Consider the following 43,277-nt stretch of genomic DNA (forward strand, 5'->3'; position numbering starts at 1 on the left):
AGCACGTCGCAGATGCTTGGCCCTTTGCCGCCTTTGTTCCAGCCGCCTTCAACCTGGTGCGCCGCCACCGCGCCGCCCCATAAAAAATCTTTCGGTAAGGTGAGTTTTTTCATCTTTGCTATTCTCAATTCAGGACTTATTGATTTCGAGTCTAGCAAAGCGGAATTAAATGTCACGATATAACAATTTGCGGAAATTGTAATTTGTCACATCAAAAAAACAGGATGTTTTATTCTGTTAATTTCTTCGCCAGTTTCCGGCCTAATGATTCCAGAATATAGATGACGGGAATTTGCGTGGTGATATCGTAAACGCCGCCAATGCGCGTTTGCGGGACATGCCAGGAGAGGTTAAAGTCCGCCAGTTTCGCGAGACGAGAATGTTCGTGGCTGGTGACGGAGAGCACCTTGCAGTGGTGCAGGCTGAACTGGCTGGCGAAGCGCAGGATCTCCTCGGTTTCGCCGGAGACGGAGAGTACAATAGCCAGCGCATTTTTAGCCATGTCGTTAGTGACCGGGAAATAAGGATCGTCGATATGGTTGCTGAATTTCCCGATATTTGAAAAGAAACGTGCGCCATATTTTGCCAGCGATCCGGAGGTGCCCGCACCGACAAAAATAATTCGTTCAGATGATAAAATAATATCGACCGCGTTATCTAATAGCGCATCAAACTCTTCGTTATTTACGCTTTTAAAGAAGCTGATAATTTCACTGGCACCAAAATTCGCCTGCTGCGGCTCGTTCTGCTCCAGATAGAGTTTAAAGCGCACCCGAAATTCCGAGTAGCCTTCGCAGTTGAGCTTTCGGCAGAAGCGCAGGATAGTGGTAGTGGAAACGCCCGCCGCATCCGCCAGCTCGCGGATGGTCATGTACATCACTTTATCGCGGTTCTTAATGACATAGTTGTAGACCATCATTTCCAGATTGTTGAGGCTGGCAATGGCGGAATGGCTGAACATACTCACAATGGCTAAACTCGCTGTCGGACACTATTCCTGAAGCATACCATGATGACGAAGGGCGGGAGACGGATTTATCTCCTTGATTACTCAGATGTTAATGAAATCATTTACACCTGTGCGGTGGATTGCTATTACATTATTCTGATTTATAAGGATAAATTTTGAATGTGGATTTATTTTAGCTAACAGGTGTTCACTGGAATCATTCTCAGTTAGCATAGAGTGGCGATGAATAATCATCTTTTGTTTTCCCGGAGTTAAGTATGGTGAGCAGACCATTAATCGCACAGGGATATTCGCTGGCTGAGGAAGTAGCCAACAGTATAAGCCACGGCATTGGCCTGGTTTTTGGGATTGTCGGCTTAGTGTTATTGCTGGTACAGGCAGTGGATACCAACGCCAGCGCGATGGCCATTACCAGTTACAGCCTGTATGGCGGGAGTATGATCCTGCTTTTCCTGGCCTCAACGCTGTATCACGCGATCCCGCATCAACGGGCGAAGATATGGCTCAAGAAATTTGACCACTGCGCTATCTATCTTCTTATTGCGGGTACCTACACGCCGTTTTTGCTGGTGGGGCTCAACTCGCCGCTGTCGCGTGGCCTGATGATTGTGATCTGGAGCCTGGCGCTGCTGGGGATCCTGTTTAAGCTGACCATTGCGCACCGGTTTAAAGTGTTGTCGCTGGTTACCTATCTGACAATGGGCTGGCTGTCGCTGATTGTGGTGTATCAGTTAGCCATTAAGCTGGCGGTGGGGGGCGTGACGCTTCTGGCGGTGGGCGGGGTGGTCTACTCGCTGGGCGTGATTTTCTACGTCTGCAAGCGTATCCCGTACAACCATGCTATCTGGCACGGGTTTGTGCTGGGCGGCAGCGTGTGTCACTTCCTGGCAATTTATCTGTATGTAGGGCAGGTGTAGTTTTTTTGTAAGGTGCGGTCTGATGCCCTCACCCCGACCCTCTCCCACAGGGAGAGGGAGAATATCAACACCGTAGGCCCGGTAAGCGCAGCGCCACCGGGCGATATAGCATCAATCTTCCAGTGAATACGGCAGCGGCTCAATGCTGAGCGTGTTTGCATCATCCCGCACGCGGAACACGCTGTCGGGCTCCATATCATTATTCATGACAACCTGCACCAGCAGGCGGCCATCATCGAGCTGGACGGCGGCTAACACGGTGCCGGTACGGCGCCAGTTTTCGCCCATCTTCATCTCAAGATCTTCACCCGCTTCCGGCACACGGCTGGCGTGACCAGCCAGCGTCCACAGGGCGCGTTTGTTCGCGCCGCGGAATTTCGCACGCGCCACCATTTCCTGACCGGTGTAGCAGCCCTTCTTAAAGCTGATACCGCCCAGCGCCTGGATGTTTGTCGCCTGCGGGATAAACTGCGCGCTGTTTGCCGCGTCAATCACCGGCAGGCCCGCTTCGATGTTCAGCGCCAGCCACTGCTGGCTGTTGTTGAGCTGTGCTTCACCGCGCAGGGCGTCAGTGACGCGTTCCGCCGTTGCTTCGTCGGTTACCAGCAGGAAGCGCTCCGCCGGGTGTTCGAACCACAGAATGGAGGTTGCTCCCTCGCTGACCAGCTGTTTTTCCGCATCCGGCAGCTCGGCAAACAGGTTTTTCAGCGCTGCACGCGCCTGGAAACCCGCGACCCCCAGCAGAACGTGTTCATCGTCCGGGGCGATGGTGACTTTAGAAAAGACCGCGTATTTTTTCAGCTCTTTAAGCTGGGCGTCACGCAGGCTGCGGCGCTCAATAAAGGCGAATCCGTCCTGACGGCGGAACAGACGCAGGTTGCTCCACATTTTGCCTTTTGGATCGCAATGCGCGGCCAGCAGATGCTGGTGCTCAGTCAACTGCGCCACGTCCGCAGTGACCTGGCCTTGCAGGTATTTTTCGCTGTCCGCACCGGTCAGTGTCGCCAGTGCCCAGTCATCAAGAGTAATCAGCGTCAGCGGCAGACGCGCAGAGGCGGCGGGCTGGCGAGGAGAAAATGGTGTAAATGCCATAGTGATGTCCTGAATTGCTTAACGCTTTGATAATACCTAATGGTAAAAGAGACTGTATTCAATGCAAGCGCTTTCAGCAGGCCATTCGTGCCATTACGCGGTTATGCGTGGCGCTACGCAAAATAGTGTAATCCGCTGTCTTTATAAGGATTATTCAGGGAGCCTGCTCGAGGTTCGCAATATTCCAGTAAAGAAACGGTCAAAAACACGTTACACTAGCAGGTGTTCCCGGAGAGCAATAATGAATACCAAACGGGATACCGACTGTGCCAAACGTAATGCAGGAAACAGAACATGGATATTAACAACAAGGCCCGTATTCACTGGGCGTGCCGTCGCGGCATGCGTGAACTTGATATCTCCATCATGCCTTTCTTCGAGTATGAGTACGACAGCTTAAGCGATGACGATAAGCGCCTGTTTGTCCGTCTGCTTGAGTCTGACGATCCGGATTTATTCAACTGGCTGATGAATCACGGCAAGCCCGCCGACACCGAGTTGCAACGGATGGTGCAATTAATTCAAACACGGAATCAGGAACGTGGTCCTGTGGCAATCTGATCTTCGCGTCTCGTGGCGCTCACAGTGGATGTCCTTACTGCTCCACGGTCTGGTGGCGGCACTGGTGTTATTGGTGCCGTGGCCGCTTAGCTATACCCCTCTGTGGTTGCTATTGCTGTCGTTTGTGGTGTTTGACAGCGTGCGCAGCCAGCGTCGAATCAACGCCCGTCAGGGTGAAATTAAGCTGCTGATGGATTCTCGCCTGCGCTGGCAGGGAAAAGAGTGGGAGATGATGGGGACGCCGTGGATGCTTAACACCGGGATGATGCTACGGCTGCGTCGGGTCGAGGATAACCGTCGCCAGCACCTGTGGCTGGCCGCAGACAGTATGGATCCCGCGGAGTGGCGAGATCTGCGCCGGTTGATCGTGCAACAGCCGACGCAGGAGTAAATCAGCTGAACTGCTCGGCCATCTCACCCAGAATCTGCTCGCACCAGCTCTGGAGGCGCTCGTCGCTAAGATCGTACTGGTTGGTTTCATCCAGCGCGAGCCCGACAAACAGCTGACCGTCGGCAATAATCGGTTTTTGACTGGTGAACTCATAGCCTTCCGTAGGCCAGTAGCCGATAAAGGTCGCGCCCTTTGGCGCCAGTTTGTCGTGCAGCATGCCGAGTGCGTCAAGGAACCACTCCCCGTAGCCCAACTGGTCGCCCATGCCGTACATCGCAATGATTTTGCCTTCAAAATTGACTGAATCGAGCTGATCCCAGATGGCTTCCCAGTCTTCCTGAATCTCACCAAAGTCCCAGGTAGGGATACCCAGAATCAGCACATCGTACTGCTCCATCAAGGCGACCGCGTCATCTTTCAGGTTATGCAACGTCACCAGTTCCGGGCCAATGATGTCACGAATTTTCTCCGCTGCCATTTCGGTGTAGCAGGTGCTGGAACCATAGAACAGACCAATATTCATCGCGTAACTATCTCAATTCTTGCTATGACTTTGCGCGTAGTGTACCAGAAACCGATGGCAATCAGGCATAATGGCCAGATTGCAGAACCAAAGGGGCTGATGTGGAAAAGGATCTCGCACTCATCGAACAGTTTCTCGACGCGCTGTGGCTGGAGAAAAACCTCGCTGAAAATACGCTCAGCGCCTATCGTCGGGATCTCACGCTGCTGGTCGAGTGGCTGGCGCATCGGGGGCTGACGCTTGAAAGCGCGCAAAGCGATGACCTGCAAGGGTTACTGGCTGAGCGGATGGAAGGGGGGTACAAAGCCACCAGCTCCGCACGTCTGCTGAGCGCCATGCGCCGCCTGTTCCAGCACCTGTACCGCGAGAAGATCCGCGCGGATGACCCCAGCGCACTGCTGGCATCGCCTAAACTGCCTCAGCGGCTGCCAAAAGATCTCAGCGAAGCACAAGTTGAGAGATTATTACAGTCGCCCGCAGTTGACCTTCCGCTGGAGTTACGCGATAAAGCCATGCTTGAACTATTGTATGCCACGGGCTTGCGCGTTTCCGAGCTGGTGGGCCTGACGATGAGCGATATCAGCCTGCGTCAGGGCGTGGTGCGCGTTATCGGTAAAGGGAACAAAGAACGGCTGGTGCCGCTGGGTGAAGAGGCGGTCTACTGGCTGGAGACGTATCTGGAACACGGGCGTCCGTGGCTGCTGAACGGCGTCTCCATAGATGTATTGTTCCCGAGCCAGCGCGCGCAGCAGATGACGCGACAAACGTTCTGGCATCGCATTAAACATTACGCCACACTGGCGGGTATTGACAGTGAGAAGCTGTCCCCGCACGTTTTGCGTCACGCCTTCGCGACGCATCTGTTAAACCACGGCGCTGATTTACGCGTGGTGCAGATGTTGCTTGGACACAGCGATCTTTCAACGACGCAAATATACACCCATGTCGCGACGGAACGCCTGCGGCAGCTACACCAACAGCACCACCCTCGCGCGTGAGTGCCGACGAATTGTTACAGGATCATATATGAAAAAGTCTTTAGCGCTGTTCACCCTGCTGGCAGCTTCGGTTTCCGGTTTTGCCCATGCGGACGATGCCGCCATTAAACAGTCTCTGACGAAACTCGGCGTCGCCAGCAGCGAGATCCAGCCAGCGCCGGTGGCTGGTATGAAAACGGTGCTGACCAACAGCGGCGTGCTGTACGTGACCGATGACGGCAAGCACATCATTCAGGGGCCTATGTACGACGTGAGCGGCGCGCAGCCGGTGAACGTCACCAACCAGCTGCTGATGAAAAACCTGAACGCGCTCGAAAAAGAGATGATTGTCTACAAGGCGGCGCAGGAAAAGCACGTTATTACCGTCTTCACCGACATCACCTGCGGCTACTGCCACAAGCTGCATGAAGAGATGAAAGACTACAACGCGCTGGGCATTACCGTGCGTTACCTGGCTTTCCCACGCGCTGGCGTGCAGAGCCAGCCTGAGCAGGATATGAAAGCGATCTGGTGTGCGAAAGACCGCAACAAGGCCTTTGATGACGCGATGAACGGCAAAGGCGTGAAGCCCGCATCCTGCGATATCGACATCGCTAACCACTACGCGCTGGGCGTGCAGTTTGGCGTGAGCGGTACGCCAGCCATTGTGCTGAGTAACGGCTACGTGGTGCCGGGCTACCAGGGTCCAAAAGAGATGAAAGCGTTCCTCGACGAGCACCAGAAACAGATGGGTGGTAAATAATTCGCGTGAAAGCCCCGATAAAACTGCGCCGCCGCGATGCGGGTGAAACCGCGGATTTACCAGACTCGCTTCCGCTGCTGCTAAAGCGGCTGTATGCCAGCCGTGGCGTGCGTATGGCAAGCGATCTTGAGCGCAGCGTCAAAGGCATGCTGCCCTGGCAAGCGCTGAGTGGCATCGAAAAAGCGACTGAAATGCTCTACGACGCGTTCCGGGAAGGCACGCGGATTGTCGTTGTGGGCGATTTCGATGCCGACGGCGCAACCAGTACCGCGCTGAGCGTGCTCAGCCTGCGTGCGCTGGGCTGTGATAACGTGACTTACCTGGTGCCGAACCGGTTTGAAGACGGCTACGGCCTCAGCCCGGAAGTGGTCGATCAGGCCCATGCCCGTGGCGCACAGATGATCATGACCGTGGATAACGGGATCTCTTCTCATGCGGGGGTCGATCATGCCCATGCGCTGGGGATCCCGGTACTGGTCACCGATCACCACCTGCCAGGCGAAACTCTGCCTGCCGCCGAAGCCATCATTAACCCGAACCTGCGCGACTGCGATTTCCCGTCGAAATCGCTGGCCGGAGTAGGGGTGGCGTTTTATCTGATGCTGGCGTTACGCACGTTGCTGCGAGATAAGGGCTGGTTCGAATCGCGCGGGATTGCCGTGCCTAACCTCGCGGAGTATCTCGATCTGGTAGCGCTGGGAACCGTGGCGGACGTGGTGCCGCTCGATACCAATAACCGTATTCTCACCTGGCAGGGCTTAAGCCGCATTCGGGCAGGTAAATGCCGTCCGGGGATTAAGGCGCTGCTGGAAATTGCCAACCGCGATCCGCTGAAGCTTGCGGCAAGCGATTTAGGCTTTGCCCTCGGCCCGCGCCTGAACGCGGCCGGGCGGCTGGACGATATGTCGGTTGGCGTCGCGCTGCTGCTGTGCGACAACATCGGCGAAGCGCGCGTGCTGGCCAGTGAGCTGGACGCACTCAACCAGACCCGTAAAGAGATTGAGCAGGGGATGCAGGCTGAAGCGTTGACCCTGTGCGAAAAGCTGGAGCGCAGCGGCGATACCCTGCCGGGCGGGCTGGCAATGTATCACCCCGAATGGCACCAGGGCGTGGTGGGCATTCTGGCGTCGCGCATTAAAGAGCGTTTCCACCGCCCGGTGATTGCGTTCGCCCCCGCCGGGGACGGCACGCTGAAAGGCTCCGGTCGTTCCATTCAGGGGCTGCATATGCGCGACGTGCTGGAGCGTCTGGATACGCTGCATCCGAACCTGATGATTAAGTTCGGCGGTCACGCGATGGCGGCAGGCCTGTCGCTGGAAGAGGCGAAGTTCGACGAGTTTCAGCGTCTGTTTGGCGAACTGGTCACCGAGTGGATCGATCCGGCTCTGTTGCAGGGTGAAGTGGTTTCTGACGGTGAGCTTTCTCCGGCTGAAATGACCATGGAGGTGGCGCAGATGCTGCGCGATGCCGGCCCATGGGGGCAGATGTTCCCGGAGCCGCTTTTCGACGGACGTTTTCGTTTGCTGCAACAGCGCATCGTGGGCGAACGCCATCTCAAAGTGATGGTGGAACCGGTCGGCGGCGGACCGCTGCTCGACGGCATCGCCTTTAACGTTGATACCTCCATCTGGCCGGACAACGGCGTGCGCGAGGTTGAGCTGGCCTATAAGCTGGATATTAACGAGTTCCGTGGTAACCGCTCCCTTCAGATCATCATCGACAATATCTGGCCAATTTAGCGTCAGTAATCTCTATAAAAAAGGGCGTGGATTCGGTACAATCCCGCTCTTATCACCGCATTTTGACAAGCTCATAAAAGAAAACAGACCATGTTTGAAATTAATCCGGTAAAAAACCGCATTCAGGACCTCACGGAGCGCTCTGACGTTCTTAGGGGGTATCTTTGACTACGATGCCAAGAAAGAGCGTCTCGAAGAAGTAAACGCCGAGCTGGAACAGCCGGACGTCTGGAACGAACCTGAGCGCGCTCAGGCGCTGGGTAAAGAGCGTTCCTCCCTCGAAGCCATCGTAGATACGCTGGATCAAATGGCGCAGGGTCTGGAAGATGTTTCTGGGCTGCTGGAGCTGGCTGTCGAAGCCGACGACGAAGAAACCTTTAACGAAGCCGTGGCAGAGCTCGACGTGCTGGAAGAGAAACTGGCGCAGCTGGAATTCCGTCGCATGTTCTCCGGCGAATACGATAGCGCTGACTGCTATCTCGATATTCAGGCAGGTTCTGGCGGTACCGAAGCGCAGGACTGGGCGAGCATGCTGATGCGCATGTACCTGCGCTGGGCGGAAGCGCGCGGTTTCAAAACCGAGATTATCGAAGAGTCCGAAGGTGAAGTGGCGGGTATCAAATCCGTCACCATCAAGATTATTGGCGATTACGCCTACGGCTGGCTGCGTACCGAGACCGGCGTTCACCGCCTGGTGCGCAAGAGCCCGTTCGATTCCGGCGGCCGTCGTCACACCTCCTTCAGCTCCGCGTTTGTCTACCCGGAAGTGGATGAAGATATTGATATCGACATCAACCCGGCGGACCTGCGTATCGACGTTTACCGCGCATCCGGCGCGGGTGGTCAGCACGTTAACCGTACGGAATCTGCGGTGCGTATTACCCACATTCCAACCGGGCTGGTAACACAGTGCCAGAACGACCGTTCCCAGCATAAGAACAAAGACCAGGCCATGAAGCAGATGAAAGCGAAGCTTTATGAGCTGGAGATGCAGAAGAAAAATGCTGAGAAGCAGGCGATGGAAGACAACAAGTCCGATATCGGCTGGGGCAGCCAGATCCGTTCTTACGTCCTTGATGACTCCCGCATCAAAGACCTGCGTACCGGGGTTGAAACCCGCAACACGCAGGCGGTGCTGGACGGCAGCCTGGACCAATTTATCGAAGCAAGTTTGAAAGCAGGGTTATGAGGAACCAACATGTCTGAACAACAAGCACAGGGCGCTGACGCGGTAGTCGATCTTAACAACGAACTGAAAACCCGCCGCGAGAAGCTGGCAGCGCTGCGCGAGCAGGGCGTGCCGTTCCCGAACGATTTTCGTCGTGACCACACCTCAGACCAACTGCACGCAGACTTCGACGGTAAAGAGAACGAAGAGCTGGAAGCGCTGAACGTTGAAGTGTCCGTGGCGGGCCGCATGATGACCCGTCGTATTATGGGTAAAGCGTCCTTCGTGACCTTACAGGACGTTGGCGGCCGCATTCAGCTGTACGTCTCTCGTGACGACCTGCCGGAAGGCATCTACAACGAGCAGTTCAAGAAGTGGGACCTGGGCGACATCCTGGGCGCTAAAGGTAAACTGTTCAAAACCAAGACCGGTGAACTGTCTATCCACTGCACAGAACTGCGTCTGCTGACCAAAGCCCTGCGCCCGCTGCCGGACAAGTTCCACGGTTTGCAGGATCAGGAAGCGCGCTATCGTCAGCGTTACCTGGATCTCATCTCTAACGATGAATCCCGTAAGACCTTCAAAATTCGCTCCCAGATCATGGCCGGTATTCGCCAGTTCATGGTTAACCGCGACTTTATGGAAGTAGAAACCCCGATGATGCAGGTGATCCCCGGCGGTGCCTCTGCCCGTCCGTTCATCACCCATCACAACGCCCTGGACCTGGACATGTACCTGCGTATCGCGCCGGAACTGTACCTGAAGCGTCTGGTGGTCGGCGGTTTCGATCGCGTGTTTGAGATCAACCGTAACTTCCGTAACGAAGGTATCTCCGTACGTCATAACCCAGAGTTCACCATGATGGAACTCTATATGGCCTATGCGGATTACAAAGATCTGATCGAGCTGACCGAATCCCTGTTCCGCACCCTGGCGCAGGACATTCTGGGCACCACCCAGGTGCCTTACGGTGAAGAGGTGTTCGACTTCGGCAAGCCGTTCGAAAAACTGACCATGCGCGAAGCGATCAAGAAATACCGTCCGGAAACCAACATGGCGGATCTGGATAACTTCGACTCTGCGAAAGCGATCGCTGAAAGCATCGGCATCAAGGTTGAGAAGAGCTGGGGTCTGGGCCGTATTGTGACCGAGATCTTCGAAGAAGTGGCCGAAGCGCACCTGATTCAGCCGACCTTCATCACCGAATACCCGGCGGAAGTGTCTCCGCTGGCGCGTCGTAATGACGAGAACCCGGAAATCACTGACCGCTTCGAATTCTTCATCGGTGGCCGCGAAATCGGTAACGGCTTTAGCGAGCTGAACGATGCAGAAGATCAGGCGCAGCGCTTCCAGGATCAGGTTAACGCGAAAGCGGCAGGCGACGACGAAGCGATGTTCTTCGACGAAGACTACGTGACCGCGCTGGAGCACGGCCTGCCGCCGACGGCTGGCCTGGGTATTGGTATCGACCGTATGGTGATGCTGTTCACCAACAGCCACACCATCCGCGACGTGATCCTGTTCCCGGCGATGCGTCCGGTGAAATAAGCCGTTAAGACGTAAAAAAAGCCCCGTGCGTTTATCGCCGGGGCTTTTTTATTGCGCCGCGAAGGCGCTGAGTTTTTCACGCGCGGTGTTCGCTTCCTGCACCATCCACGGGCTAAATGCCCACGGTGTGGCGTCCAGCGCGCGGAATAGCGCGTCCAGTTCCACCCACTGATACTCCATCACTTCATCGTCATTGATTGCGAGGGTATTCGTGACGCGGGCGGCATAGACCGGGCAGATTTCGTTTTCAACGATCCCTGACGGGTCGGCTTCACGGTAGCGGAACTCCGGGGCAATGGGGGTGATGTCTGTGATTTCGGCGCCGACTTCAAAGCGGCAGCGGCGGATAATCGCCTGCTCTGTCGCTTCGTCGGCCTGTGGATGACCGCAAACAGAGTTGGTCCATACGCCGGGCCAGGCTTTTTTACTTAAGGCGCGCCGGGTGATCAGACATTCTCCTTTAGCGTTAAACAGCCATGAAGAGAAGGCCAGGTGTAGCGGGGTGTGTGACGTGTGCGCGGCGTACTTCTCCTGAGTGCCAATCACCTTTCCCTGGTCATTTACCAAAATAACGTGTTCTTGAATACTCATTGATGCTCCAGTGCCAAAATGCTTAATGGTTCAGCACCATCAGCGGAATTATTATACTGCATTCTTATGCGAACGGTTTGGCCCACAGAGCGGAAAAGGGCATGACCCGCATCAGTTTGGGCTGCTATCATAGTGCGCCATTCACGCTGACCGAGGAGCTGTTTTGTTTGCAGGAAGCCTGACGAGAAACCCGATCATTGCCGTTTTCTGCCTGACGCTGACGCTACTTGTAGCAGGATGCTCGGGGAGTAAATCTTCGGATATGGGCAGTTATTCCGGTGCAGTCTATACCGTTAAGCGCGGGGACACGCTCTACCGCATCTCACGCGCCACGGGAACCAGCGTGAAGGAGCTGGCGCGCCTGAATAATATCTCTCCACCGTATACTATTGAGGTAGGGCAGAAGCTCAAGGTTAACGGCGGTTCCTCCTCAGGGAAAAAGTCCTCAACGCGTAAAACAGCCAAAGTCACGCCATCCTATCAGGTGCCTAAATCATCCTGGCCGCCGGTCGGTCAGCGCTGCTGGATCTGGCCTGCAAGCGGAAAAGTGGTTGCGCCGTACTCGCTCTCGGAAGGTGGCAATAAAGGTATTGATATCGCTGCCGCACGCGGCACACCGGTTTACGCTTCAGGGGCCGGGAAGGTGGTCTATGTCGGTAACCAGCTTCGTGGATACGGTAACCTGATCATGATTAAGCATGGTGAGGACTACATTACGGCGTATGCGCATAACGACACGATGCTGGTCAATAACGGGCAGAACGTGAAGGCGGGGCAGAAGATTGCGACCATGGGCAGTACCGGGACGGATACGGTTAAGCTGCACTTCCAGATCCGCTATAAGGCTACAGCCATCGATCCGCAGCGTTATCTTCCGGCGCAGGGCAGTAAGCCGAAGTGTTAAGTGATTATTTAATCGCCACTTAGTGGGGTAAAGGCTTGTATGAAGAGGCGTAAGGTCTATAATGCCTTACGCACCTCAAAGCGGGCGTAGTTCAATGGTAGAACGAGAGCTTCCCAAGCTCTATACGAGGGTTCGATTCCCTTCGCCCGCTCCAGAATTTCCCCAAGAAGAACCGTTCAAAAACTCTCTTTATTTCAGTAGGTTGCTCAGTAGCGCTGACTAACTTGTTTAGGCGTTATGTCCTGTAGAGCATTGACGTCCTCCCTGCACACGAAATGCAGGTAACCCTCTGACAGTCTTATGAAATCGCTGTGCTTCGCTTGTCTTCTAACCTCTAAGGGGCTTAATGGTTTCTGTTGTCTAAAACCAGAAGAGAAAGAGCCAGCGTGGCAGCTGGCTATGTTTTTAGTATGGTGATGCGGTTAAATAGACAGGGACGGAGTAGATCGAGCCACCTGCCAGATAATCCGCAGGGCTGTGAAAGGTGTAAATGGTTCCCTTCACGGAAAGGTAGATCGCATTATTCTCGACCTTCTTCAATGCATCTTTGTCCGTGGTGATCATGAAAGGCTGGTGATCGTTCTCCAGACTCGCCATAAACGCTTTATCATCTTTGGTTACATCATAGAGATAGAAACGGTAGGAAAAGCCTGTGGTGGCTCCTGCACTCGCTTCTGTGATGTAAAGATTAGCCAGATTGTTAACTTTCGCCTTCTTAATAATCACTTGCTCAAGTGGTGAGAAGTGCAGCAAGTTGTATATCCCATAGGCGACAACAGCCAACAGGATCAGAAGTAGATACCGCTTCTTAAAAACCTGTGCGTTTTGCATAGTCGATACCCGCTCTTATCCAGTACTGGTCGTTAGGATCATCACCGTAAGGCGTTGAGCCAAACCAATCACCAAAAGCCGGATCCGTTGTTCCTGCGCGGCTTTGCGTTAAGCCATAGGTAAGCTGGAATAGCCATTTTCACTTTTCCTCATGCTGTTATAAAAAAAACCAAAGAGAAAGTGTACCTATATGTGAGAGGGCAATAAACGATTAAATCTAACAAAATCATTAATTTAAATGTGATTAAATTTGAGTTAAGTTAAACTAAAGGGAAGGTAGGCATTGCACCCTCTCGATTATTGCAAAGCCCGTATGTAATCTGGCAAGGCTTTCAATTGGCTATCTTTCATCGCCGGAACAGGAATACCCCTATCAGTCTTTTCTGTACTGGCGTACCTGCTTCCCCCTTTCGTTCATTGTTATGATCGGTTGTCGGCATAACACGCTAAGTTGCACATTTCCTGTACCCTGGATACCCTGAGATTAATCCTAATAACTCAAGGGTGAGTATGGCTACCGGGAAGAGAAAGAACCAAAAGGAATCACCTGAAGAAGAGTTAGATCGCTTGCTGGATGCGCTTGAACTCACAGAGGAGCAACGGGAGTTTATCGAATCCATGCGGGAGGACAAAGGGGACCCCTGTGAGGAGTAACGCTTGCCTTCAGCCGAACGAATACCAATGGCCGCATAACGGCGTTGTAAAGAGCTTTACTTCTCACGAGGGCTTTACGTCAGCGTCGATGGTTCAGCGTACCGTGCCAGAAATTGTCCTGAAATGATGCGGTATTCAGACCGGATCGGACTACTATTCATTATGATTTATCAATGCATTATAGCCTGACCAGGTGCATGTAAAATCGCGGAGCCGGGAGAGTTGACGGCAATGTAAAAGAAATCATGAGGAAAGAAATATGGCTGCAACAAACGGTATGATTGATACTGATGACGCTGTAATTTTACTCATCGACCATCAGAGTGGCTTATTCAACACGGTACGTGATGTGCCTGTGCCAGACCTTCGTAACTATGTGACAGCGATTGCCAAAGTTGCCACGCTTTTAAATATCCCGGTGATCACCACGGCCTCTGTTCCTGACGGTCCCAATGGCCCGCTCATCCCGGAAATTCACAAATATGCACCCCATGCCGTGTATGTTCCACGTACCGGGCAGATTAATACCTGGGATAATCCGGCGTTTGTGAAGGAAGTGGAAAAGACGGGCAGAAAGACGCTGATTATTGCCGGCACGCTCACCAGCGTCTGCATGGCGTTCCCTGCGGTTAGCGCTGTCCAGGAGGGGTATAAGGTTTACTGTGTTGTGGATGCCTCGGGGAACTGGTCCAAAATCGCGACCGATACCACCATCGCGCGTGTGGCTCAGGCGGGGGCGATCCCTACCGATACGTTTGCCATTGTCGCTGAATTAATGAGAACCTGGAACCGCGCGGAAGGTTCTCGCTTTGCTGAGATCCTGGCAGAGCATGTCTGTCCGGAATATAAGTGCCTGATTGAAAGTTTCGGCAAAGCTCAGGAAATTGCCAGAACGGGCCCGGAAACCAATCTGGAGCATTATAAGTAAGTCCGGATAAATCTGTATAAAAGTTCCTGGATTTTATCGTCCTGTACCTGAACGTATTACAGGTGCAGGACGCAGCGGCGCCTTATTCCGGACGTCGCTGAACTGTCAGAGATATTAAGAGGGGCTGAACCGCGCATAATTTAAAATTAAACCCTCTTTCTTTTTACGTCATCAGGCGCCCCTGTTATATCTGTCGGCAAATTTTTTATTTACCGGATCGCAGATGAAAACACGACTCCTCCTGTGCGCGGGCTTATTTGCCGCCTCCAGTGCCCATGCCAGCGCCCTCTATTTTTATGAAGCTGGCACCGAAGATACCGCGCTTGCCGGAGCAGGGCAGGCGGCTCGTGCGCAGGACGCCTCGACAATCATGACCAACCCTGCTGGCATGACGCGCCTGCCGGATCATATGGTCACCGGTGGGTTACAGGTTATGGATGGCTCCATCGATAACCAGCTGGATAACCATGCCCATCAAAGCCCCGGCGACGTGATGAAAACCATCCCGAATAGCCCGGGTTGATTATGTCCGGGGAAATTACCGCTGGGTGGCGCAGGTGATGAATAAAGTCGTTTTTGCCGATCCCAATAATAAGGCGGCGCGCGAACTGGAAGCGGACGCGTTTGAACAGCTGGGATACCAGGCTGAGTCAGGGCCGTGGCGTAACGCCTACCTCACCGGTGCGCAGGCGTTGCGTAACGGCGTGAAGAGGATGCCGACGCCCAATACCGCCAGCCCGGATGCGGTCCGCGCCATGTCGAATGAGATGATTTTTGACTACTTCGGCGTTCACCTTAACGGCGTCAGAGCCGCGACTGCCCGAGGGATTTTTAACGTTGATCTGGGCCGCGAGGGCGGCAGGTACAAGCTGGAGCTGGAGAATGGCGTGCTGAACCATAGCGCCAACGCTCAGGCAGAAGATCCGGATGCAACCATCATGCTCAGCCGCGAAACGCTGAATAAAATCATCCTCAAAGAGACCACGTTGAAAAAGGCGCAACAGGCAGTAGAGGTGACGATCGTCGGCAATGCCGCGAAGGTAAACGAAATGCTGCGCTGCATGGAGAGCTTCAGCTTCTGGTTTCCTGTCGTCACCCCTTAAACGTAATAAAGGCTGCTTTCGCAGCCCTTTAGCATTCGCCTGCAACAGTTTGCCGGGTGTGGCGGCTTCGCCTTACCCGGCCTACACTCTGTGCGCCTTGAGCGCTAGATGACGCCATCCCCGCCGTCTGAACACCACACCTGCCCGGAGGTGTATGAACACTCATCCGAGGCCAGGGTGACATACAGCGGTGCGATCTCCACGGGCTGTCCCGGGCGTCCCAGAGGGGTACTCTCGCCAAAGTGTTTCACTTTTTCCTGTGGCTGCCCACCGCTGGGCTGAAGCACGGTCCAGTAAGGTCCCGGCGCTACCGCATTCACGCGTATCCCTTTCGGTCCCAGCTGTTTCGCCAGCGCTTTGGTAAACACCGCGAGACAGGCTTTGGTCTGCGCATAGTCAAGCAGTACGGCGCTCGGTTTCACCGCCTGTACAGATGAGGTGTTAATGATGGAAGCGGGGGCTTTCATGTGGCGCAACGCCGCCTTTGTGATCCAGAAAGGCGCATAGACGTTGGTCTTAAAGGTCGCGTCAAAATCTTCCGTGGTCAGTTCTTCCAGCGACTCACGATACTGCTGGCGGCCTGCGTTATTCACCAGGATATCCAGCCCGCCCAGTTTTGAGACGGCCTGCTCCACCAGGTTCTGACAAAAAGTTTCGTCCCGCACATCGCCCGGAAGCGCGACGGCATTCCGTCCTTCCGCTTTAATCAGGGCGATGACTTCCGCTGCGTCTTCTTCCTCTTCCGGCAAATAGTTAATCGCGACATCTGCCCCTTCGCGGGCATAGGCAATGGCTACCGCGCGTCCGATGCCGGAATCGCCCCCGGTAATTAGCGCCTTCTTACCGGCAAGACGACCATGCCCTTTGTAGCTCTTCTCGCCGTGGTCGGGAACGGGTTCCATTTCAGAGGCCAGGCCCGGTGGCGTCTGAGGCTGCTCCGGGAAAGGTGGCGTTGGGTAAGCGTTCGTACGTTGTTCATTATCACTCATAGCTAACTCCTTGTTAGGGGTGAGATTTGATGGATAGTTACAGCGTTAACGCTTCGCTGAATTATTTTTGCAAGTGGCTGACCCGCACTACGGGTGGGGATGATTTTTTATCGAGCGAGCCGCTAATACTGATCATGTTGTCAGGTTCCACGGTTCTGTCGTCAAATACGGCTTTCGGGATAATAACGTCGATTTTCCCGGTTTTATCCTGGAATACGTATTTATCGCCATTGCCGTCAATAAGATTGCCGCGCAGTGAAATTGAGGCGCCATCATGCATCTCTTTCGCCTGAGTAATGGTCATAATGCGCGCATCATCGGTACCACGATAACCGCTGTCCAGCGCATGCGGCGGTGGCGGCGCGTCACCCTTTTGTAACCCGCCGTTATTATCTGCCCATGCAGTAGGGATAATTAATATTAACAAGGCTGAAATCACTGATAATTTCATCTGATATCCTTCATTTTGGATGTCTTGACTTATTAAGTATTGTTGCTATTCCTTTATGTGGCAAATGTGATAAGTCTTAAAAGCATTTGCACAGAAAAATCAAAAATTTCGGCAATTAAGCGAAACGGTGACAACAGCCATGGAACCAAAAAATGAAAAAGTGCCTGGGATAAAAGAGAGTAACCGTTTACTGACGTTTGAGTACGCATTTCGTCAGGTGGGTTTTATTGTGCTGTTAGCTATTATCGTGGCGGCAATTGCCGGGCTGTTTTCAAGCGGTGCGGTCAGCGACGTGGAGAAAACAAACGAAGCAAAATCCCTGACCCTGAGCTATGAGCGCTTCGGTCGCCGCCAGACCGAATCGCGGATGGCGGTGACGTTTCCGGTGACGTCTGAGGGGAAATATACCCTCAGCCTGACCAGCGAAAGCAGCGACGCTTATGAGCCAGGCAGCGTCTGGCCACAGCCGGACAGCATGTACAGTCGGGGAAATACCCTGTTTCTCGTCTACGATCGTTTACAACAGACCGATAAATTTACCGTTGTATTATTCATCACGCCGTCAAAAGCAGGGAAGTGGACAAACAGCATCCGCTTAAACAACGAGCCAGATATCCGTTTCTGGCAGTTTATTTACCCCTAGGAGTCAAATATGGACATGGTTTTTCGTGCCCTGGCAATTTATCTGTTTCTGGTCATTGTGTTTAAAGTTGCCGGGCGGCGCGCCCTGCTACAAATGACCAGTTTTGACCTTATTTTGCTCTTAATTATCAGTGAAGCGACACAACAGGCGCTGCTTGGCGAAGATTTTTCCGTCACCGGCGCGATGATTACAATAACAATGCTGGTGGTGGTTGATATTATTTTTGGCCTGCTGAAGAAATATTTTTCCACCGTTGAGAATATTCTTGATGGCACACCGGTGATATTGGTGGAGAACGGTGTTCCCCTCGCCGATAAACTGAAAAAGGTCGATGTATCCTGTGATGATATATTGGTATCAGCCCGCCAGAATCACGGTATTACAGAATTGAAGGAGATTAAATACGCTATTCTTGAGCGTAATGGTCATATTTCTATTATTCCTGACGAAAATTAAGGGGCAATGCGATGAGCAATCTTATTCACGACAGCAACAGCACCATTAGCGAGCTGACGAAAAAGCTCGCCACTCAGCTTACGGACAGAGGTTTGCGGTTAACCACCGCAGAGTCCTGTACTGGCGGCAATCTCGCGGTTGCGCTTTGTGCCGAAGAGAACACGGCGGAATTTTATGACGTTGGCATGGTGGTGTTCAGCGATGCGGCGAAGGAGCGGATCCTCGGCGTGCGGCACGAAACCATTGAGCGCTTCACCGCCGTCAGTGAACAAACGGTGACCGAGATGGCCGCTAAAATTCGCGAAATTGCCGAGGCGGATATCGGCCTTGCCATCAGCGGCTATGCGGGACCGGAAGGCGGAGACGATGGCACCGCAGCCGGTACGGTCTGCTTCGGCTGGAATATTCGCGGGCAGACGGAAACCCGCACCGTGCTGTTTTCCGGTGAATGTCAGGATGTGGTGGATAAAGCGGTGCGTTATTCCCTGTCTGAACTGATCGAAATACTCTCCGGCTGGGATAACGTCTGAAACAAGGGGAAAGGCTATGGCTGTGATCGTTATTACCGGCGGTACGGCGGGCGTGGGGAAAGCCACGGCGCTGCACTTTGCCAAGGCGGGCTACGATGTGGGCATCATTGCCCGCGACGAGCAGAGCCTGCGCTCCACAGAAGAGGAGTTGCGCCGTTTCGGGATCAACGCCTGCGCCGTTCAGGCCGACGTGGCGGACAGCAAGGCGGTGACCGATGCTGCTAACGAGATTGAATACCGGCTTGGGGCCATCGATGTGTGGGTGAATAACGCCATGGGCGGGATGCTGGCGCCGTTTCGCACCATGTCGCCTGAGGAGTTTCGCCGCGTCACCGAGGTGACCTATCTGGGCTATGTTAACGGTACCCGCGCCGCGCTGGAGTTAATGACCCCACGCGATCGCGGAACGATTATTCAGGTTGGCTCCGCGCTGGCCTACCGCTCCATTCCCTTGCAGTCAGCCTACTGCGGGGCGAAAGCCGCGATCCGCGGATTTACCGATGCCGTGCGCACCGAACTGATGCATGAAAACAGCCGGGTGCAGATCGCAATGGTACAGATGCCGGGCCTCAATACGCCGCAGTTCGAGTGGGCGAGGAATAAATTTGCCTGGGCGATGCGCCCGGTTCCTCCCGTTTTTCAGCCGGAAGTGGCGGCCAGCGCTATTTTTAAGGTGGCGCAGAAACCGGTGCGGGAACTGTGGGTGGGCAGCAGCACCGTCCAGTCGATTGTCGGGCAATTTCTTTTCCCCGGCTTTCTGGATCGGCTGATGGTTAAAAAGGCCTGGGAAGGGCAGATGACCGATACGTTAAATGCGGATGACCGTCAGGACTATCTGGATCAGCCGGTTAACGACCTGCATAAAATCCACGGACACTTCACCGACGAAGCAAAAGAGCGCGCTACCAGCGTCACCTCCGGCATGCCGGGGAAAGTGTTGCTCGGCTCCCTTGCCGTCACGGGCGCGATTGTGGCCCGTCTGCTGCTCTCGCGGAGACGATAATCAGCGTAGTGCGGTACGATCGGTCCAGAACCAGCGGTAGCCATAGCCGCTGAGGTTAAGCGCGACGGTTTTGCCGCACACCAGCGCGTCGTTGTAGCGTTTGTCCGCCAGGCAGGCGGTCCAGGTCGCATGCCGGATCCCTCTGGCGGTAAAATTAACGGGCTTATCGCTGAAGTTAACGAAGGTCAGAATGCTGCGCGTGTCGGTTTCGTAATAGATCCCCAGCACCGCATCGCTGTCGATATTAATAAGACGAAACGGCGCTACGCCGATCTCAGGGAACTCCGAGCGCGTATTGGCGATATCGATAATGCAGTGCAGGAGTGAGTTGCGGTGCAACAGCGAATCCGCCACGTTGATTTTTTGATAGCGGTACGGGCCATGGTCAATCATCGGGGCGATAAAGGTTTCCGGGTCGGCGTCTGAGAAACCGCCGCCTTGCGATCCGGCCCACTGCATCGGGGTGCGTACGGCGTAACGCTCCTCCAGATCCAAATCATCCCCCATGCCAATCTCATCCCCGTAGCGCATGACCGGTACGCCCGGCAGCGAAAACAAGACCGCGTGGCATAAGGCCAGCCGCTTTCGATCGCCATTAAGCATCGGCGCCAGACGGCGGCGGATACCTCGCTGATACACACTCATCTCTTCGTCAGGGGCAAAGGTATCGATGACGGTCTGCTTCGCTTTTTTACCTATCCCTTCCAGATCCAGCTCATCGTGATTGCGCAGCCAGTTGGCGAAGCAGCAGGAGTCCGGCGGCACAATCATCTTCTTCACCGCGTTGCGCAGCGGTCGTGCGCTCTTCTCTGCCAGGCTGACGTAAAAGTACTTATTGAGCCAGAAATTCAGCACCAGGTTGAGCCGGTCGTTCTGACCAAAATAATCTTTGTAGGCCTCGACCTCCACGTCGACTTCGCCGAGCAGGATCGCGTCCGGGTTACGCTGCTCGATAAGACGGCGCAGATGTTCAAGGATCCACAGGCCGCGTTTTTCATCCCCACGTCCGGCCTGTTTTGTCAGGTGCGATGCCGCATCCAGGCGAAAGCCCGACACCCCGAGCTTTAGCCAGAAGATGATGATGTTCTCAACCTCCTTCAGCACCGCAGGGGAGGCGAGATTGAGATCCGGCTCGTGGTGATAAAACATATGCCGGTAGTATTGCCCCGCCTCGTCGTCCCATGTCCAGATGCTCTTCTCCACGCCGGGGAACATCGGCGGCGTATCGTCGTCGTCCGTGTCGGACCACAGGTAATAGTCACGGTAGGGTGACTGGGGGTTGCGGCGGGCCTGTTGAAACCAGGGATGCGCATCCGAGGTATGCTGGATAAGCAGCTCAATAATGACCTGCATCCCCAGCTCCCGCGCCTGTTCAATAAAGGCGATGATATCGTTGAGCTTGCCGAAGCGGGGATCGACCTGCAAATGGTCGCTCACATCATAGCCTTCATCGAGAAAAGGCGTGAGGTAAAACGGGGTGATCCAGATGACCGTCGCGCCCATCCGGCGGATGTAGCGCAGCTTCGCGGCGATTCCGGCGATGTCGCCACAGCCATCGCCGTTAAGATCGTAAAACAGGGCGGTATCAATCTGGTAAATAATGGCGCGTGTATGCCAGCCTGCCATAGTAATCCTTAATGATAACCTTCGGTATCAGACACTTTGCCCCGGAAGACGTAGTAGCTCCAGGCGGTATAAACCAGGATCACCGGGATGATTAACAGCGTGCCGATCAGCATAAACAGCTGGCTGGCAGGCGGCGCGGCGGCTTCCCACAGGGTGATGTGCGGCGGAATAATGTGTGGCCACAGGCTGATGCCCAGGCCGCTAAAGCCGAGGAAGATCAGGCCCAGCGTTAACAGGAACGGACGGGCATGGCTGTCGGGATTGCGCGTCAGCCGCCAGATCCACAGGCTGAATACCGCCACCAGAACCGGAACCGGCAGGAACCAGAAGAAGTTGGGCAGAGTAAACCAGCGCTCGGCGACAAACTGCCAGCCGAGCGGGGTCCAGATACTTACCACCGCAATAACGGCAATCAGCGCCAGCAGAACGTGGCGAGTCAGCTCGCGCATCCGGTTTTGCAGCGCGCCTTCACTTTTCATGATCAGCCACGTGGTGGCCAGCAGGGTATAGGCGACAATTAAGCCCAGCCCGCAGAACAGATTAAACGGGGTGAACCAGTCCAGCGAGGAGCCCACAAAGCGACGCCCTTCCACGTCAAAGCCGTTAATCATCGCGCCAACCACGATCCCCTGGCTGAAGGTTGCCAGCAGGGAACCACCGGCAAAGGAGTAGTCCCAGAATTTGCGGTGGGAAGGAGTTGCCTTGAAGCGAAACTCAAACGCCACGCCGCGGAAAATAAGCCCGATCAGCATGGCCGTCAGCGGGATGGTCAGGGCATCGATGATTACCGCGTAGGCCAGCGGAAACGCGCCGAACAACCCTGCGCCGCCGAGGACCAGCCAGGTTTCATTTCCGTCCCAGACCGGGGCGACGCTGTTCACCATCACGTCGCGCTCTTTGGCACCGCCCACAAAGCTGAACAGCATGCCGATACCGAGATCGAAACCGTCCATGATGATGTACATCAGCGTGGCGAAGATAATAATGGCAAACCAGATGACCGGGATATCGACGCCCATCAGATCTTCTCCTCTTCCGGAATAGACTCGGCGGCGGACAGCGGACGGGCAGGGGTGCCCGATGTATTAGACGTTAGCGTGCCCACAGGCTGCGGACCTTTCTTAATCAACCGGGCGAGATACACATAACCCACGCCAAATACCGAACAGTAGACCACGATAAAGGCCAGCAGGCTGATGCTCATCTGCAACGTACTGTGCAGAGACACCGCATCTATCGTGCGCAGATAGCCGTAAACGACCCACGGCTGGCGGCCCACTTCGGTGGTGACCCATCCGGCGAGTAGTGCGAGCAGTCCGGCAGGCCCCATACAGAGGGCAAACCAGTGGAATGGCCGCGAGTGATAAAGCCGACGGCGATAGCGCAGCCAGACGCTCAGTACGCCAAGGGTAATCATCAGCAGCCCCATGCCGACCATAATGCGGAAAGACCAGAAGACGATGAGCGAGTTAGGGCGGTCCTCTTTCGGGAAATCCTTCAGCGCCGGGACCTGTTTATCTAGGCTGTGCGTCAGGATCAGGCTGCCGAGCGCGGGAATTTCAAGCCCGTATTTGGTGCGTTCCTCTTCCATATCCGGTACGCCAAACAGCAGCAGCGGGGTGGCCTCGCCGGGCGGGTTTTCCCAGTGGCCTTCAATCGCGGCGATTTTGGCAGGCTGGTGCTCAAGCGTATTCAGGCCGTGCATATCCCCGACCACGGCCTGAATGGGCGCGACCAGCAGCGCCATCCACATAGCCATGGAGAACATTGTGCGAACAGCGGGCGAATCGTTACCGCGCAGCAGATGCCATGCCCCGGACGCGCCCACAAACAAGGCGCTGCACAGGAAGGCGGCGATGGACATATGGATCAGACGGTAAGGGAAAGAGGGGTTAAAGATAATGGCCAGCCAGTCTTCGGGAATGACCTGACCGTTCTGAATACTGAAGCCCTGCGGGGTGTGCATCCAGCTGTTGGAGGCGAGGATCCAGAAGGTGGACATCAGCGTGCCCAGCGCCACCATGCAGGTGGCAAAGAAGTGCAGGCCGGGGCCGACCTTGTTCCAGCCGAACAGCATCACGCCTAAGAAACCGGCTTCCAGGAAGAAGGCGGTTAACACTTCATAGGTGAGCAGAGGGCCGGTTATGCTGCCTGCGAACTGGGAAAAGCCGCTCCAGTTAGTCCCAAACTGGTAAGCCATCACCAGCCCGGAAACCACGCCCATACCAAAGTTGACGGCGAAAATTTTCAGCCAGAAATGGTATAGCGAGCGCCAGACATCATTTTTGGTGCGAAGCCACATGCCTTCGAGAACCACCAGATAGCTCGCAAGCCCAATGGTGATTGCCGGGAAGAGAATATGAAAAGAGACGGTAAAGGCGAACTGTATCCTGGCCAGATGAAACGCATCAAGCTCGAACATGCTCCGTACCTCTGGAACTGATAGCGCACAAGGCATTGCCAGACAGCCTCAGGCTGCCTGGCAAAACCGGTTACGGTTTTTTCTTACCTGCGCCGAGCTCGGCACCGGTAAGCGGATCGGCATTGGGGTCGGATTTCGTGCGTGCGCACATCGCTTTGATCAGCGTTTCCTGCTCTGTAGTGAGCGTTACGCTTGCGCCGCCGTCACCGCCATCGACCGCTGGCTGAGGAGATTCCACGTAGTCGAAGTGCTTATCGCTGTTCCAGCTGCCGCGAACTTCTCCCCCCTCAGACATATTGTAGTACTTGTTGGTGTACTCTTCGATTGGCGGCAATTTACCCGGTGGGAAATTGTTACGGATCGACTGGAGCGCCTTCTCAAACGAGAGCTGGTGTGCTGCCTCACGCGTCATTAAAAACGCCAGCGCATCTTTAACACCCGGATCGTCCGTTACGTTAATAAGCCGTTCGTAGATAATTTTGGCGCGCGCCTCGGCCGCTATGTTAGAGCGCAGATCCGCGGTAGGTTCGCCAATGGTATCCACGTATGCCGCCGTCCACGGTACGCCCCCGGAGTTGGTCAGTGGCGTACCGCCGCCGTAGAGCAGGGAGGTGATATGACTGTCGTTGCCGTTCTCGGTCATGGAGCGGTACAGTTCCGCTTCATTTTCAACGCCTTCCGCCAGTTCACCTTTCGCACCCTTATTCAGCATACCCACCAGGGTGCCGATAATTTCCAGGTGACTTAACTCCTCGGTCGCGATATCCATCAGCATATCTTTACGACCGGGATCGTCGTCGCTCAATCCTTGCGTAAAGTAACGACATGCCGCGGCAAGTTCGCCCTGTGGCCCGCCAAACTGCTCAAGCAGAAGATTGGCCAGGCCCGGATTCGGTTCGGCTACGCGTACCGTGTATTGCAGCTGTTTTACGTGTCGAAACATACATTCTCCCTCTTTCGTTATTTTTTAGCTTCAACGCCGTCCGCGTCGGAGCGCAGCAGGAACTGTTCCGTCGTCTGTGGAATATGCTGGAGCAGCCAGTCAGCCATCTGGCGCTCTTCTTCCAGAATGGACTCAATGGCAGGAATGGACGCGGTATCGCCCGCTTGTTTGGCCGCAGCCAGCAGAGAGGTGTAGCAGGCAATTTCAAACTGCTCAAAAACGTAGCCGCTAATGGAGCCTTTAACAATTTCGTCGGAAGGGAACATGCCGCCAATGGACTGGCCGAGCGCCGCCATTTTGCTCATGGAATCTTTTATGACCGAACGGGAAATATCATTGCGGTCGAGAATTTCTTCCAGCACGGTAATTTGGTGTTTAGTTTCATTAACGTGTTGTTCAATTCGTGCACGTAAGTCGGGATAATTATCAATACGGCTGGCCATTGATTCCAGCATGGATTCGGCTTGCTTTTCCATCGCATGGGCATCGCGTAGCCAATCATGGTAGTGTTCTACATGATTCATAATTAACTCCTGTGATTTATTTTCTGGTTAATTTTTGGTGCTGATGCTCATCAAATTATTATTTATCCTTTCTGGGCTTTTTGATTAATATTGCCGACAGCCAGATCGGTTAATTTGAGATCGGTTTCTTTTTCTTCTTCCAGCGTTTCGGCAAGAAGTTTAACGGCTTTTTTATAGCCTAATTGTTCAGCCAGGGTGGCCAGGGTGCCGTAGCTGGCAATTTCGTAATGTTCAACTTTCTGAGCTGCGGCAATTAATGCAGCGTCACGCACTTCATTTTTCTCAGTGCTCTCAATAACTTCGTTGGCTTCTTCAATTAAGCCTTCCATCGCAACGCATTTCATACGCTTCAGTTTGAGACCGGATTCCTGCTCAATAATCTGATCGATACGTTCGATCTGTCCCTGCGTCTCTTCGAGGTGAGCCGTGAACGCGGCACTCAGCTTCTCGCTGGATGCGGCGCGGGCGAGTTTGCCTAGCGCACGGGTCAGCTGCTTCTCAGCGCTGTAGGTGTCGGATAACAGGTGAATAAATACATCTTCAACAGTTTTCATATTCATATTTTCGCTCCAGTGAAATAAAGGGAAGGTACTGCGAGCCGACGGGCCCGCAGCATGCTCTCGGTATATTTATAAGAGCTTTAAATAAGATCAGGAGTTATCAGATTTACGGCCCCCGCCGTGACTGTTCTGTCCCCCTTTCTTACCCGCTTCAGATGCGCGTTGCGGATCGTTTTTGAAATTACCGCCGCTGTGCTGGCCGCCTTTACGTCCAGCTTCTGATGCTTTTTCACGGTCTTCAGCGAAATTACCGGAACCACCACGATGTTGCTCTGCCATATATCAACCCTCATGTTGCGTTTATGTCAGGAGATACGATAAGTAATTCGTATCATTTGTCGTTCAGGAATTAACATTAGTCGTTATGTGAGAAGAGTCAAATTTCTTGTCTGGGTTGTTTTGCGGTAATTTTGCAGGGAGTGAAGAAATACCGCTTCGTTACGAAGTTTAAAAACGGACGGGAAATCCATTAGTTAGATGGAAATAAAACCGGAGGTTAGGATTGCGCTTAGCTAATAATCCTAATGTGAACGTGGCGGGAATTATTACAAGAATTGACACAGCGCAAAAATATATCTTCGCAACGGGTGTTCTGGTATTCGGAATAATCCTATGAACGTGACGAAGTCATGCGCTGAAAAGAGTGTGGCTAAACCTCGTTTTTGACGTGGTCAGGCGGATCGGGTGAGGGTATGCTTCTTTTGTCACCACAATAATTACAGAGGCAATGTCATGGATCAGGAGCTACTGGATGCGGGGTACCGGGCCTATACCGGTGAAAAAATCGATGTTTACTTCAACACCGGGATCTGCAAACACTCGGGCAACTGCGTGCGCGGCAGCGCGAAGCTGTTCGACCTGAAGCGTAAACCGTGGATCGCGCCGGATGAAGTAGATGGAGAAACGGTTATGCGCGTAATTGATACCTGCCCGAGCGGTGCGCTGAAGTACCGCCAAAAATAAGTGAGGAACCATGGATATTCTTGAAGGCCATAACAAGTTTTACGTCAACGACGCCGAAGGCAATCAGGTAGCGGAGATCGTCTTTGTCCCGACCGGCGAGCATCTGAGCATCATCGAGCACACCGATGTGGATCCAAGCCTGAAAGGGCAGGGTGTAGGTAAACAGCTGGTGGCGAAGGTGGTAGAGAAGATGCGCGGTGAGAACCGTAAAATTATCCCGCTGTGTCCGTTTGCGAAGCATGAGTTTGATAATACGCGGGAGTATGACGATATTCGGGCGTAAAACAGATGCCCGGCATTGCGCCGGGCAGCACACTCAACCGACAAACATCACCGACACACACAGCACACCCACAATCAGCGTCAGCAGGTTACCGATGGAGCGGTACGGTTTTAACGACGGGATCAGGTACGTCGACAGCGTCGGCATGATGAACAGGATCATGGCGATAAGCGGACCGCTGATGGCATAAATCATTGAGATCGCATTCGGGTTGATGCAGCAGACCGCAAAGGTAATCAGCGACACGCCGAGAATCGAAACCGCGCGGTTAAAGGCGCGACTTTTCTTCACACCCACCTGATTCAGCGACGATTTCACAATTTCCGTTGCCCCTTCAATCACGCCAAAATAGGTGCCGAGGAAAGATTTCGACATCGCAATAATCGCCACGATAATGCCGGAAATGCCCAGCCATGCCGGGGACGAAGGCATCATCGACAGCGCGGACAGGATCGTAACCCCTTCCTCTTTTGCCGCCACGATATACGACGGTGGAATCGAAAGCAGGCAGCTGAACACAAAGAACAGCACGCTGAGGCAGATGATCAGGTACGCCACTTTCATGATTTTTTTGCATTTACCCATCGCCTCTTCACCGTATTTCTCGCGACGGTCCACGGCGAAGGTCGAGATGATCGGAGTATGGCTAAAAGCGAAAACCATCACCGGGATCGAAATCCACACCTGGTGCAGCGTATGCTGGTCGAAGGCCATCTGGCTGGTCAGCAGCGACGGCTGCCAGCTGCCCGTCAGATACAGCGAGACAAACAGGAAATAGGCGATCAGCGGAAAGACAAGGAAACCCATCACCTTAATGGTGATGTGCCGCCCCATCAGGAAGATCAGATTCAAAATCAGCACCACGCCAAAGCTCACCAGCATCCGCATGCCGGTATCTACCGTCATCCGTTTCGCCAGCTGTTCAGTGAGTGAGTTGGTTATCGCCACCGCGTAAATCAGAACTACCACAAAGAAGGCCACAAAATAGAGCGTGGTGATCAGGTTGCCGATCTTTTTGCCGTAGTAATGGGAAACGGCACCGGTGATCCCTTCGTTGCCTTTCGTCTTCGACGACAGAATAAATTGCGCCAGCGCTTTATGCGGCCAGTAGGTTAAGGGATACGCCACAAGGGCGGTGATCAGCAGGACAATCGCGCCAGCAGAGCCGAGCTGAATGGGCAAGAACAGGGTTCCTGCGCCCACGGCAGTGCCGTAGAGGGCGAAACTCCAGAGAGTCTCTTCTTTTGACCAAATTTTCGACATTAGAGCAACGTATCAACTATAAAACGAACAAAAAGGAGTGCAATTTACCATAATTATGCGTTGAGGTCGCCGTTGCTTCGCAGGGGGTGGGCCGGAGCAGGTCTCCGGCCGGAAGGTTATTCGCTTGCCAGGGCGAGTCGTTGCTGGCGGCGCTTGATGATTTTCTCCCGCAGGGTGTCGTACGCCCAGTTGTAGAGCATGGTGTACGGCAGGAAGAACAGGAAGAAACCAATTTCCAGCGTAAAGGCCTGGAGCAGCGTCACGCCCAGCACGGCGGCAACGATGGTTACGCCAATCACAATAAAGCCGCATTCAAAACCCAGCGCATGCAGGGCGCGCACTTTCGCCGTGCGCTTCACCCGCTGGACGGGCCAGAAACGGTCGAAGCCAAAGTTATAGATTATGTTCCAGAGCATTGCCGTGGTCGCCAGAATTATGGTGAGCCCCCCCATTTCAACCACCGAGCGCTGCATTAGCCACGCGGCCGTCGGGGCGAGGATCGCCGTGGCAATGCCTTCAAAACAGACGGCATGGAAGATCCGCTCCGGCAATTTACGTTGGAGTGCATCCTGATGTTGCATATTTACCTCATATTGACGCCAGTATGGGCGTTGATGCGGCCTATTCTTATCGCTTAAGGTGATATATAAAAGATGGTATCCATCGATAAAGTAGATACATCATGCGTTATTCTCCCGAAGCACTGACCGCGTTTGTTGAAACTGTCGCCGCGGGTTCGTTTTCTGCCGCGGCAAGACGGCTGCGTAAAAGCCAGTCCACCATCAGCACCTCCATCGCCAACCTTGAAGCTGACCTTGGCTTTGATCTGTTCGATCGCTCGGCGCGTCACCCGGTGTTAACCGCCCAGGGTGAACAGGTGCTGGGCTATGTTCAGTCGATACTCGCCGCCAGCGCGCGCCTGGATGAGCTGGCCGTATCGTTAACCGCGCAAACGGAGGCGCGTTTTACCTTTGTTCTCTCCGATACGCTTAACCCGGCCGTGCTGGAACAGATGATGAGCCAGTTCGACCAGCGTTTTCCGCACACGGAATTCGAGTGCCTGATTGGGGAAGAGGAAGACGTGATCGATCTGCTGCAAAAGGAGCGGGCGCAAATTGGTCTGACGGAAGCGCGCGACAGCTACCCGACCGATATTGGCGCGACCCGTCTGCCTATGCAGACGCGGATGGCCATCTACGTTTCTGCCGGACATCCTCTGGCAGGGCAACATGAGACGCAGGCGGACGAGCTGCATGGCTGGCGCGAGCTGCGGCTGAGTACCTATCTTGAACGGGAAGCGCCCCTTGCGCGCGGGCCGGTCTGGTCTGCGCCGAATTACCTGTTACTGCTGAGTATGGCGGTACAGGGCTTTGGCTGGTGCGCGTTACCCTGCGCGCTGGTCGACGAATTTGCCGCGTCGAAATCGCTGGTGCAGCTGAACGTGCCGGGCTGGCCGAGGTCGATTGCCATCGATCTGGTATGGAACAAACGAACCCCGCCCGGCGTCGCCGGAAGCTGGCTGCGCCAGTACTTGCAGGACGCACGATAATCCTGTGACTAAACTCACTAATTTTAAACATTTGCGTCAATTGTTGATAACAATCCTCTACTATCGTCATGTCATTTTGCACAGAGGTCGTGATGAAAGATGTCGTTATAGTGGGTGCGTTACGTACGGCTATCGGCTGTTTTCAGGGAGCGCTTGCGCGTCACTCTGCGGTTGATCTCGGCAGCGTGGTGGTAAGAGCGCTGGTGGAACGCAGCGGTGTTGCCGCACATGAAATTGATGAGGTGATCCTGGGCCAGGTACTGACCGCTGGCGCGGGACAAAACCCTGCGCGCCAGGCAGCGCTGAAGGGTGGACTGCCTAATACCGTTTCGGCAATTACCATCAACGACGTCTGTGGTTCAGGTTTGAAAGCGCTCCATCTTGCGACGCAGGCCATTCAGTGCGGTGAAGCGGACGTGGTCATTGCCGGCGGGCAGGAGAATATGAGCCGCGCCCCGCATGTCCTGACCGACAGCCGGACCGGCGCGCAGCTCGGGAACAGCCAGCTGCTTGACAGCCTGGTTCACGACGGGCTGTGGGACGCCTTCAACGACTACCATATGGGCGTAACGGCGGAAAACCTGGCGCGGGAATACGGTATCAGCCGCGAGCTTCAGGATGCGTATGCCCTCAGCTCACAGCAAAAAGCGCGCGCAGCGATCGACGCCGGGCGTTTTCGCGATGAAATTGTCCCGGTCAGTACCCAGCGCCAGAACGGTGAAGCGCTCATCGTCGATACCGACGAGCAGCCGCGCACCGATGCCAGCGCAGAAGGGCTGGCAAAACTCGATCCGGCCTTTGAAACGCTCGGTTCCGTAACGGCAGGCAACGCCTCATCCATTAACGACGGTGCGGCGGCGGTGATGATGATGAGTGAAAGCAAAGCCCAGGAGCTGGCGCTGCCGGTGCTGGCGCGGATCAAAGCGTTTGCCAGCGTGGGCGTTGATCCCGCGTTAATGGGGATCGCCCCGGTCTATGCCACGCGCCGCTGCCTGGAGCGGGCGGGATGGGAGCTGAACGATGTGGATCTGATTGAGGTCAACGAAGCCTTTGCTGCACAGGCGATCTCGGTCGGGAAAATGCTGGAATGGGATCCGCTGCGGGTCAACGTCAACGGCGGTGCGATCGCGTTGGGCCATCCCATTGGCGCCTCCGGCTGCCGCATTCTGGTGTCGCTGGTACACGAAATGAAAAAGCGTAACGCCCGAAAAGGGATCGCAACGCTCTGCATTGGCGGAGGGCAGGGGGTGGCCCTGGCGATCGAACGGTAGTTTCCTCTCTCTGTGCACAGAAACCTCCCACGGGAGGTTTTTTTGTGTCCGCAGAATCCTTTTTTAACACTTCTGCGTTCTTTCTGAAGCCCGCAATAATTATTGCGCGGTTAATTATTGGCTTTGTGAAGTGCTTAATGTGATCTCACGCCTGAAATTTACGGTTAATACCCTTTTTTTGTTGATGGGGTTCACGTCGATCTTTGCCAAAAAAAATGAAACAAATAATTTCGATCCTTGTCACTAAAATAACGGTGCATAAAAAATAAACTCAAGTTCCATAAAAACGAAACGTTATTTTAATTGAGGGTTTTTTCATGTTTAAGAAATCTCTGCTCCTTGCTTCCCTTATTAGTGCCTCTTTTGCGGCTAGCGCCGTTACCGTCGATCTGCGTCACGAATATATTGACAGCGGCTCGAATGCCGACCGTGTTGCCGTCTCGCACCGCTTTGATAATGGCTTTGGTTTTTCAGTCGAGGCGAAGTGGAAATCAGGCGGGGACAAGGCAGATCAGCCATTCGCGGATGTAGTGGGGAACGGTCACGAAGATCAGATTAGCTGGCGCTGGAAAGCGACAGACAATATCGCCCTGACACCTGCGTTTACGATTGAAAGCACAGACAGCCGCACTATTTATAAACCGAATCTGCATGTGCAATATAGCTTCGATAATGGCTTCTACGTAGCCGCGCGTTACCGTTACGAATATACCCGCTACCCGTCAAGCGAAAATAAGGACGATGATAAAGTTAACCGTGGCGATGCGTGGGTCGGTTGGGTATTAGGTGACTGGCGTACCGAGCTGAACTATGTTTACGCGAAAAGCTCTGAAGGCGTGGCCCGAAATAACAATAAAGATTATTCCAACGAATATAACGCCAAGCTGGCCTACAAATGGGATAAAAACTGGGCGCCGTATGTGGAGGTGGGCAACGTCGGGGTTAAAGACACGGACGAACGGCAGACCCGTTTCCGTTTAGGCGTGGCGTACTCCTTCTGATGATTCAGTTCCTTCGCTAAAAACCGCCGGGTGGCGCTGACGCTTACCCGGCCTACACCTTTCCTCCACTCTGTTGTTTCTTACGCCGGGTAAGCGAAGCGCCACCCGGCAAAAAGCGCCGCGCAATCACCCAAAAAAAAGCCCCCCGAATCGGAGGGCAAGGCCAGTTACAGAAACACTAACTCAAGTCAGGCATGCAACATTTCAGGTTGCTCGGGGAGTTTCGCGATATAGAGCGCCGGTTTGCCGTCTTTATCGGAACTGTACAGCACCGCTTTTTCGTCCGGCGTGAAGGACGGATGCGGGTGGGTTACCTGGCGGCTGTTCGCCACCGTAGCCCATGAAGTGTCATGACGGGCGATGCGGTAATAGACTTTCTTCGCCACGTCAAAGGCATACAGATAAGGATCGTTATCAATGGTGTAGCCGCCAGTGTCTTTCACATCGACAGGCGTACCGGAGCCGTCGCCAACCAGCATGGTGCCGTCAACGTTGCTCATCAGATGCGAACAGGCGGGCATGTTCATTACCGCTTCATTCACGCCGGTGTCCGGGTTGAAGCGGGAGATGGTGCGACCTTGCTGACCTTTCAGGTAAGAAACGTAGATCAGCGCGGACCCGTCCGGCACCCAAAATTCATGTGTACAGCTTTCACCTTCCGCGTGCGTTTTCACTTTCCGCACGTTGCTGCCATCTTCGTTCACCAGCCACATGCGGGCGTCGACCAGGTCGTGCGGCCCTTCATGACAGAAGGCCACGGTATTGTCATCGAACGGGCGATAAATCGGATGTCCCAGCCAGATCTTCTCGTCATGAATGGTGGTGCTTTCACCCGTTTTCAGATCAACGCGCAGCAGGCGGCAGTGCGGCCCTTTGTGGAAGAAGTCGTGGAAAATTTTCCAGTCGTTGAGTGGCGTCCAGTCGCGTCTGGCAATCTCAATACCCACCAGTTTGGTGCAGTCGCTGTTCGCGACCCAGGTGCCGTAGCCGACCCACTCTTCCGGAACGCGGTACACTTCGCGCTCTGCCAGCGTCTGTAAATCCACCTCCAGCAGGGTGCGATCGTTCTTCACATAATAGAGGGATTTATCGTCCGGAGAGAGGAACCCGCCAAAGGTGTTATCGCCCGCGCCTTCGGTCAACTGTACCGCTTCGGCGTTTTTCAGATCCAACAGGTAATAGTTCCAGTGACCGTCGAACTCCCCGGCGAACAGCAGGTGGCTGCCATCGTTAAAGAAGCACTTCTGGTAAAAGTAGTTGCGATGACAGGTTACTTCCGGTGGGGTCAGGCGGGTGACTTCCACGCCTGTATCCGGATCGCGGCTGACCTCGTAGTTCAGCTTGACCCGCATACCTTTAGCCATAATGCACTCCTTTGAACGCGTAATGTAGGTTGAAAACTGGGTGTTAAATTATCAAAACGTTGTTTCATTATGTGTGACTAACAGCGCAATTTCTCAGTTTCATTAACCAGATTGAGGGTCTTAAAGATTTATCGTGATCGAAACACCATTTCTGGCATAAACAAGCAGAAAAAATGAAACGTTGTTTTAAATGCAATTGAAAACCCCGTGGTCAGGGGATAATATGTGTTCATCACGAAAACGGAACGTTGTTTCGTTATTTATCTTTGCCTTCGGGCACGATCAATTCTGGAGGTTTACGTGGACGTCAGACAAAGCATCCACAGTGCGCACGCTAAAACGCTGGATACTCAGGGGCTGCGCAGTGAGTTTTTAGTTGAGCAAGTGTTCGAAGCCGACAAGTACACCATGGTCTACAGCCATATTGACCGCATTATTGTGGGCGGGATTATGCCGGTAGCGAAAACCGTCTCCGTGGGCGGTGAAGTGGGCAAACAGCTGGGCGTGAGCTACTTCCTCGAACGCCGTGAACTGGGCGTGATTAACATCGGCGGGCCGGGCACCATTACCGTCGATGGCCAGTGCTACGAAATTGGTCACCGCGACGCGCTATACGTCGGCAAAGGCGCGAAAGAAGTGGTGTTCGCCAGCATCGATGGCAGCAAACCGGCGAAGTTTTACTACAACTGCGCCCCGGCTCATACGACTTACCCCACCAAAAAAGTCACGCCAGCGGACGTTGCCCCGGTGACCCTTGGCGATAACCTCACCAGCAACCGTCGCACCATCAACAAATACTTTGTTCCGGATGTGCTGGAAACCTGCCAGCTCAGCATGGGGCTGACCGAGCTTGCGCCGGGCAACCTGTGGAACACCATGCCGTGCCATACCCACGAGCGCCGCATGGAGGTCTATTTCTATTTCAACATGGATGAAGACGCCTGCGTGTTCCACATGATGGGGCAGCCGCAGGAGACGCGCCATATCGTTATGCACAACGAGCAGGCGGTCATTTCGCCGAGCTGGTCCATCCACTCTGGCGTGGGAACGAAAGCCTATACCTTTATCTGGGGTATGGTCGGTGAAAACCAGGTCTTCGATGACATGGACCACGTCGCTGTTAAGGATCTGCGCTAGTCGCAGGCAGTTAAGTATATATCTGCCTGTTGCTGACAGGCGCTGAACGATTAAGGAACAAACATGATTCTGGATGCATTTTCTCTGCAAGGTAAAGTGGCTGTGGTTTCCGGTTGTGACACCGGGCTGGGGCAGGGTATGGCGTTAGGTCTGGCGGAAGCGGGCTGCGATATCGTCGGGATTAACATCGTTGAGCCAACGGAAACCATCGAGCGCGTCACCGCGCTGGGTCGTCGTTTCCTGAGCCTGACCGCGGACCTGCGCAAAATCGATGCGATCCCTGAGCTGCTGGATCGCGCGGTGGCGGAGTTTGGGCATATCGATATTCTGGTCAACAACGCTGGCCTGATCCGTCGTGAAGACGCGATTAACTTCAGCGAAACGGACTGGGACGACGTGATGAACCTGAACATCAAGAGCGTGTTCTTTATGTCCCAGGCGGCTGCGAAGCACTTCATCGCTCAGGGGAAAGGCGGCAAGATCATCAATATTGCCTCCATGCTCTCTTTCCAGGGCGGCATCCGCGTGCCGTCTTACACCGCATCGAAGAGCGCCGTGATGGGCGTGACCCGTCTGCTGGCGAACGAGTGGGCGCAGCACAACATCAACGTCAACGCGATTGCGCCGGGCTACATGGCCACCAACAATACCCAGCAGCTGCGTGCGGATGAAGAGCGCAGCGCGGCAATCCTGGAGCGTATTCCAGCGGGTCGCTGGGGTCTGCCGAGCGATCTGATGGGCCCGGTTGTATTCCTGGCGTCCCCGGCTTCGGATTATATTAACGGCTACACCGTTGCCGTTGACGGCGGCTGGCTGGCTCGTTAATCAGCCCGAATCAAGAACCTCTGCCCTCGGGTGGAGGTTTTTTTTGCGCCAAAATTGGCTTTATCCATATCCTTAAAGATGAAAAATCCATACTGAAAAGGAATGAATGACAGGTATCACACATTTATTGCTTAAATATTAACTAATTAATAAAAAATAAGGTTAAACCACCCTGATTTGAAATTGTAATGTCCATCACAGATTGGTATGTCGTAGCGAAAAAATCCATATCTTCACCAGTTCCGGCCTGACACTTTCTTCCGGTATCTCGTAATTTCACTTAACGAATTTCGCTGTTGAGGCAGGAAACTATGACATCTGTAAATGACTCTACCCTTATGCCCGCTGCGCTGCGCGATACCCGACGCATGAACCAGTTTGTTTCTGTTGCGGCCGCCGTTGCCGGTTTACTGTTTGGTCTGGATATCGGCGTTATCGCTGGCGCACTGCCCTTTATTACCGACCACTTTACGTTAAGCAACCGCCTGCAAGAGTGGGTGGTGAGCAGCATGATGCTCGGCGCGGCCATCGGCGCGCTCTTTAATGGCTGGCTGTCGTTCCGTCTCGGGCGCAAATACAGCCTGATGGTCGGGGCGATCCTGTTTGTTGCCGGCTCTCTTGGTTCAGCGTTTGCCACCAACGTTGAAGTGCTGCTGCTCTCCCGCGTGCTGCTGGGCGTGGCGGTGGGTATCGCGTCCTACACCGCGCCGCTTTACCTCTCCGAAATGGCGAGTGAAAACGTGCGCGGCAAGATGATCAGCATGTACCAGCTGATGGTGACGCTCGGTATCGTGCTGGCGTTCCTGTCGGATACGTACTTCAGCTACAGCGGTAACTGGCGGGCAATGCTTGGCGTGCTGGCGCTGCCTGCGGTGCTGCTGATTGTGTTAGTCATTTTCCTGCCGAACAGCCCGCGCTGGCTGGCGCAAAAAGGGCGTCACGTGGAGGCGGAAGAGGTGCTGCGCATGCTGCGCGACACGTCTGAAAAAGCGCGTGAAGAGCTGAACGAAATCCGCGAAAGCCTGAAGCTGAAGCAGGGCGGCTGGTCCCTGTTTAAGGCGAACCGCAACGTGCGCCGCGCGGTGTTCCTCGGCATGCTGTTACAGGCGATGCAGCAGTTCACGGGGATGAACATCATCATGTATTACGCCCCACGCATCTTTAAAATGGCCGGATTTACCACCACCGAACAGCAGATGATCGCCACGCTGGTGGTGGGGCTGACCTTTATGTTCGCCACCTTTATCGCGGTGTTCACCGTCGATAAGGCCGGTCGTAAACCGGCCCTGAAAATTGGCTTTAGCGTGATGGCGCTCGGCACCTTGATCCTTGGCTACTGCCTGATGCAGTTCGATAACGGCACGGCGTCCAGCGGCCTCTCCTGGCTCTCCGTTGGCATGACCATGATGTGTATCGCCGGTTACGCGATGAGCGCCGCGCCGGTGGTGTGGATCCTGTGCTCTGAAATTCAGCCGCTGAAATGCCGCGACTTTGGTATCACCTGTTCCACCACCACCAACTGGGTGTCGAACATGATCATTGGCGCGACCTTCCTGACGCTGCTGGATGCGATTGGCGCGGCAGGCACCTTCTGGCTCTATACGGTGCTGAACGTGGCGTTTATCGGCGTGACCTTCTGGCTGATCCCGGAAACCAAAGGCGTGACCCTGGAGCATATTGAACGCAAGCTGATGAGAGGGGAGAAACTACGTAATATCGGCGTGTAATGTCATTGCCCGGTGGCGCTTCGCTTACCGGGCCTACGATAGCCTGTAGGCCGGGTAAGGCGTAGCCGCCACCCGGCTTTGTGTTTACCGCATCGCACGTCTCAAAATACGCTCCGCCTGACGCTGGAAGTCAGCGGCCGTCTCTTCCACGGTTTTCTGCCCGTAGTCGATATACTGCAAAGAGGTACCGAACTGCGCCACAATCTGTGGGTCGTCAAAGTATGGCGAGACGGTAAGTTTCGCTGGCAGCGACTGCGCCAGGCGCAGGCCCGCCACGGAAGGATCGTCCTCTTTAATGGTGCCGTCTTCGGTCAGATACTGCACCGCCACTTTGCTCAGCGGCACGCCGCGCTCAAGACCCAGCGTATCAACCCCTTCTTTGCTGTTGAGCAGGAAGTTAATCAGCTTCGCTGCCGCCTCCGGATTTTTGGTCGTCTTACCAATCGACAGCATCTGCGCCGGTTTGAAGAACAGACCCGCGTCGGTGGCGCCCGGCAGCATTGGGTAGCTGCCCAGCTCCAGTTTCGCCGGTGGCTTCAGGTTGTCGGAATATTTGTTGATGGTGGAGTTCCACATGTAGGTGCCGCCCCATTCACCCTGGATCCACGGCTTCATCTCATACATGTTGCTCTTACCGAACGAGGCATAGTATTTGGTGTCCGGCATGACGTGGCTGTCGATCAGCTTTTTGTAGGTCTGGAAAAACTCCACCCACTGTTCCTTTGTGTAGCTGAACTTTTTGGTTTTCTCATCCACCGCAGGAATGTTGTACTTCTGGATCATGTACGAATTCAGCAGCGCCAGCGTATCCTGGTGCTCCAGGATCACCGGGTAGTATTGCTTGCCGAGCTTGCTCTCGAAGGTTTTACCGGCCGCCATCAGCTCGTCCCAGGTTTTCGGGTACGCAATACCCGCTTTTTTCCAGGTTTCGTCATTGAAGTAGAACACGCGCGCCGTCACCGAGATCGGAATGCCGTTCAGCTTGCCGTCCACGGTGGTGGTTTGCAGCTCTTTGGGATCGAACTGCGACAGGTCGATCACGTCCTTCATCTTGTTCAGATCGTAGAAGCCGTCACCGGTTTTGGAGAAGATCGGCAGCCAGTTCCAGTTGGTCTGCATCACGTCCGGCTCGGTGCCGCCCGCAATCTGGGTGGTCAGACGGGAGAGGTGACCGTCCCAGCCGGTGTATTCCGCTTTCACGTTGATGTCCGGGTTCTGCTTATGGAACTCTTCCAGCGCTTTCAGAGTGACCTGGTGACGGCCGTTGCCGCCCCACCAGGACATCCGTAAATCCACATTCTGCGCCATCGATGGCAAAGCGGTAAGGCCGAGGGTCGCGGAGATTGCTGCGCTTAAAAGCACTTTTTTCATTTTTATCACTCCATCAGAGAGAGAGGTTCTGTTCAGTTTTTGCGTCAAAAATATGACACTTGTTCATCTCAAACGTGAAATACACCTTACGATGAAGGCCCTTATCAATCATTGGTTTAGCTTCATCGGACGGGATTCGGGCGGTCAGTTCATAGTCCGCGACCTTCAGGTACACAAAGAATTCGTGGCCCATGTTCTCAACGCGCACCATCTCCCCGCTACAGCCGCCATTCGGGAAGGGCTCATCAGAGAGCGATACAAATTCCGGGCGCACGCCGTAGAAGATCTCCTGACCCGCGTAAGCCGCGACTTTCTCCTGCTTCTCCGCGTTCAGCGGCATGGTTTCATCGCCAATGGCGATGTGCAGCTGGCCCGCTTTTTCGACCAGCACGCTTTTGCGTATATTCATCTCCGGCGCGCCGATAAAGCCCGCCACGAACATGTTCTTCGGCTTGTGGTAGAGGTTGTCCGGCGTGTCCACCTGCATGATATGGCCGAGCTTCATCACGCAGATGCGGTCGCCCATGGTCATCGCTTCGGTCTGGTCGTGGGTCACGTAAACGGTGGTCGCCGGTTTCCCTGATTTCTTCAGCTGCTTGTGCAGGTCAGAAATACGGATACGCATTGAAGCGCGCAGTTTGGCGTCGAGGTTTGAAAGCGGCTCATCGAACAGGAACACATCCGGTTTTTTCACAATCGCACGGCCTACCGCCACGCGCTGCGCCTGGCCGCCGGAAAGCTGGCGCGGCAGGCGGTCGAGCAGCTCTTCCAGCTCAAGAATTTTGGCGGCTTCATTCACCTGAGACTCAATCTGATCTTTCGGCAGTTTGCTCAGCTTGAGACCAAAGGCCAGATTCTCGCGCACCGTCATGTGCGGATAGAGGGCGTAATTCTGGAACACCATTGCAATACCGCGCTCTTTCGGCGCGAGGTTGTTCACGATCTTGTCGCCAATGCGCACCTCGCCGCCGCTGATGGTTTCCAGCCCCGCCAGCATGCGCAGGGTCGTGGATTTGGCGCAGCCGGATGGGCCGACGATCACCATGAATTCCCCTTCAGCAATTTTAAGATCGATAGCGTGTACCGCTTTAAAGCCGTTGGAGTAGACCTTTTCCAGCTTGTTGAAAATAACTTCAGCCATGGTATTTCCCTCTTAACCTTTAATTCCGCTGCTGGTGACGCCCTGTACGAAGTAGCGCTGTGCCAGGAAGAAGACAATGATGGATGGCAGAATGGAGATGCTCGCCATTGCCAAAATTTCGTTCCACGGCGCGCCTTCGGTGACGTCGATGGACATTTTCAGCGCCAGTGCGATGGGGTATTTATCCACGCTGTAGACGTAAATCAGCGGCCCGATAAAGTCGTTCATGGACCACATGAACTGGAACAGGGCGACGGAGATAATGGCCGGTTTCAGGATCGGCACCACCACGTACCACAGCACTTGAATGGAGTTACAGCCGTCAATTTGCGCCGCCTCTTCCATGTCACGCGGGACGCCGCGCAGGAACTGGATCAGCATGAAGACGAAGAACCCCTGAGTGGCGAAGGCCAGCGGCAGGTACAGCGGCATATAGCTGTTGAGCATGCCCATTTCACGGAACATCAGGTACTGCGGGATCAGCAGCACGGTGCTGGGCAGCAGCATGGTGGTGATGAGCGTGGCGAACCAGAACTTCTTCCACGGTATCTCGAAGCGGGCAAAGCCGTACGCCACGATGGTGGAGGAGATAATGGTCAGGATCACTTTCGGGATCACATACTTAAAGGTGTTCAGCATGTAATGGCCGAAGTTGTACTCGGTGCCGGTTTTCCAGCCGTTTACGAAACCATCCCAGGTGGCGTGGGCAGGCCACAGGCTCAGGGTGGTGAAGATCTCGTGGTTCGGTTTGAACGACGCGGAGAACATCCACACCAGCGGGTAAAGCATCAGCAGGCCGACAACCAGCAGGATCACATAGCGAACGGAGGCGTTGATTTTCTCTCTGCGCAGCGTGCGGGCCACTTCGCGTTCGGCGACGCTTCTTGCCGTGGAGAGTTGTTGAATATCAGCCATTTTTGCCTCCTTTATCGGCGGAGTAGAACACCCAGTATTTCGACGACTTAAAGGCGATACCGGCGAAGACGGCCACCACCAGGAACAGGATCCACGCCAGCGCCGCGCCATAGCCCATATCGAAATACTTAAACGCGGTGTCGTAGATGTAGAGCGAGAACAGATAGGTCGAATAGGTTGGCCCGCCGCCGGTAATCACGTACGGCCCGGTAAATTCCTGGAACGCCTGCGTGGTCTGCATGATGAAGTTGAAGAAGATCACCGGCGTAATCAGCGGCACGGTCACCTTCATGAACATTTGCCATTTCGATGCGCCATCGATCATCGCCGCTTCATACTGGGACTGCGGGACGTTTTGCAGCGCGGCCAGGAAGATGACCATCGCGGAACCGAACTGCCAGACGCGCAGCAGGGTAACGGACATCAGCGCCAGCGACGGCTCGCCCAGCCAGTTCACCGGATCAAAGCCAAATACGCCGATAAAGCTGTTCAGGAGGCCATCGATGGCAAATAAGGCGCGCCACAATACGGCAATGGCGACGGAGCTGCCGAGGATCGACGGAATATAGTAGGCCGTTCGGAAAAAGCCGATGCCGCGTAATTTAAAGTTCAGAACAAAGGCAATTCCTAATGCAAAGGCGAGCTTTAACGGGATGGTTAAAAATACATAGGCAAAGGTCACGCCCATGGATTTCCAGAAGAGCGTGTCTTCGGTAAACATGTAGCGATAGTTTTCGATGCCGTTAAACACCGGCGGACTCATCAAATCGTAATCCGTAAAGCTGAGGAAAAACGAAGAGACGAAGGGGAATGCCGTAAAGAGTATCAGCCCGATGATATAGGGTGATATCCATGCGAGCCCCAGCAGCTTGTTTTCATTCATACATACCTACCTGGCAATCAATGGTTTAATACGAAATCTGCTTTGTTACATTTTCCCAGGCCTGCGATGCGCGGCATGGGAACTGAAATTCAGGGTGCAACGTCTGGCAACGGCAAAACCTAACTTTGTTTTTTAACGCTTTTTTGTCTTTCTTCGTGCTGTAAGCGCTTCTGGTTTCAAAAGAGCTGAACCGGTGTTCTTGGATACTAAAACATCGTTTTATTTTATATTATTGCGATTTATTTCTGCGTCATTCGCTTAATGGTGGAAATGTGATCGGCGTCGAAACGCTGTTTCAATATAGTGAGGGAGGTGGCATTTTTGACTTTTCACGGACTTTCGCCGCGGGCCATGAGGAAGAGATAACGAAGCAAAGGGGAGCGGGAATAAGAATAGTCACGCAACGTTGCTAACTACCAGATCTGATAGCAGGTCTACAGATGTACCAATTCGTCATTCAGATAATTCTTACATTCTTGTATGATTTGTTACACCGGAACCAGTCAGGCAGAATTTCACTGCATCCTTAAAAGAAGAACAGTTATGTCAGCGATGGATTTCAAAAAACATACGGATCTCAACTTTCCTCACTATGCTCCCCCGGCGGTCAGCGCTAAAGAAATAGATCTTCTGGGTCTGCTGGACGTCCTGCTGGCAGCAAAAAAACGCATCATCACCATTGTCTTTGCATTTGCACTGGTCGGCCTGGCAATCGCCTTTCTGATACCGCAAAAATGGACCAGTAAAGCGGTCATTACGCCCGCGGAACAGACGCAGTGGAGTTCGCTGCGCCAGATGATGGTGGCGCTCCAGGTGCTTGATGTCGACGTGAAAATTACCCGTGCGGATGTGTTTAATCTGTTTATCAAAAAGTTTCAGTCCCAGTCTCTGCTTGAAGAGTACATGAAGAGCTCACCTTACGTGATGGCTCAGCTCGATGGCGCTGAGGTTGATCCGCTGGAGCTGCACCGCGCGGTGGTCAATATTGCCGAAAAGATGAAGGCTGTTGATAACACGCAGGAAAAAAACGCTGATAAAGCACCGTACCTCTCCTGGACGTTAAGCTTCACTGCCCCAACGGCAGAGGACGCGCAGAAAGTGTTGAATGGTTACATTCAGTACATCTCCCGCATCGTCGAGCAGGAGACCATGCAAAACATTCGCGATCAGCTGATCCTGAGAACCAAAACGGTTCAGCAGCAGCTGGAGCTGGATCGGGTCCGTCTGACCAATATCCACAATACCAACCTGCAACGCCTGAACTACTCGCTGGAAGTGGCGAACGCGGCAGGGATCAAAAAGCCGGTCTACAGCAATGGACAGGCGGTGAAAGACGATCCGGATTATTCCGTTGCCCTCGGTGCGGACGGGATTGCGCAAAAATTGCAGATTGAAAAAAATCTGAAGGATGTTTCTGAGCTGAACGCCGATTTCCAGAACCGCGAATACTATCTGGCACAGCTGCAAAAACTTTCCTTCGAAGATGTGAGCCTGGAGCCGTTCAAATACCAGCTCTCTCCTTCTATGCCGGTGAAAAAAGATGGCCCGGGCAAAGCCCTGATCGTGCTGCTGGCGTGTATTCTGGGTGGACTGTTCGCCTGTGGCAGCGTGCTGCTGCGCGAGGCAATGAGCACCCGCAACCCGCTGCCGGAACAACTTCCTGAGCCGGTGGTGATGCTGCCAACTTACTGATTTAGTGTATGATGGTGTTTTTGAGGTGCTCCAGTGGCTTCTGTTTCTATCAGCTGTCCCTCCTGTTCAGCTACTGACGGGGTGG

General features: G+C 54.2%; 46 protein-coding genes, 1 tRNA gene and 2 pseudogenes (1 of these 49 only partly in view). 27 read left to right on the forward strand and 22 right to left on the reverse strand.

Annotated elements, in window-relative coordinates:
- Both ACOTW6_RS08525 and ACOTW6_RS08530 read right to left on the reverse strand, forming a co-directional pair.
- Positions 1-113: the 5' portion of a 6-phospho-beta-glucosidase gene (locus ACOTW6_RS08525; RefSeq protein WP_032660252.1), read on the reverse strand. It extends 1,321 nt beyond the left edge of the window; only the first 113 of its 1,434 coding nucleotides appear in the window; the start codon lies at positions 111-113; the stop codon falls past the left edge of the window.
- 116 nt (positions 114-229) lie between these two features.
- On the reverse strand, positions 230-961 hold the full coding sequence (locus tag ACOTW6_RS08530; protein WP_047050802.1) for a MurR/RpiR family transcriptional regulator: 732 nt from the start codon (positions 959-961) through the stop codon (positions 230-232).
- A 266-nt stretch (positions 962-1,227) separates the two neighbouring features.
- Between ACOTW6_RS08530 and trhA the strand changes: the two genes are divergently transcribed.
- Positions 1,228-1,887: a PAQR family membrane homeostasis protein TrhA gene (trhA, locus tag ACOTW6_RS08535; protein ID WP_003863433.1), complete on the forward strand. Its 660-nt coding sequence runs from the start codon at positions 1,228-1,230 to the stop codon at positions 1,885-1,887.
- Between the two features lie 111 nt (positions 1,888-1,998).
- Here the strand turns inward: trhA and ygfZ are convergent, their stop codons facing one another.
- The gene (ygfZ, locus tag ACOTW6_RS08540; protein WP_022649306.1) at positions 1,999-2,979 is read right to left on the reverse strand and encodes a tRNA-modifying protein YgfZ; all 981 of its coding nucleotides are present in this window, start codon (positions 2,977-2,979) and stop codon (positions 1,999-2,001) included.
- A 294-nt stretch (positions 2,980-3,273) separates the two neighbouring features.
- On the opposite strand from ygfZ, the gene sdhE reads away from it, so the two are divergent.
- Positions 3,274-3,540, forward strand: a complete 267-nt coding sequence (sdhE, locus tag ACOTW6_RS08545; protein WP_003863437.1) for an FAD assembly factor SdhE — start codon at positions 3,274-3,276, stop codon at positions 3,538-3,540.
- Positions 3,521-3,931, forward strand: coding sequence for a protein YgfX (locus tag ACOTW6_RS08550; protein ID WP_017382887.1), 411 nt, complete (start codon positions 3,521-3,523; stop codon positions 3,929-3,931). The genes sdhE and ACOTW6_RS08550 overlap by 20 nt, the downstream gene beginning before the upstream one ends.
- 1 nt (position 3,932) lies before the next feature.
- Here the strand turns inward: ACOTW6_RS08550 and fldB are convergent, their stop codons facing one another.
- Positions 3,933-4,454: a flavodoxin FldB gene (fldB, locus tag ACOTW6_RS08555; RefSeq protein ID WP_015571793.1), complete on the reverse strand. Its 522-nt coding sequence runs from the start codon at positions 4,452-4,454 to the stop codon at positions 3,933-3,935.
- 101 nt (positions 4,455-4,555) lie between these two features.
- On the opposite strand from fldB, the gene xerD reads away from it, so the two are divergent.
- From xerD to lysS, 5 genes are all read left to right on the forward strand, one after another.
- Complete coding sequence (gene xerD, locus ACOTW6_RS08560; RefSeq protein ID WP_003863442.1) at positions 4,556-5,452, forward strand: site-specific tyrosine recombinase XerD; 897 nt, start codon at positions 4,556-4,558, stop codon at positions 5,450-5,452.
- Between the two features lie 28 nt (positions 5,453-5,480).
- Positions 5,481-6,194 carry a bifunctional protein-disulfide isomerase/oxidoreductase DsbC gene (gene dsbC / locus ACOTW6_RS08565; RefSeq protein ID WP_121478608.1) on the forward strand — a complete coding sequence of 238 codons (714 nt, stop codon included), beginning with the start codon at positions 5,481-5,483 and terminating at the stop codon, positions 6,192-6,194.
- A 5-nt stretch (positions 6,195-6,199) separates the two neighbouring features.
- Complete coding sequence (gene recJ, locus ACOTW6_RS08570; RefSeq protein ID WP_213789000.1) at positions 6,200-7,933, forward strand: single-stranded-DNA-specific exonuclease RecJ; 1,734 nt, start codon at positions 6,200-6,202, stop codon at positions 7,931-7,933.
- Positions 7,934-8,023: 90 nt separating this feature from the next.
- A protein-coding gene (gene prfB / locus ACOTW6_RS08575; RefSeq protein WP_096147815.1) for a peptide chain release factor 2 occupies positions 8,024-9,122 on the forward strand; the annotation gives its coding sequence in 2 pieces (ribosomal slippage) (positions 8,024-8,098 and positions 8,100-9,122; 1,098 coding nt in all).
- A 9-nt stretch (positions 9,123-9,131) separates the two neighbouring features.
- Entirely contained in the window at positions 9,132-10,649 is a 1,518-nt protein-coding gene (gene lysS / locus ACOTW6_RS08580) for a lysine--tRNA ligase (RefSeq protein WP_003863452.1), read from the forward strand.
- A gap of 48 nt (positions 10,650-10,697) precedes the next feature.
- Here lysS and idi read toward each other — a convergent pair whose 3' ends face one another.
- Positions 10,698-11,240, reverse strand: coding sequence for an isopentenyl-diphosphate Delta-isomerase (gene idi, locus ACOTW6_RS08585; RefSeq protein ID WP_047050810.1), 543 nt, complete (start codon positions 11,238-11,240; stop codon positions 10,698-10,700).
- Between the two features lie 163 nt (positions 11,241-11,403).
- On the opposite strand from idi, the gene actS reads away from it, so the two are divergent.
- Complete coding sequence (gene actS, locus ACOTW6_RS08590) at positions 11,404-12,144, forward strand: amidase activator ActS (RefSeq protein WP_022651807.1); 741 nt, start codon at positions 11,404-11,406, stop codon at positions 12,142-12,144.
- Positions 12,145-12,224: 80 nt separating this feature from the next.
- A tRNA-Gly gene (locus ACOTW6_RS08595) sits at positions 12,225-12,298 on the forward strand.
- Between the two features lie 251 nt (positions 12,299-12,549).
- On the opposite strand, the gene ACOTW6_RS08600 is transcribed toward ACOTW6_RS08595, so the two are convergent.
- Positions 12,550-12,975, reverse strand: a complete 426-nt coding sequence (locus tag ACOTW6_RS08600; RefSeq protein ID WP_017382883.1) for a hypothetical protein — start codon at positions 12,973-12,975, stop codon at positions 12,550-12,552.
- Positions 12,976-13,888: 913 nt separating this feature from the next.
- Between ACOTW6_RS08600 and ACOTW6_RS08605 the strand changes: the two genes are divergently transcribed.
- From ACOTW6_RS08605 to ACOTW6_RS08615, 3 genes and pseudogenes are all read left to right on the forward strand, one after another.
- Positions 13,889-14,557, forward strand: coding sequence for an isochorismatase family protein (locus tag ACOTW6_RS08605; RefSeq protein ID WP_023295377.1), 669 nt, complete (start codon positions 13,889-13,891; stop codon positions 14,555-14,557).
- Positions 14,558-14,780: 223 nt separating this feature from the next.
- Positions 14,781-15,071: pseudogene (locus ACOTW6_RS08610) on the forward strand (outer membrane protein transport protein); the annotation flags it as partial.
- Positions 15,070-15,660, forward strand: a pseudogene (locus ACOTW6_RS08615) (alkyl sulfatase C-terminal domain-containing protein); the annotation flags it as partial. The pseudogenes ACOTW6_RS08610 and ACOTW6_RS08615, both read left to right, overlap by 2 nt.
- A gap of 104 nt (positions 15,661-15,764) precedes the next feature.
- On the opposite strand, the gene ACOTW6_RS08620 reads toward ACOTW6_RS08615, so the two are convergent.
- Both ACOTW6_RS08620 and ACOTW6_RS08625 read right to left on the reverse strand, forming a co-directional pair.
- The gene (locus ACOTW6_RS08620; protein ID WP_032649406.1) at positions 15,765-16,649 is read right to left on the reverse strand and encodes an SDR family oxidoreductase; all 885 of its coding nucleotides are present in this window, start codon (positions 16,647-16,649) and stop codon (positions 15,765-15,767) included.
- Positions 16,650-16,710: 61 nt separating this feature from the next.
- Complete coding sequence (locus ACOTW6_RS08625) at positions 16,711-17,100, reverse strand: YdeI family stress tolerance OB fold protein (protein ID WP_003862868.1); 390 nt, start codon at positions 17,098-17,100, stop codon at positions 16,711-16,713.
- 139 nt (positions 17,101-17,239) lie between these two features.
- On the opposite strand from ACOTW6_RS08625, the gene ACOTW6_RS08630 reads away from it, so the two are divergent.
- Genes ACOTW6_RS08630 through ACOTW6_RS08645 form a run of 4 tightly spaced genes read left to right on the forward strand, consistent with a single transcriptional unit; the run spans position 17,240 to position 19,732 of the window.
- Complete coding sequence (locus ACOTW6_RS08630) at positions 17,240-17,743, forward strand: hypothetical protein (RefSeq protein WP_421766243.1); 504 nt, start codon at positions 17,240-17,242, stop codon at positions 17,741-17,743.
- 9 nt (positions 17,744-17,752) lie between these two features.
- Positions 17,753-18,199: a DUF421 domain-containing protein gene (locus ACOTW6_RS08635; protein WP_213789002.1), complete on the forward strand. Its 447-nt coding sequence runs from the start codon at positions 17,753-17,755 to the stop codon at positions 18,197-18,199.
- A gap of 11 nt (positions 18,200-18,210) precedes the next feature.
- Positions 18,211-18,729, forward strand: coding sequence for a 2-oxo-tetronate isomerase (locus ACOTW6_RS08640; RefSeq protein WP_003862863.1), 519 nt, complete (start codon positions 18,211-18,213; stop codon positions 18,727-18,729).
- A 16-nt stretch (positions 18,730-18,745) separates the two neighbouring features.
- Positions 18,746-19,732 (forward strand): SDR family oxidoreductase, encoded by a 987-nt coding sequence (locus tag ACOTW6_RS08645; protein WP_023298529.1) that lies wholly within the window; start codon positions 18,746-18,748, stop codon positions 19,730-19,732.
- Here the strand turns inward: ACOTW6_RS08645 and ACOTW6_RS08650 are convergent, their stop codons facing one another.
- The 7 genes from ACOTW6_RS08650 to ACOTW6_RS08680 form a co-directional block, all read right to left on the reverse strand.
- Entirely contained in the window at positions 19,733-21,358 is a 1,626-nt protein-coding gene (locus ACOTW6_RS08650) for an alpha-amylase family protein (RefSeq protein ID WP_213789003.1), read from the reverse strand.
- 8 nt (positions 21,359-21,366) lie between these two features.
- A complete protein-coding gene (gene cydB / locus ACOTW6_RS08655) occupies positions 21,367-22,377 on the reverse strand; it encodes a cytochrome d ubiquinol oxidase subunit II (protein ID WP_213789004.1) in 1,011 nt (336 codons plus the stop codon).
- Positions 22,377-23,780 carry a cytochrome ubiquinol oxidase subunit I gene (locus ACOTW6_RS08660; RefSeq protein WP_213789005.1) on the reverse strand — a complete coding sequence of 468 codons (1,404 nt, stop codon included), beginning with the start codon at positions 23,778-23,780 and terminating at the stop codon, positions 22,377-22,379. Before ACOTW6_RS08660 ends, cydB begins: the two co-directional genes overlap by 1 nt.
- A gap of 70 nt (positions 23,781-23,850) precedes the next feature.
- The gene (locus ACOTW6_RS08665; RefSeq protein WP_063133003.1) at positions 23,851-24,723 is read right to left on the reverse strand and encodes a manganese catalase family protein; all 873 of its coding nucleotides are present in this window, start codon (positions 24,721-24,723) and stop codon (positions 23,851-23,853) included.
- Positions 24,724-24,740: 17 nt separating this feature from the next.
- Positions 24,741-25,247 carry a ferritin-like domain-containing protein gene (locus tag ACOTW6_RS08670; protein ID WP_003862853.1) on the reverse strand — a complete coding sequence of 169 codons (507 nt, stop codon included), beginning with the start codon at positions 25,245-25,247 and terminating at the stop codon, positions 24,741-24,743.
- A gap of 62 nt (positions 25,248-25,309) precedes the next feature.
- Positions 25,310-25,807, reverse strand: a complete 498-nt coding sequence (locus tag ACOTW6_RS08675) for a ferritin-like domain-containing protein (protein WP_045141955.1) — start codon at positions 25,805-25,807, stop codon at positions 25,310-25,312.
- Positions 25,808-25,897: 90 nt separating this feature from the next.
- Positions 25,898-26,086 (reverse strand): general stress protein, encoded by a 189-nt coding sequence (locus ACOTW6_RS08680; RefSeq protein ID WP_022651794.1) that lies wholly within the window; start codon positions 26,084-26,086, stop codon positions 25,898-25,900.
- A gap of 453 nt (positions 26,087-26,539) precedes the next feature.
- Between ACOTW6_RS08680 and yjdI the strand changes: the two genes are divergently transcribed.
- Both yjdI and ACOTW6_RS08690 read left to right on the forward strand, forming a co-directional pair.
- A complete protein-coding gene (gene yjdI / locus ACOTW6_RS08685; RefSeq protein WP_213789006.1) occupies positions 26,540-26,770 on the forward strand; it encodes a 4Fe-4S mono-cluster protein YjdI in 231 nt (76 codons plus the stop codon).
- 10 nt (positions 26,771-26,780) lie between these two features.
- Complete coding sequence (locus ACOTW6_RS08690) at positions 26,781-27,053, forward strand: GNAT family N-acetyltransferase (RefSeq protein ID WP_006811846.1); 273 nt, start codon at positions 26,781-26,783, stop codon at positions 27,051-27,053.
- A 33-nt stretch (positions 27,054-27,086) separates the two neighbouring features.
- On the opposite strand, the gene ACOTW6_RS08695 is transcribed toward ACOTW6_RS08690, so the two are convergent.
- Both ACOTW6_RS08695 and ACOTW6_RS08700 read right to left on the reverse strand, forming a co-directional pair.
- Complete coding sequence (locus ACOTW6_RS08695) at positions 27,087-28,316, reverse strand: amino acid permease (protein ID WP_003862847.1); 1,230 nt, start codon at positions 28,314-28,316, stop codon at positions 27,087-27,089.
- A 116-nt stretch (positions 28,317-28,432) separates the two neighbouring features.
- Complete coding sequence (locus tag ACOTW6_RS08700) at positions 28,433-28,897, reverse strand: multidrug/biocide efflux PACE transporter (RefSeq protein WP_213789007.1); 465 nt, start codon at positions 28,895-28,897, stop codon at positions 28,433-28,435.
- A 101-nt stretch (positions 28,898-28,998) separates the two neighbouring features.
- On the opposite strand from ACOTW6_RS08700, the gene ACOTW6_RS08705 reads away from it, so the two are divergent.
- From ACOTW6_RS08705 to ACOTW6_RS08715, 3 genes are all read left to right on the forward strand, one after another.
- Positions 28,999-29,865: a LysR family transcriptional regulator gene (locus ACOTW6_RS08705; protein ID WP_047051826.1), complete on the forward strand. Its 867-nt coding sequence runs from the start codon at positions 28,999-29,001 to the stop codon at positions 29,863-29,865.
- A gap of 92 nt (positions 29,866-29,957) precedes the next feature.
- Positions 29,958-31,136: an acetyl-CoA C-acetyltransferase gene (locus ACOTW6_RS08710; RefSeq protein ID WP_062933183.1), complete on the forward strand. Its 1,179-nt coding sequence runs from the start codon at positions 29,958-29,960 to the stop codon at positions 31,134-31,136.
- A 317-nt stretch (positions 31,137-31,453) separates the two neighbouring features.
- Entirely contained in the window at positions 31,454-32,137 is a 684-nt protein-coding gene (locus ACOTW6_RS08715; RefSeq protein WP_063132998.1) for an oligogalacturonate-specific porin KdgM family protein, read from the forward strand.
- 188 nt (positions 32,138-32,325) lie between these two features.
- Here ACOTW6_RS08715 and ACOTW6_RS08720 read toward each other — a convergent pair whose 3' ends face one another.
- The gene (locus ACOTW6_RS08720) at positions 32,326-33,501 is read right to left on the reverse strand and encodes an oligogalacturonate lyase family protein (RefSeq protein WP_103270325.1); all 1,176 of its coding nucleotides are present in this window, start codon (positions 33,499-33,501) and stop codon (positions 32,326-32,328) included.
- A 300-nt stretch (positions 33,502-33,801) separates the two neighbouring features.
- Between ACOTW6_RS08720 and kduI the strand changes: the two genes are divergently transcribed.
- The 3 genes from kduI (at position 33,802) to ACOTW6_RS08735 (ending at position 37,190) form a co-directional block, all read left to right on the forward strand.
- A complete protein-coding gene (gene kduI, locus ACOTW6_RS08725; protein ID WP_017382863.1) occupies positions 33,802-34,638 on the forward strand; it encodes a 5-dehydro-4-deoxy-D-glucuronate isomerase in 837 nt (278 codons plus the stop codon).
- Between the two features lie 63 nt (positions 34,639-34,701).
- A complete protein-coding gene (kduD, locus tag ACOTW6_RS08730; RefSeq protein ID WP_003862835.1) occupies positions 34,702-35,463 on the forward strand; it encodes a 2-dehydro-3-deoxy-D-gluconate 5-dehydrogenase KduD in 762 nt (253 codons plus the stop codon).
- Positions 35,464-35,774: 311 nt separating this feature from the next.
- Entirely contained in the window at positions 35,775-37,190 is a 1,416-nt protein-coding gene (locus ACOTW6_RS08735; protein WP_023304357.1) for a sugar porter family MFS transporter, read from the forward strand.
- Between the two features lie 84 nt (positions 37,191-37,274).
- Here the strand turns inward: ACOTW6_RS08735 and ACOTW6_RS08740 are convergent, their stop codons facing one another.
- The 4 genes from ACOTW6_RS08740 to ACOTW6_RS08755 are packed head-to-tail and all read right to left on the reverse strand — an operon-like array spanning position 37,275 to position 41,500.
- Positions 37,275-38,561 carry an ABC transporter substrate-binding protein gene (locus ACOTW6_RS08740; protein WP_017382862.1) on the reverse strand — a complete coding sequence of 429 codons (1,287 nt, stop codon included), beginning with the start codon at positions 38,559-38,561 and terminating at the stop codon, positions 37,275-37,277.
- Between the two features lie 13 nt (positions 38,562-38,574).
- Positions 38,575-39,702, reverse strand: coding sequence for an ABC transporter ATP-binding protein (locus ACOTW6_RS08745; RefSeq protein ID WP_023295369.1), 1,128 nt, complete (start codon positions 39,700-39,702; stop codon positions 38,575-38,577).
- A 12-nt stretch (positions 39,703-39,714) separates the two neighbouring features.
- Positions 39,715-40,617, reverse strand: a complete 903-nt coding sequence (locus ACOTW6_RS08750) for a carbohydrate ABC transporter permease (protein WP_003862827.1) — start codon at positions 40,615-40,617, stop codon at positions 39,715-39,717.
- Positions 40,610-41,500 (reverse strand): carbohydrate ABC transporter permease, encoded by an 891-nt coding sequence (locus tag ACOTW6_RS08755; RefSeq protein WP_003862825.1) that lies wholly within the window; start codon positions 41,498-41,500, stop codon positions 40,610-40,612. Before ACOTW6_RS08755 ends, ACOTW6_RS08750 begins: the two co-directional genes overlap by 8 nt.
- 543 nt (positions 41,501-42,043) lie before the next feature.
- Between ACOTW6_RS08755 and wzz(fepE) the strand changes: the two genes are divergently transcribed.
- Both wzz(fepE) and ACOTW6_RS08765 read left to right on the forward strand, forming a co-directional pair.
- Positions 42,044-43,192, forward strand: a complete 1,149-nt coding sequence (wzz(fepE), locus tag ACOTW6_RS08760; RefSeq protein ID WP_421766244.1) for an LPS O-antigen length regulator Wzz(fepE) — start codon at positions 42,044-42,046, stop codon at positions 43,190-43,192.
- 33 nt (positions 43,193-43,225) lie between these two features.
- Positions 43,226-43,277, forward strand: a 52-nt coding sequence (locus ACOTW6_RS08765) for an IS1 family transposase (RefSeq protein WP_165888145.1), incomplete at its 3' end; no start/stop codon positions are given.

This window comes from Enterobacter cloacae complex sp. IR5403, assembly GCF_049238705.1.
Classification (GTDB): Bacteria; Pseudomonadota; Gammaproteobacteria; order Enterobacterales; family Enterobacteriaceae; genus Enterobacter; species Enterobacter hormaechei_C.

Coding starts and splice junctions, on each gene's coding strand:
- ACOTW6_RS08530 (WP_047050802.1), bottom strand. CDS start 961: ATGTTCAGCCATTCCGCCATTGCCAGCCTCAACAATCTGGAAATGATG.
- trhA (WP_003863433.1), top strand. CDS start 1,228: ATGGTGAGCAGACCATTAATCGCACAGGGATATTCGCTGGCTGAGGAA.
- ygfZ (WP_022649306.1), bottom strand. CDS start 2,979: ATGGCATTTACACCATTTTCTCCTCGCCAGCCCGCCGCCTCTGCGCGT.
- sdhE (WP_003863437.1), top strand. CDS start 3,274: ATGGATATTAACAACAAGGCCCGTATTCACTGGGCGTGCCGTCGCGGC.
- fldB (WP_015571793.1), bottom strand. CDS start 4,454: ATGAATATTGGTCTGTTCTATGGTTCCAGCACCTGCTACACCGAAATG.
- dsbC (WP_121478608.1), top strand. CDS start 5,481: ATGAAAAAGTCTTTAGCGCTGTTCACCCTGCTGGCAGCTTCGGTTTCC.
- lysS (WP_003863452.1), top strand. CDS start 9,132: ATGTCTGAACAACAAGCACAGGGCGCTGACGCGGTAGTCGATCTTAAC.
- idi (WP_047050810.1), bottom strand. CDS start 11,240: ATGAGTATTCAAGAACACGTTATTTTGGTAAATGACCAGGGAAAGGTG.
- ACOTW6_RS08600 (WP_017382883.1), bottom strand. CDS start 12,975: ATGCAAAACGCACAGGTTTTTAAGAAGCGGTATCTACTTCTGATCCTG.
- ACOTW6_RS08605 (WP_023295377.1), top strand. CDS start 13,889: ATGGCTGCAACAAACGGTATGATTGATACTGATGACGCTGTAATTTTA.
- ACOTW6_RS08620 (WP_032649406.1), bottom strand. CDS start 16,649: ATGAGTGATAATGAACAACGTACGAACGCTTACCCAACGCCACCTTTC.
- ACOTW6_RS08625 (WP_003862868.1), bottom strand. CDS start 17,100: ATGAAATTATCAGTGATTTCAGCCTTGTTAATATTAATTATCCCTACT.
- ACOTW6_RS08630 (WP_421766243.1), top strand. CDS start 17,240: ATGGAACCAAAAAATGAAAAAGTGCCTGGGATAAAAGAGAGTAACCGT.
- ACOTW6_RS08635 (WP_213789002.1), top strand. CDS start 17,753: ATGGACATGGTTTTTCGTGCCCTGGCAATTTATCTGTTTCTGGTCATT.
- ACOTW6_RS08640 (WP_003862863.1), top strand. CDS start 18,211: ATGAGCAATCTTATTCACGACAGCAACAGCACCATTAGCGAGCTGACG.
- ACOTW6_RS08645 (WP_023298529.1), top strand. CDS start 18,746: ATGGCTGTGATCGTTATTACCGGCGGTACGGCGGGCGTGGGGAAAGCC.
- ACOTW6_RS08650 (WP_213789003.1), bottom strand. CDS start 21,358: ATGGCAGGCTGGCATACACGCGCCATTATTTACCAGATTGATACCGCC.
- cydB (WP_213789004.1), bottom strand. CDS start 22,377: ATGGGCGTCGATATCCCGGTCATCTGGTTTGCCATTATTATCTTCGCC.
- ACOTW6_RS08660 (WP_213789005.1), bottom strand. CDS start 23,780: ATGTTCGAGCTTGATGCGTTTCATCTGGCCAGGATACAGTTCGCCTTT.
- ACOTW6_RS08665 (WP_063133003.1), bottom strand. CDS start 24,723: ATGTTTCGACACGTAAAACAGCTGCAATACACGGTACGCGTAGCCGAA.
- ACOTW6_RS08670 (WP_003862853.1), bottom strand. CDS start 25,247: ATGAATCATGTAGAACACTACCATGATTGGCTACGCGATGCCCATGCG.
- ACOTW6_RS08675 (WP_045141955.1), bottom strand. CDS start 25,807: ATGAATATGAAAACTGTTGAAGATGTATTTATTCACCTGTTATCCGAC.
- ACOTW6_RS08680 (WP_022651794.1), bottom strand. CDS start 26,086: ATGGCAGAGCAACATCGTGGTGGTTCCGGTAATTTCGCTGAAGACCGT.
- yjdI (WP_213789006.1), top strand. CDS start 26,540: ATGGATCAGGAGCTACTGGATGCGGGGTACCGGGCCTATACCGGTGAA.
- ACOTW6_RS08690 (WP_006811846.1), top strand. CDS start 26,781: ATGGATATTCTTGAAGGCCATAACAAGTTTTACGTCAACGACGCCGAA.
- ACOTW6_RS08695 (WP_003862847.1), bottom strand. CDS start 28,316: ATGTCGAAAATTTGGTCAAAAGAAGAGACTCTCTGGAGTTTCGCCCTC.
- ACOTW6_RS08700 (WP_213789007.1), bottom strand. CDS start 28,897: ATGCAACATCAGGATGCACTCCAACGTAAATTGCCGGAGCGGATCTTC.
- ACOTW6_RS08705 (WP_047051826.1), top strand. CDS start 28,999: ATGCGTTATTCTCCCGAAGCACTGACCGCGTTTGTTGAAACTGTCGCC.
- ACOTW6_RS08710 (WP_062933183.1), top strand. CDS start 29,958: ATGAAAGATGTCGTTATAGTGGGTGCGTTACGTACGGCTATCGGCTGT.
- ACOTW6_RS08715 (WP_063132998.1), top strand. CDS start 31,454: ATGTTTAAGAAATCTCTGCTCCTTGCTTCCCTTATTAGTGCCTCTTTT.
- ACOTW6_RS08720 (WP_103270325.1), bottom strand. CDS start 33,501: ATGGCTAAAGGTATGCGGGTCAAGCTGAACTACGAGGTCAGCCGCGAT.
- kduD (WP_003862835.1), top strand. CDS start 34,702: ATGATTCTGGATGCATTTTCTCTGCAAGGTAAAGTGGCTGTGGTTTCC.
- ACOTW6_RS08735 (WP_023304357.1), top strand. CDS start 35,775: ATGACATCTGTAAATGACTCTACCCTTATGCCCGCTGCGCTGCGCGAT.
- ACOTW6_RS08740 (WP_017382862.1), bottom strand. CDS start 38,561: ATGAAAAAAGTGCTTTTAAGCGCAGCAATCTCCGCGACCCTCGGCCTT.
- ACOTW6_RS08745 (WP_023295369.1), bottom strand. CDS start 39,702: ATGGCTGAAGTTATTTTCAACAAGCTGGAAAAGGTCTACTCCAACGGC.
- ACOTW6_RS08750 (WP_003862827.1), bottom strand. CDS start 40,617: ATGGCTGATATTCAACAACTCTCCACGGCAAGAAGCGTCGCCGAACGC.
- ACOTW6_RS08755 (WP_003862825.1), bottom strand. CDS start 41,500: ATGAATGAAAACAAGCTGCTGGGGCTCGCATGGATATCACCCTATATC.